The sequence below is a fragment of the Daejeonella sp. H1SJ63 genome (assembly GCF_029360775.1).
GTDB lineage: Bacteria > Bacteroidota > Bacteroidia > Sphingobacteriales > Sphingobacteriaceae > Daejeonella.
Window position 1 is genome coordinate 72,135 of sequence record NZ_JARKMZ010000005.1, and the last position, 57,671, is coordinate 129,805.

General features: G+C 40.4%; 46 protein-coding genes (1 of these 46 only partly in view). 13 read left to right on the forward strand and 33 right to left on the reverse strand.

Going from position 1 to position 57,671, the window contains the following annotated elements; translation table 11 throughout:
* The 3 genes in view from P2W72_RS02240 to P2W72_RS02250 are tightly spaced (at most 51 nt apart) and all read left to right on the forward strand, a layout consistent with a single transcriptional unit that may run on beyond the window.
* Positions 1-1,540, forward strand: the 3' portion of a protein-coding gene (locus P2W72_RS02240) for an ABC transporter ATP-binding protein (protein ID WP_276359249.1). Its footprint begins 209 nt before the window's first position; the window shows 1,540 of its 1,749 coding nt (coding positions 210-1,749); its start codon lies beyond the left edge, outside the window; its stop codon occupies positions 1,538-1,540.
* Between the two features lie 51 nt (positions 1,541-1,591).
* Positions 1,592-1,816, forward strand: a complete 225-nt coding sequence (locus P2W72_RS02245) for a PLDc N-terminal domain-containing protein (protein ID WP_276359250.1) — start codon at positions 1,592-1,594, stop codon at positions 1,814-1,816.
* Positions 1,813-2,025, forward strand: coding sequence for a PLDc N-terminal domain-containing protein (locus P2W72_RS02250; RefSeq protein ID WP_276359251.1), 213 nt, complete (start codon positions 1,813-1,815; stop codon positions 2,023-2,025). The genes P2W72_RS02245 and P2W72_RS02250 overlap by 4 nt, the downstream gene beginning before the upstream one ends.
* On the opposite strand, the gene P2W72_RS02255 is transcribed toward P2W72_RS02250, so the two are convergent.
* The 7 genes from P2W72_RS02255 to P2W72_RS02280 form a co-directional block, all read right to left on the reverse strand.
* Entirely contained in the window at positions 2,022-3,296 is a 1,275-nt protein-coding gene (locus tag P2W72_RS02255) for an MFS transporter (RefSeq protein ID WP_276359252.1), read from the reverse strand. The two genes, P2W72_RS02250 and P2W72_RS02255, sit on opposite strands and share 4 nt — an antisense overlap.
* Positions 3,297-3,323: 27 nt before the next feature.
* The gene (locus P2W72_RS02260) at positions 3,324-4,700 is read right to left on the reverse strand and encodes a M20/M25/M40 family metallo-hydrolase (RefSeq protein WP_276359253.1); all 1,377 of its coding nucleotides are present in this window, start codon (positions 4,698-4,700) and stop codon (positions 3,324-3,326) included.
* Between the two features lie 20 nt (positions 4,701-4,720).
* Entirely contained in the window at positions 4,721-6,826 is a 2,106-nt protein-coding gene (recG, locus tag P2W72_RS02265) for an ATP-dependent DNA helicase RecG (RefSeq protein WP_276359254.1), read from the reverse strand.
* Positions 6,823-7,761 (reverse strand): EamA family transporter, encoded by a 939-nt coding sequence (locus P2W72_RS02270; RefSeq protein WP_276359255.1) that lies wholly within the window; start codon positions 7,759-7,761, stop codon positions 6,823-6,825. Before P2W72_RS02270 ends, recG begins: the two co-directional genes overlap by 4 nt.
* Positions 7,762-7,763: 2 nt before the next feature.
* Positions 7,764-8,144: a RidA family protein gene (locus P2W72_RS02275; RefSeq protein ID WP_276359256.1), complete on the reverse strand. Its 381-nt coding sequence runs from the start codon at positions 8,142-8,144 to the stop codon at positions 7,764-7,766.
* A 31-nt stretch (positions 8,145-8,175) separates the two neighbouring features.
* Positions 8,176-8,313 carry a DUF6728 family protein gene (locus P2W72_RS15710; RefSeq protein ID WP_346429763.1) on the reverse strand — a complete coding sequence of 46 codons (138 nt, stop codon included), beginning with the start codon at positions 8,311-8,313 and terminating at the stop codon, positions 8,176-8,178.
* Positions 8,314-8,397: 84 nt separating this feature from the next.
* Positions 8,398-9,768 (reverse strand): OmpA family protein, encoded by a 1,371-nt coding sequence (locus P2W72_RS02280; protein ID WP_276359257.1) that lies wholly within the window; start codon positions 9,766-9,768, stop codon positions 8,398-8,400.
* A gap of 161 nt (positions 9,769-9,929) precedes the next feature.
* On the opposite strand from P2W72_RS02280, the gene P2W72_RS02285 reads away from it, so the two are divergent.
* Complete coding sequence (locus P2W72_RS02285) at positions 9,930-11,219, forward strand: aminopeptidase P family protein (RefSeq protein ID WP_276359258.1); 1,290 nt, start codon at positions 9,930-9,932, stop codon at positions 11,217-11,219.
* Here P2W72_RS02285 and meaB read toward each other — a convergent pair.
* Positions 11,206-12,114 carry a methylmalonyl Co-A mutase-associated GTPase MeaB gene (meaB, locus tag P2W72_RS02290; protein WP_276359259.1) on the reverse strand — a complete coding sequence of 303 codons (909 nt, stop codon included), beginning with the start codon at positions 12,112-12,114 and terminating at the stop codon, positions 11,206-11,208. The two genes, P2W72_RS02285 and meaB, sit on opposite strands and share 14 nt — an antisense overlap.
* 132 nt (positions 12,115-12,246) lie before the next feature.
* On the opposite strand from meaB, the gene P2W72_RS02295 reads away from it, so the two are divergent.
* From P2W72_RS02295 to P2W72_RS02305, 3 genes are all read left to right on the forward strand, one after another.
* Complete coding sequence (locus P2W72_RS02295; protein WP_276359260.1) at positions 12,247-13,242, forward strand: glycosyltransferase family 2 protein; 996 nt, start codon at positions 12,247-12,249, stop codon at positions 13,240-13,242.
* A gap of 69 nt (positions 13,243-13,311) precedes the next feature.
* Entirely contained in the window at positions 13,312-15,147 is a 1,836-nt protein-coding gene (locus P2W72_RS02300) for an ABC transporter ATP-binding protein (protein ID WP_276359261.1), read from the forward strand.
* On the forward strand, positions 15,147-16,088 hold the full coding sequence (locus P2W72_RS02305) for a glycosyltransferase family 2 protein (RefSeq protein WP_276359262.1): 942 nt from the start codon (positions 15,147-15,149) through the stop codon (positions 16,086-16,088). Before P2W72_RS02300 ends, P2W72_RS02305 begins: the two co-directional genes overlap by 1 nt.
* A 1-nt stretch (position 16,089) precedes the next feature.
* On the opposite strand, the gene P2W72_RS02310 is transcribed toward P2W72_RS02305, so the two are convergent.
* From P2W72_RS02310 to P2W72_RS02330, 5 genes are all read right to left on the reverse strand, one after another.
* Positions 16,090-16,851 (reverse strand): FkbM family methyltransferase, encoded by a 762-nt coding sequence (locus P2W72_RS02310; RefSeq protein ID WP_276359263.1) that lies wholly within the window; start codon positions 16,849-16,851, stop codon positions 16,090-16,092.
* Positions 16,852-16,969: 118 nt separating this feature from the next.
* On the reverse strand, positions 16,970-19,942 hold the full coding sequence (gene infB, locus P2W72_RS02315) for a translation initiation factor IF-2 (protein ID WP_276359264.1): 2,973 nt from the start codon (positions 19,940-19,942) through the stop codon (positions 16,970-16,972).
* A gap of 105 nt (positions 19,943-20,047) precedes the next feature.
* Complete coding sequence (gene nusA, locus P2W72_RS02320; RefSeq protein ID WP_276359265.1) at positions 20,048-21,283, reverse strand: transcription termination factor NusA; 1,236 nt, start codon at positions 21,281-21,283, stop codon at positions 20,048-20,050.
* A gap of 30 nt (positions 21,284-21,313) precedes the next feature.
* On the reverse strand, positions 21,314-21,778 hold the full coding sequence (gene rimP / locus P2W72_RS02325) for a ribosome assembly cofactor RimP (RefSeq protein WP_276359266.1): 465 nt from the start codon (positions 21,776-21,778) through the stop codon (positions 21,314-21,316).
* Between the two features lie 138 nt (positions 21,779-21,916).
* The gene (locus P2W72_RS02330) at positions 21,917-22,375 is read right to left on the reverse strand and encodes a hypothetical protein (RefSeq protein ID WP_276359267.1); all 459 of its coding nucleotides are present in this window, start codon (positions 22,373-22,375) and stop codon (positions 21,917-21,919) included.
* An 18-nt stretch (positions 22,376-22,393) separates the two neighbouring features.
* Between P2W72_RS02330 and P2W72_RS02335 the strand changes: the two genes are divergently transcribed.
* Positions 22,394-22,741, forward strand: a complete 348-nt coding sequence (locus P2W72_RS02335; RefSeq protein WP_276359268.1) for a phage holin family protein — start codon at positions 22,394-22,396, stop codon at positions 22,739-22,741.
* Positions 22,742-22,745: 4 nt separating this feature from the next.
* Here the strand turns inward: P2W72_RS02335 and P2W72_RS02340 are convergent, their stop codons facing one another.
* The 6 genes from P2W72_RS02340 to panC all read right to left on the reverse strand — a co-directional run bounded on the left by P2W72_RS02340 (position 22,746) and on the right by panC (position 29,744).
* On the reverse strand, positions 22,746-24,863 hold the full coding sequence (locus P2W72_RS02340; RefSeq protein ID WP_276359269.1) for a M1 family aminopeptidase: 2,118 nt from the start codon (positions 24,861-24,863) through the stop codon (positions 22,746-22,748).
* A 2-nt stretch (positions 24,864-24,865) separates the two neighbouring features.
* Positions 24,866-26,116: a TlpA disulfide reductase family protein gene (locus tag P2W72_RS02345; protein ID WP_276359270.1), complete on the reverse strand. Its 1,251-nt coding sequence runs from the start codon at positions 26,114-26,116 to the stop codon at positions 24,866-24,868.
* A gap of 11 nt (positions 26,117-26,127) precedes the next feature.
* On the reverse strand, positions 26,128-27,267 hold the full coding sequence (locus P2W72_RS02350; protein WP_276359271.1) for an acyl-CoA dehydrogenase: 1,140 nt from the start codon (positions 27,265-27,267) through the stop codon (positions 26,128-26,130).
* A gap of 150 nt (positions 27,268-27,417) precedes the next feature.
* A complete protein-coding gene (gene rfaE2 / locus P2W72_RS02355; protein WP_276359272.1) occupies positions 27,418-27,906 on the reverse strand; it encodes a D-glycero-beta-D-manno-heptose 1-phosphate adenylyltransferase in 489 nt (162 codons plus the stop codon).
* Positions 27,899-28,897 carry a lysylphosphatidylglycerol synthase transmembrane domain-containing protein gene (locus P2W72_RS02360; protein WP_276359273.1) on the reverse strand — a complete coding sequence of 333 codons (999 nt, stop codon included), beginning with the start codon at positions 28,895-28,897 and terminating at the stop codon, positions 27,899-27,901. Before P2W72_RS02360 ends, rfaE2 begins: the two co-directional genes overlap by 8 nt.
* 1 nt (position 28,898) lies before the next feature.
* The gene (gene panC, locus P2W72_RS02365) at positions 28,899-29,744 is read right to left on the reverse strand and encodes a pantoate--beta-alanine ligase (RefSeq protein WP_276359274.1); all 846 of its coding nucleotides are present in this window, start codon (positions 29,742-29,744) and stop codon (positions 28,899-28,901) included.
* A gap of 147 nt (positions 29,745-29,891) precedes the next feature.
* On the opposite strand from panC, the gene P2W72_RS02370 reads away from it, so the two are divergent.
* The 3 genes from P2W72_RS02370 (at position 29,892) to glmS (ending at position 34,064) form a co-directional block, all read left to right on the forward strand.
* Entirely contained in the window at positions 29,892-30,716 is an 825-nt protein-coding gene (locus P2W72_RS02370) for a glycogen/starch synthase (protein ID WP_276359275.1), read from the forward strand.
* Between the two features lie 69 nt (positions 30,717-30,785).
* A complete protein-coding gene (locus P2W72_RS02375) occupies positions 30,786-32,168 on the forward strand; it encodes a DUF4270 domain-containing protein (protein ID WP_276359276.1) in 1,383 nt (460 codons plus the stop codon).
* 60 nt (positions 32,169-32,228) lie between these two features.
* Positions 32,229-34,064, forward strand: a complete 1,836-nt coding sequence (glmS, locus tag P2W72_RS02380) for a glutamine--fructose-6-phosphate transaminase (isomerizing) (protein ID WP_276359277.1) — start codon at positions 32,229-32,231, stop codon at positions 34,062-34,064.
* Positions 34,065-34,196: 132 nt separating this feature from the next.
* On the opposite strand, the gene P2W72_RS02385 is transcribed toward glmS, so the two are convergent.
* The 3 genes from P2W72_RS02385 to P2W72_RS02395 all read right to left on the reverse strand — a co-directional run bounded on the left by P2W72_RS02385 (position 34,197) and on the right by P2W72_RS02395 (position 38,984).
* On the reverse strand, positions 34,197-35,492 hold the full coding sequence (locus P2W72_RS02385; RefSeq protein ID WP_276359278.1) for an MFS transporter: 1,296 nt from the start codon (positions 35,490-35,492) through the stop codon (positions 34,197-34,199).
* Positions 35,493-35,820: 328 nt separating this feature from the next.
* Positions 35,821-37,473: an altronate dehydratase family protein gene (locus P2W72_RS02390; RefSeq protein WP_276359279.1), complete on the reverse strand. Its 1,653-nt coding sequence runs from the start codon at positions 37,471-37,473 to the stop codon at positions 35,821-35,823.
* A 14-nt stretch (positions 37,474-37,487) separates the two neighbouring features.
* Positions 37,488-38,984 carry a tagaturonate reductase gene (locus P2W72_RS02395; protein WP_276359280.1) on the reverse strand — a complete coding sequence of 499 codons (1,497 nt, stop codon included), beginning with the start codon at positions 38,982-38,984 and terminating at the stop codon, positions 37,488-37,490.
* 460 nt (positions 38,985-39,444) lie between these two features.
* Here P2W72_RS02395 and P2W72_RS02400 point away from each other — a divergent pair, with 460 nt between their 5' ends.
* Positions 39,445-40,458, forward strand: a complete 1,014-nt coding sequence (locus P2W72_RS02400; protein ID WP_276359281.1) for a LacI family DNA-binding transcriptional regulator — start codon at positions 39,445-39,447, stop codon at positions 40,456-40,458.
* A gap of 65 nt (positions 40,459-40,523) precedes the next feature.
* On the opposite strand, the gene nagA is transcribed toward P2W72_RS02400, so the two are convergent.
* The 5 genes from nagA to P2W72_RS02425 all read right to left on the reverse strand — a co-directional run bounded on the left by nagA (position 40,524) and on the right by P2W72_RS02425 (position 47,907).
* On the reverse strand, positions 40,524-41,717 hold the full coding sequence (nagA, locus tag P2W72_RS02405; protein WP_276359282.1) for an N-acetylglucosamine-6-phosphate deacetylase: 1,194 nt from the start codon (positions 41,715-41,717) through the stop codon (positions 40,524-40,526).
* Positions 41,718-41,737: 20 nt separating this feature from the next.
* Entirely contained in the window at positions 41,738-43,333 is a 1,596-nt protein-coding gene (locus tag P2W72_RS02410) for a VCBS repeat-containing protein (RefSeq protein ID WP_276359283.1), read from the reverse strand.
* A gap of 110 nt (positions 43,334-43,443) precedes the next feature.
* Positions 43,444-44,202, reverse strand: a complete 759-nt coding sequence (locus tag P2W72_RS02415) for a glucosamine-6-phosphate deaminase (RefSeq protein WP_276359284.1) — start codon at positions 44,200-44,202, stop codon at positions 43,444-43,446.
* A gap of 179 nt (positions 44,203-44,381) precedes the next feature.
* Positions 44,382-45,809, reverse strand: coding sequence for a Gfo/Idh/MocA family oxidoreductase (locus P2W72_RS02420; RefSeq protein WP_276359285.1), 1,428 nt, complete (start codon positions 45,807-45,809; stop codon positions 44,382-44,384).
* A 19-nt stretch (positions 45,810-45,828) separates the two neighbouring features.
* Positions 45,829-47,907, reverse strand: coding sequence for an acetylxylan esterase (locus P2W72_RS02425; RefSeq protein ID WP_276359286.1), 2,079 nt, complete (start codon positions 47,905-47,907; stop codon positions 45,829-45,831).
* A 465-nt stretch (positions 47,908-48,372) separates the two neighbouring features.
* Between P2W72_RS02425 and P2W72_RS02430 the strand changes: the two genes are divergently transcribed.
* The gene (locus tag P2W72_RS02430; protein WP_276359287.1) at positions 48,373-49,146 is read left to right on the forward strand and encodes an NIPSNAP family protein; all 774 of its coding nucleotides are present in this window, start codon (positions 48,373-48,375) and stop codon (positions 49,144-49,146) included.
* Positions 49,147-49,325: 179 nt separating this feature from the next.
* Here P2W72_RS02430 and P2W72_RS02435 read toward each other — a convergent pair whose 3' ends face one another.
* The 6 genes from P2W72_RS02435 to P2W72_RS02460 form a co-directional block, all read right to left on the reverse strand.
* Positions 49,326-50,648, reverse strand: a complete 1,323-nt coding sequence (locus P2W72_RS02435) for an MFS transporter (RefSeq protein WP_276359288.1) — start codon at positions 50,646-50,648, stop codon at positions 49,326-49,328.
* Positions 50,649-50,694: 46 nt separating this feature from the next.
* Positions 50,695-51,846: an amidohydrolase family protein gene (locus P2W72_RS02440; RefSeq protein WP_276359289.1), complete on the reverse strand. Its 1,152-nt coding sequence runs from the start codon at positions 51,844-51,846 to the stop codon at positions 50,695-50,697.
* 60 nt (positions 51,847-51,906) lie between these two features.
* Positions 51,907-53,103 (reverse strand): acetylxylan esterase, encoded by a 1,197-nt coding sequence (locus tag P2W72_RS02445; RefSeq protein ID WP_276359290.1) that lies wholly within the window; start codon positions 53,101-53,103, stop codon positions 51,907-51,909.
* A gap of 66 nt (positions 53,104-53,169) precedes the next feature.
* Positions 53,170-54,462: a hypothetical protein gene (locus tag P2W72_RS02450; protein ID WP_276359291.1), complete on the reverse strand. Its 1,293-nt coding sequence runs from the start codon at positions 54,460-54,462 to the stop codon at positions 53,170-53,172.
* A gap of 870 nt (positions 54,463-55,332) precedes the next feature.
* Positions 55,333-55,779 carry an IS200/IS605 family transposase gene (gene tnpA / locus P2W72_RS02455; RefSeq protein WP_276359292.1) on the reverse strand — a complete coding sequence of 149 codons (447 nt, stop codon included), beginning with the start codon at positions 55,777-55,779 and terminating at the stop codon, positions 55,333-55,335.
* Positions 55,780-56,298: 519 nt separating this feature from the next.
* Positions 56,299-57,342, reverse strand: a complete 1,044-nt coding sequence (locus P2W72_RS02460; RefSeq protein ID WP_276359293.1) for a Gfo/Idh/MocA family oxidoreductase — start codon at positions 57,340-57,342, stop codon at positions 56,299-56,301.
* Between the last annotated feature and the right edge of the window lie 329 nt (positions 57,343-57,671).

Sequence of the window (57,671 nt, forward strand, 5' to 3'; positions counted from 1 at the left end):
AATGGTTTCGCGAATCGCGAAAAATTTCCAGGATTATTATGTAAATGTGATTACTCAACGTTTAGGAGCTAAAATTTACTCCGACGGATTGGCACATTCACTTGAATTACCCTATTCAGTATTCGAAGATCAGCGTAGTGGTGAAACTCTGGGTATTCTTCAAAAAGTTAGAACTGATACCGAGAAACTTATTACTGCACTAATAAATATTGTATTTACCTCTCTGGTAGGTGTCACTTTTGTATTTGTTTATGCCATCAATATTCATTGGTCGATTGCCGTGGTTTACATCTCGGTTATTCCGATTCTTGGAACTATCAGTTCGGTACTCAGCAAGAAGATTAAAGTGGTTCAGAAAACAATTGTCAGCGAAACTACCGCCCTGGCCGGGTCGACAACGGAATCGCTGAGGAATATCGAACTGGTAAAAAGTCTCGGACTTTCAAGTCAGGAAATCAAACGGCTGAATAATACTACCGATAAAATATTAAAACTCGAGCTTAAAAAAGTTAAATATGTGAGAAGCCTTAGTTTTATTCAGGGAACTTTGGTTAACCTTCTTCGTAACCTGATACTATTATTGATGCTCTATCTGATATTTGCAGGCAGAATCAGTGTCGGAGAATTTTTCTCATTATTTATCTATTCCTTCTTCATTTTCGGACCTTTGCAGGAACTGGGAAATATCATCAATATCTACAGAGAGACAGAAGTATCACTGGAAAATTTCAAAGCGATATTAAACACCCCCAAAGAACAAAAACCGGCCAAACCGGCCAAATTAAATCATATTAACAGTCTGAAATTTGACACAGTAAGCTTTAAGCATCAGTCGGCCAGACGTAATGCTCTTGAAAATATTTCTTTCGAAACGCATAAGGGGCAAACTATTGCCTTTGTTGGTCCATCAGGGTCAGGCAAAACAACACTGGTAAAACTATTAGTGGGGCTATACCAGCCTATCAGTGGTAAAGTACTTTACAACGATGTCTCAGCAACAGATATTGATCTAGATGAACTCCGCGAAAAGATTGGTTTCGTAACTCAGGACACTCAGTTGTTTTCGGGTACTATCCGCGAGAATCTTTTGTTCGTACGCCCTGATGCCAGTGATGAGGAATGCATGAAAGTACTCCACAGGGCAGCATGTCAAAACTTATTGGCCAGAGCAGATAAAGGTCTGGACACAGTTATCGGTGAAGGGGGCGTAAAAGTATCGGGAGGGGAAAAGCAGCGTCTTTCCATTGCAAGGGCATTACTGCGTCATCCAAACATTCTGGTATTTGATGAAGCCACTTCAGCTCTTGATTCGATAACAGAGGAGGAAATTACCGAAACAATACGTGATGTGTCGGTGATCAGTGATCATATTACCATTCTGATTGCACACCGCCTTTCAACTATTATGCACGCCGACAAAATTTTCGTACTGGAAAAAGGGCATATTATTGAATCAGGAAGGCATGAAGAATTGCTGGCAGAAAAAGGTCTCTACTATGCTATGTGGCGACAACAGATCGGTGAAAAATTCAATACATAAATCTGCGGATTTATGTATATTTAATATAATTCTGATTTAAAAATCTCCGGTATGATGACAGATTACACTTCAGGTTTTGGTTTCTGGGAATGGCTAATGCTCAGTTTTGCAGTAATCGTACTATTTCTCATCATTCCATTTGCAATCTTAGATACTCTAAAATCAAAATATCTCAGCAGCGGACAAAAATTTCTCTGGATCCTGTTTATTCTGATTGCACCTTATCTGGGAGCTGTGATTTATCTGTTCTGGGGACGTAAACAAAAAGCACTATGATTGCATTGGCCACACTTCTTTTTATCGGTGGAATATTCCGTTTATTTTTTGGGATTTTATGGGTTGTACTTATTGTTTACACCTTAATGGATTTACTGAAAAGTAATAAACCAGGCAATACAAAATTGCTCTGGCTAATAGTGATACTGATTGCTCCGATACTGGGATCAGTTCTTTACTTTGCGTTAGGTAAAACAGACAGGATCTAATCCCTGTTAATCTGTTTGAGGCCCAGCGGCACCAGCTTTTTAGTTTTCAAATAGGTAAAGAATACAATAAGTAAAGTCATAGTACCTCCAAAAAGAACCGATGGTATTGTTCCCATCAGCTTTGCTGTAGCACCTGATTCAAATGCTCCGATCTCATTGGATGAATTTATAAACATTCCGTTTACAGCTGATACTCTGCCACGCATTTCTTCAGGAGTAAGAATCTGCAAAATAGTGGATCTTATTACTACGCTGACACTGTCAAATGCGCCTTCAAAAAACAGACATAAAAGAGAAAGATAAAAATTTCTGGAAAGGCCAAAGCAAATGATAGATAATCCGAACCCTGCCACCGCAAACAACAGGTTCCTCCATGGTTTATTCATTGGCGGATATTTTGCCATAATAAACATGGTAATTACCGCCCCAACAGCCGGTGCTGCCCGCATAAATCCCAGACCCTCAGAACCAACCATCAGTATATCGTGAGCAAAGACTGGCATTAAGGCAACTGCACCTCCAAAAAATACAGAGAACATATCAAGGCTCAGTGCACCCAGGATCATTCTGTTATGAAATACAAATTTGATCCCTTCAGCAAGGCTTTTAAATATATTCTCCCTCGGAACAAAGTGCGGGGGATAATTTTTAACAAAAAACACGATACACACTAAAGCAAGAGCCATAAAACTTACAATAACTGTGAAGCAAGCCGTAATTCCGCTGAAAGCATACAGCAAGCCGCCAACTGCCGGTCCCAAAATAGATGCCACCTGCCATATTCCGCTGTTCCAGGTCGATGAATTTGCATAATGCTCTTTAGGGATAATCTGAGCCATTAATGTAAATGCCGTTGGTGAGTAAAAACCCCGCGCTAATCCGACAAAGAAAATCATCAGATACATAATCAGAATCACTGTAGTTTGCCCTAAAAGTTCCAGCCCCTCAGGTGTGGTAACCATCAATAGTACAAATGAAGAAAACAGCATCGCGAGGATGATCCAAACCATGAGCTTCTTTTTATCCGACTTATCAGCAATATAGCCACCGTATAATGTCACTGTAATTGAGGGAATAGCCTCTGCAAGACCAATTAGACCCAAAGACAATGGATCTTTCGTCAGCTGATAAATATGCCAGCCAACTACAACTGCCTGAACCTGATAGGCAAAAGTAAAAAGGAAGCGCATCGCCAGATAGGAACGAAACTCCGGAAAACGCATCGCAACGTAAGGGTCCATGACAGCCTCTGCCGGCCTGTTATCACTCATTTATTCAAAATTAACATTTTACTCAGACTATCGGGCACCGTACTGATCAATCAGATAAACCATTGAAGTCATTGCTGCCGCACCCAACTCCAGCTCCCGTTTATTTACATTCTCAAATACATCGTTACTTGAATGATGAATATCAAAGTAACGCTGGGAATCGGGATTAAATGCCATGAGAACAGTATTGGGAAAAATACGCAGCGGGCCAATATCAGCCCCGCTACCCCCGCCCTCAATATCTGCTGCTTTATATGGTTTGAATAGCGGTATCCATTTTGAAATATGAGCAAGTCCGGCAACATTTTCAATAGTAAAGCCTCTCGGAGTAAAACCACCCTCATCAGACTCAAGGGCAGCAATATGCTTCTCATTATTTTGCTTTGCTATCTCAGCATATTTCAATCCCCCACGCAAACCATTCTCTTCATTCATGAACATTACCGCTCTGATGGTATGCTTGGGCCGAATATTCAGCGACCTGAAAATCCGGAGTACTTCAACCGATTGCATCACTCCGGCTCCATCATCATGTGCACCTTCAGCCAAATCCCATGAATCGAGATGCCCACCTACAGTGATGATCGCCTCAGGATCTTCGCTTCCACGAATCTCACCAATCACATTGTAGGAAACAGCATCAGGAAGGGTTCGGCAATTCTGCTTAAAATAAAATTGTATTGCAGGTAGTTTACGAAGTTTTAACTCCCGGCTTAACAATTCAGCGGCTTTGGTACTGATTGCAGCGGCAGGAATCTTGGTAACCCCATCCTGATAACGCATACCCCCGGTATGAGGAAAGTCATCGATAACAGTCGACATGGAACGAACAATTACGCCAACAGCACCCAGTTTTGCAGCCTCGACAGCTCCATTACTTCGCTGATCAACAGCAGCTCCATACGCTTTAAAAGTGTCAAAATGCCTGGGATCGAAAGGACGGTTAAAAAACACAATCTTTCCTTTTACAAGCTGCTCCCCCAATGCTTTCAGTTGATCAAAATTTTGAACTTCAATGATTTGAGCAGTGATACCCGATACCGGACTGGCAATTGATCCGCCCAAAGCTGCAATTGGAACCGGAATCTTTGTCCTGCCTTCAATTATCCAGGCCGTTTCCTTTACACCACGCTCCCATACAGGCACCATCAGCTCCTGCAGATAAACCCTGTCAAAGCCATATTCTTCCATTAACTTCTTTGTCCATTCCACAGATTTTTGGGCATTAACAGAACCACTAAGCCTCGGTCCAATCTTTTTGCATAAATATTCCAGATTCTTATAGGTATGACCAGAGGCTAAGGCCTCATCATAGATCCTGCGAACCATAATTGAATCCTTGTTTTGAGCTTGTAACGAACTCACCAGAAATAATGCAGAAAACAGAGTCTTTAAAAATTTCATTCGTATAATTTATTGTTGTTTCAGGATATTTTATCCCAGCTTATTCCGGGAGTTTTTTTATTAAAATATTGTCTGAGCAGCAAGTTAGACCCGCTTTTAAGTTCAGGATCTTCATCAAGCAACTGAATAACAGTTTGCCTGGCTTCAATAAGGATATTCTGATCAAGAGCAAGATCGGCTAGTTTCAGATCCAGCACTCCGCTCTGCTGTGTACCTTCAATATTCCCCGGTCCGCGAAGCTGCAGATCGATCTCGGCAATCTCAAAACCATCATTTGTTCTGACCATGGTATCGAGCCTCTTTCTGGCATCAGTGCTGAGTTTGTTCCCCGACATCAGTATACAAAAAGATTGTTCTGCCCCCCTTCCAACACGCCCCCTCAGCTGATGAAGCTGAGAAAGACCAAAACGCTCAGCATTCTCAATGATCATTACACTTGCATTGGGGACATTCACGCCAACCTCAATTACTGTAGTAGCTACCATGATCTGAGTTTCACCTCTCACAAAGCGCTGCATCTCAGAAGCTTTATCTTTCGAATTAAGCTTGCCGTGTACAATACTGATCTGATACTGAGGCATTGGAAATACATCAGAAATAGCTTCAATACCTGCTTCGAGATAGAGCAAATCAAGTTTTTCACTCTCCTTAATTAATGGGTAAACTATATAAATCTGCCTGCCTTTGGATATCTCATCACGCATAAAGCTGAACATCTGCTGACGCTGGCTGTGATACATGTGAACAGTCCGGATAGGCTTTCTGCCTGCAGGAAGTTCATTAATTGCAGAGATATCCAGATCACCGTAAAGGGTCATAGCCAAAGTTCGCGGAATCGGAGTTGCTGTCATCACCAGAACATGAGGAGGAATAATATTCTTACGCCAGAGTTTGGCACGCTGCTCAACACCAAAGCGGTGCTGCTCATCAATTACCACAAGGCCCAGATTTTTAAACTGCACCACATCTTCGATCAATGCATGTGTGCCAACAAGAATCTGCAGCTCACCATTCTCCAGACGTTCATGCAATGTCCTCCTTGCCTTTTTTTTAGTTGAGCCTGTCAATACCTCTATATTAACAAAATCGTCTCCCAGAAGGCTTTTAATTGACAAATAATGCTGTTGTGCAAGAATCTCAGTAGGAGCCATTAAACAGGCCTGAAATCCATTATCAATCGCAAGAAGCATGATCATCAAAGCTACAACGGTTTTTCCGCTTCCAACATCTCCCTGAACAAGTCTGTTCATTTGAATACCCCTTTGGGTATCCTGCCTGATCTCCTTAATTACCCTCTTTTGAGCATTGGTGAGTTCAAAAGGTAGTCTTTCATTATAAAAAGTATTGAAATAATGACCTACATTACCAAAAACAGATCCTTTGAACTTCTGTGTACGATACATTTTGCTCCTCAGAAGTTTCAGCTGTATAAAAAACAGTTCTTCAAACTTCAGGCGCTGCCTGGCTGCTTTCAGAGCTTCATTATTATCCGGGAAGTGAATATTATACAAGGCTCTTGCCCTTCCAATCAGCTTATTCTTCTCCAAAATATATTGAGGAATAGTCTCCTCCACCTCCCTGATTACCTGATCGATCAATGTTGCCTGTATACGCTGAATGCCCTTGGTATCAAGACTAAATTGCTTTAATTTCTCGGTTGAGCTGTAAACCGGTTGCAAACTGATATTACCTTTATTAGTGTTCCCCGGTTTATAAAGTTCAATTTCAGGATGTGAAATAGAGAAATGCCCGTTAAACAGTACCGGCTTCCCAAAAACTATATATGCCGACCCTGCTTCCACCATCCTTTCCATCCATCTGATACTTTGAAACCAGACCAGTTCCATAATGCCTGTATCATCCTTAAAACGGGCTACAAGCCTTTTTGTATGTTTTTCGCCAATAATTTCTTTGGAAATTACGCGGCCGATGATTTGAATAGCAGGAAGTTCAGGATCAAGTTCATTGATTTTATAGAAACGGGTCCTGTCGATATAGCGGAAAGGATAGTAACACAGCAGATCAGCGTAAGTGAATATTCCAAGATCCTTCCTAAGTATCTCAGCCCGCTGAGAACCTACACCTTTTAAATATTCAACAGGGGTTTTTAAGATCTGATCTGTCAATCGGGTTCAGGGCTAATTCCGGAACTATTGTTAGCCGGCATTTTAAAAAATATCTCCTTGATCGTATCCACATTAAAGACTATAACTGCAGCAAACAGCAATAAATAGGCATATAACTGGTAAAGGCTTATTCCTTCGTGAAAATAGAAAAATGCGACTGCAAAAGCAACAATAGGATTTATGTAAATGATGATCCCAAGTGTTGAGGAAGGCATGCCGCTCAATGCAAAAAGGCTGAGATAAAGTGGAATAATTGTGAAAACTATAGAAATAACAATGATAATAAACCAAAAATATGGGTCGCTGGGAATAGAGGTAAAATCATTGATATAAAAAGGAAGAAGAATTAGTACGGCAATGATCAGTTGAAATCCCAGCATATTAAACTTATCAATACGTACAATAACCTTTTGAACAATGAGGTAAAAACTATAAAAGGAAGCCACAATTACTGACCACATAACGTCTCTTGCTGATCCCTGTGCCAATATTACAATACTTATACTTGCAACACCCAGCGCAATCAGCTTAAACCCTGAAAGCTTCTCTCTAAGAATAAGAAATCCACTAAATGCTGTAATAAGCGGACAAACCATATAGGCAAATGCAGCTGATTTCAGATTCACATTATTCACAGCATATATATAAGTGAACCAATTACCAGTGATCAGAATACCTGCCAGAATACTTAAAAAGATTATTCGGTTCCTGCCTGATTTTTCTTCTGCCTTTAAAAAATCAAGATCGGCCTGAAGCTGTTTTCTTCGGAATAATCCAATATATGCCCAGGTAATCAGCAGTGAGGATAAAATTCTGTAATACAGAATTTGTTCAGAGGGATGATCCTGAATTGCCCTAAGGGGTATGGCAAAAAATCCCCACATTACAACCGAGAATAATGCGGCTAAAAAATATTTTATTCTTCCTGATTTCAAGATCAGGCTTTAACAGCTATTAAAGAGATCTCGACATTGACATGTTTGGGCAATCCCAGAACAGCAACTGTCTCTCTGGCCGGGAAATCTGATGTAAAAAAAGAACCATAAACTTCATTGACTTCAGCAAAATGCTTCATGTCGCTCAGAAATATTGTGGTTTTAACCACATTCTGAAATCCAAGTCCTGCAGTTGAAAGTAAAGCTTTCAGGTTTTTCATTACCTGCATGGCTTCTTCAGAAACAGAACCTGAAACAAGTTCACCGCTTTCAGGATTGATAGGAATCTGCCCTGAAATAAACAACATATTGCCAGTCTGTACAGCCTGACTGTATGGTCCGATCGGTTCAGGAGCTTTGTCGGTATAGATAATTGATTTCATATTGATAATGCTTTAGCCTGTATATCCTGAATCAGAATACATACCATTGGAGCAACTTATAAATTACTCCTGCCAGAAACATAATAATAGCGGTAGTGTTTATAATATGCATAACCTTGAGATTAAAACTCTTCGGCCTGTTGGGATCGTTCTTTCTAAAAAAATACATTGAGATAAAATTATTAAATAAAAAAAAGAGTCCCGAATATTCGGGACTCTTTTTTTACAATATGCTTAAATACAGTATTGTTTATTATTGTTGTTTGATCTCAACACGACGGTTCTGAGAACGTCCGGCTTCAGTAGCATTTGATGCTACTGGACGGCTTTCGCCATAAGCTGTAATTGAAACTCTGTTAGCAGCAACACCAGCGTTAACCAGGTAAGTTTTAACTGAATTAGCTCTGTCTCTTGATAAAGTCATGTTGTACTCTTCAGTACCTTCAGCAGAAGCGTGACCATCTAACTGAACAACCGCATTAGAGTTAGCTTTCAAGTTAGAAGCAACGCCATCAAGGATAGAGTAAGATGAAGTTCTCAATACAGATGAATTGAACTCAAACTGGATTGGAAGAGATGGACCAGCAGCAAACTCAGGGCATCCGTTTAATGCAGCAGTACCTTTAACAGTAGGGCAAGCATCTTTTGAATCCGGCACACCGTCAGCATCAACATCTAATGGACAACCTGAACCGTCAACTTTGATACCGGCTTCAGTGTTAGGGCATTTGTCTAACTTATCAGCAACACCGTCACCGTCTGAATCTTTTAACAGATCAGCAGCTTCTAATGTATTTACACGACCTTTTAATGCCTCAACTTCATTACGTAATGTAGGATCTTTTAATTCATCATACATCATAGCGACTGGATTAACCCAATCTAAATTTGGTTTAGAAGTAGAACCTAAAGAGAATTCTAAACCAGCTGAAGTGTAAGACCACTTATCTTTTGAAGTCGGTTTAGCATAAACACCATCAAAGTTATCATTATCTAAGAAATTCATAGTATATCCAAGATCAAAATTTACGCGCTCAGATACTTTGAATTTAACACCAGCACCAACCGGAACTACAACTTCTTTAACATATTTATTGTCTCTGTTATCACCAGCTTTACCTTTCCAGTCAAATGGAACTCTTGGAGCATATGCTGCAAGACCCCAACCCGCTTTAACGATAAAATTTACTGCATTCTCTCTTTGAAGGAAATCGATTGAACCAACATTCACAACACCACTTAATGTTGCAGTATAGCCTAAATCAGTTTCGAATGAAGAAAAACTTCCCGGGGCAACATATGATTTGGACGGATCATTCTCGCCAGAAACTTTTCCACTTACTAAGCCTAATTCTAAACCGAAAGTGTGATCTAACTGCTTACGTAATGATAGTCCGTAACCAAGATTAAGATTTGGTTTATTGAAATCATTGGTTCCGCCGATTAGAACTCCAGGAGCTAAAATACCGGCATTAACGCCTAAACTCCATGTTCTGTACTGACCTCTGCCACCAAATACCTTGGCAGAAGAGCTAGTAGCGTTCTGAGCATTGGAAACCTCTACGAGTCCCAATACAGCTACTAATGAAAACGCGAGGGCTTTCTTTAATGTAGAATAATTCATAATTGTTTTTTTAAAGGTTAACAAATTTCATTAGTGTAATTTACACAAAAATAGTCATAAGTTTGACTTGTGCAAATAATCAAATACTATTCCAATCATTTTCATCAATAAAAATTAATGCACAATTTCTTTTACTCCTGAAATAAAATAATGTTACAGTCATGAAATATTTTTGCATCGACAAGCAACTTTTCGAGTTAAATCGTCAGAATTTCACAAAAAAGCTTCAAAAGAACTCAATAGCAATATTTCAGTCGAACGATGAATTCCCAAGAAGCGGTGATCAAAGTTTTATTTTCAAACAAAATCCTGATCTTTTTTATCTCAGCGGAATTGATCAGGAACAAAGTATCTTAATCTTATTCCCCGACTGTCCCAATCCACTATACAGGGAAGTCCTGTTTTTAAGACAGACCAATGAACATATTGCAGTTTGGGAAGGTCATAAACTAAGCGTTCAGGAAGCCAGAAAGGTTTCGGGTATTCAAAATATTTACTGGCTCGATGAATTCTGGAATATTCTGCCTGCAGTTATTAATTATGCAGAATACATCTATCTGAATACAAACGAAAACGACCGCTATGCTCATGAGGTTCCATACAGGGATATCAGGTTTATTGAAAAACTGAAAAGTCTTTATCCTTTACATCGCTATGAACGTGCGGCACCTATTTTAAGAGACCTGCGTCCGGTTAAATCCGACATTGAAATTGAGCTGACCAAAAAAGCTTGCGGCATAACCCGGGATGCATTTATCCGTGTTCTGAAATATGTAAAACCGGGAGTTGCCGAATACGAAATTGAAGCAGAGATTATTCATGAGTTTATCCGTCAGCGGGCAACCGGTCATGCTTATGCACCAATCATCGCCTCCGGAAAAAATGCCAATATCCTTCACTACAATGATAATAATCAGATTTGTTTGGATGGCGATGTGATATTATTTGATTTCGGCGCCGAATATGCCAATTATAATGCCGATCTGAGTCGTTCTGTACCTGTTAACGGACGTTTCAGCAAAAGACAAAAAGATGTCTATAATGCCGTACTCCGGATCATGAAAGAGGCTAAAAAAATGCTGTTGCCGGGAACTGTCTGGAATGAATATCATGAAGAAGTTGGCAAAGTAGTTGAATCTGAACTTATTGGATTAGGCCTGCTTGATAAACACGATGTAGCCAGACAGGATCCTAAAATGCCCCTTTATAAAAAATATTTTATGCATGGCACTTCACATCATCTGGGAGTTGATGTACATGATTTTGCGAGCAGATACAAAGCCTTTGAAGCAGGCAACATCCTTACCTGTGAGCCCGGAATTTATATTCAGAAAGAAGGACTGGGGATCAGGCTTGAGAATGATATCCTCCTGACTAAAAACGGCAACATCGACCTGATGGCAGATATTCCTCTGGAAGCAGAGGAAATTGAAGGGATTATGAATTCTTAACCGAATCCAGAAAACTATCTACAAAATTATACAGATTAAAATCAGGCTTTGAGGAAGCATTAAGCAATGCTTCCTGAAGCTTTAACCTGTTGATATCACGCATTTTATGATGCCTGATTAGTTTCCAGGCCTTTTCAGAAAGTAAAAACTGACGCCGTTGGTTTTGACTGAAAGAATGTTCTTTAATGGCAGTCATAAGCTCATCTATACCCCTGGCCTGATCAGCCACAGTATTAATAACCGGAATATTCTCTTCCTTTTGATGGACCAGCTTTTTCAGATTATTAGCGAATGCCTCTGCACCCTCACGATCAGATTTATTGACTACAAAAATATCTGCAATCTCCATCAGCCCCGACTTCATTCCCTGAATCTCATCACCCGATTCAGGAACAAGCACTACAATACTGATATCTGCAAGTCCGGCTATCTCAACTTCCGACTGACCAACACCAACCGTCTCAACAAGAATATAGTCAAACCCCACTGATTTCAGAAGATCTGTCATCTCAATAGTTTTAGCCGACAAGCCTCCCAGTGAGCCACGGGTAGCAAGAGAACGAATAAAAACACCCGGCTTATTAAACTGTTCTGACATCCTGATCCGATCGCCAAGCAAAGAGCCAAGGTTGAAAGGAGAGCTGGGATCTATCGCTAAAACAGCAACCGATTTCCCTTCAGCACTCAGTTTATTAATTATGGTATTTACCAGGGTACTTTTACCGGCTCCCGGAGGACCGGTAATTCCAATTACCGGTGTGTTTTGTGGTTTTAACTCTCTGAGAAGTTCCTCTGATCCGGGCAGATCATTCTCAAGCAGGGTCAATGCTCTGGCAAGACTCAGAAAATTACCGGCTTTTACCTGACTCTGTATATGAGAAACTGTTAGTACCATTAATTTACTTCATTAAGCTTAAGCCAATATGCAACAACAAACTGAATTCAGATTATATAATTTTCTAAATCTGCTTATCATCCAAATTATCTAAGTTTGTACAAATAAAAGCAATTTATCATACCATAAGCTTTGAAAGATTTGAACATTTCAGTTGTTATTCCAAACTATAATGGTGTGCATCTTTTCCCCGAGACTCTTCCTGCACTTTATCAATCACTGGAATATACCGGAAAGAAGTATGAAATCATAATTGCAGATGATTGCTCAACCGATAGTTCATTAGAGTTTATCAAACGCAATTTTCCGGAAATCATCCTGCTCAGGAATGAAAAAAATTCCGGATTCTCTGCAACTATAAACAAAGGGATATTTGCTGCCAAAAACGAACTTGTTTTATTGCTGAACAGTGATGTGAAACTAACCGAATCTTATTTCACTGAACAGTTCAGGTATTTTGAACTGCCCGACACTTTTGGGGTAATGGGCAAAATCATTGGATGGAATGATGAATTGATACAGGACGGCGCCAAATATCCTGAAATGCAGGGGTTCAAATTGAAAACTTCCCTGAACTGCCTTGTTGAAGACCCAAAAGAAAACGAGTTTATTCCAAGTCTTTACCTTTCAGGAGCTAATGCATTGGTCAGAAGGGAAACTCTTCATTTGCTTGGTGGTTTTAATGAATTGTACAGTCCATTCTATATTGAAGATGTTGATCTTTCAGTAAGAGCATGGCGTTGTGGTTTCAGATGCTATTTTGAACCTCTTGCCGTTTGCAGGCATAAAACCTCCGAAAGCATCCGCACCAAAGAAAAGAAACTTTATATCCGCACCATATACAACAGGAATAAATTCTACTTTCATGCAATTCACCTCAGTGGCTTAAGTTTTGCGGGGTGGCTCATACAAACCTTGCCGGAACTGTTATTTCGTTTGCTAAGTTTCAGAACTGATTACCTTAAATCATTTTCTGAACTGATCAGAAACCGTGCTCAGATAAAACAATCAGTAACAGATTTTGATCAAATATGTCAGAAGACCGGCATAAAATTAAGCCTGAAAGAAGTCAGAAAAATAATAGTTAAGTCGCTAAAAAACAGGAAAATATCATTTTTCAGAAACTAAAGCCCCAAAATACCCTCATTCAGGGAAGCTAATCTTCAAAATGATTAACTTTACAGCTTAATTCAACCAATGAAGACATTTTTCCGACTGTTCAGATTTGCCACACCTCTTCAGAATTTTGCTGTTCCCTTTTTTTTTACATCGATTTTAGGTGTCGTCTTCGGTCTGCTTAATTTCACACTGCTGATTCCTGTTTTTGAACTGCTTTTTAATCAAACTGCTGATAGCGGAACGAGTGTGCTCAAAGCTACCCCTGCATTTGAACTAAGCATCAGCTATTTTAAAGAGATGTTTTATCATTACTTCAGGTCAGTGATTCAGGAATCAGGAAAAGTTGGCGCTTTAAAAATGGTAAGTATAGCCATTGTCGTTTCTGTCATTCTTAGTAATCTGTTTAAATATCTTTCTGCACGTGTGATTGAAAACTTCAGACTAATGATTGTTACCCGGATCCGCAGCAGCATATTTAAAAAGCTTACCGATATCGATATACAATATTTCAGTTCACAGCGCAAAGGCGACCTGATTTCAAGATTTATGACTGATGTGGTAACGATTCAGGACTCTATCATTCGCTCTCTGCAAGTAATTTTGCGTGAGCCAATAGCCATCATATTGAATTTTGCCGTACTATTCAGTATTTCGGCTAAGCTGACCTTCTTTGCACTGATCCTCATCCCTGTTTCGGGATTACTGATTACCACAATTGTAAAACGTTTAAAGAAACATGCCAGAGCTGCTCAGGAATCACTGGGTGTACTCGTTTCAAGTATTGATGAAGGGTTGAACGGAGTAAAGATCATCAAATCTTTCAATGCAGAACATTATATCCAGGAAAAATTCAATGCGGTGAATATGTGGACGAGCAAGATTCACAGGCGACTGGCAAGAAGAGTATTGCTGGCGGCACCGGTTTCTGAGATGATGGGGGTAATAACTGTAGCTGCTCTTTTATTTTATGGCGGTACATTAATTCTGGAGGAAGGGTCTGATCTTCAGGGAGCAGAGTTTATTGGCTATATTATCATTTTCTCACAGATCATTAATCCGGCAAAAGCAATCTCGGAAGCATTTGGAAATATATCACAGGGTGTTTCTGCTGGTGAACGTGTATTCCAGCTACTTGATGCTCCGGAAAGCATCACTGATATAGTCAATCCGGTTTCAAAAACATCGTTTGAAAAAGAAATTGAAGTGAAAGATGTTTCATTTGCCTATGGCGAAAAACAGGTACTTAATTCTATCAGTTTTACAATTTCAAAAGGAAGTACTATTGCCCTTGTTGGCCCTTCAGGAGGCGGAAAAACAACTATGATGGATCTTCTGCCAAGATTTATGGATCCTGCCAACGGTAAAATCAGCATTGACGGCATCGATATTAAAGACATCCGGATGAAAGAAGTAAGAGCCCTGATGGGAATTGTAAATCAGGAATCCATACTTTTCAACGATACTATATTCAACAATATCGCATTTGGCAGAGAGGCAAGTGAGGAGCAGGTTATTGAAGCAGCCAGAATCGCCAATGCTCACGAATTTATTAAACAAACCTCAGAGGGTTATCAAACCAATATCGGCGACCGCGGAATGAAGCTTTCAGGTGGACAAAAACAACGTATTTGCATAGCCAGAGCCGTACTTGCAAATCCTCCGATCCTGTTGCTTGATGAGGCTACATCTGCTCTTGATACAGAATCAGAAAAGATTGTTCAAAATGCACTGAAAAATCTGATGAAGAACCGTACATCGGTTGTAATTGCACACCGTTTGAGTACAATTCAGGAAGCCGATCAGATACTTGTTCTGGAGAACGGAAGAATTGCTGAGCAGGGTACACATAATGAATTAATAAATGCCGGGGGATTGTATAAAAAGCTCATTGAAATGCAAACATTCAATGCATAATGAATCCAAAACCGCTTGTTTCCATTGCCTTATGCACCTATAATGGTGAACGTTTTCTGAGGGAGCAGCTCAACTCCATCATCAATCAGACTTATCCTGCAATAGAACTCATTGCCGTTGATGACTGCTCAACTGACAGTACAGTAGCTATCCTGGAAGAATATGCTGAAAAACATCCTTTCATTCATGTGTTTAAAAACGAAGCAAATCTGGGTTATATCAGAAACTTCGAAAAAGCAATGCGACTCTGCAATGGAAATCTGATTGCGCTTTCAGATCAGGATGATATCTGGGACCTATGTAAAATCGAAAAGTTAACGAACGCAATCGGGAACAATTTGATGATCTACCATGATTCTGAATTTGTTGACCAAAACGGACATACACTGAACAAAAGAATGTCGGATATCATGAATCTCTATCGTGGGGATGAACCTGAAGCATTTATATTTTTCAACTGCATTTCAGGCCATTCTGTACTTATGAAAAAGGAATTGAGAGATGAAATACTTCCTTTTCCAAATGCCTATTTTCATGACTGGTGGATAGCTTATGTGGCAACCAACCTGGGAAGTATCGACTACCTTGATGAGGTTCTTGTAAAATACAGGCAACATGAAAAAGCAGACACTAATATTTTAAAAAGAGAACGCAAAACAGCCTCTCCCGCAAAACTTAGCTCTGATCAGAAACAAAATAAAAAGATTCAATGGCTAAAATCCTGTGCTGAATACCCAAAAAATAAAAATCCCGAATTAATTAAATCTATATATCATGAGGTGCTGAAAAGCAATAATGGCTATATTTCTGTGAGGCTTGCCAGGCTAATCTATAAAAATCGGGGAAAACTGTTCAGAATTAATAAAAAGAATAGATTCAGCAAGCTGAATTTTCTTTTAAAGGAGATCTGGGGAGGAGAAATACGCCAGCTATTCTCCTGAATTATTTTTTATAGCAGAAAACATTAATTGCCATATCAAAATTTTCACAAATCAGTTTATCATCAACGAAGGGGCGCCTTCTGGTAGCCGACTCTTTGATATAATAGTGAAAACCAAGGCTTTCAACCAGGGCAAGTAACTCATGAAGAGTTTGTTTTGATTTCACATCATTATGGTACTCAAAGAATATGTGCTGAGCTTTTTTCAGATTTTCACCGCAGTATTTAAGCACCTTATCTTCAGCACCTTCAATATCAATTTTCAGGAAATCAACATCATTGGTAAGATAATCCAGCAGGGGCACTGCTTCAATCAGTTTAGGTTCCTGATTTGCATATTCAGCATTTACTCTGCCACCCATTCCGCCGTCAGTAAAAAACTTTAAAGTTTCTTTCTTTGTCCATACCGCTTTCTGATGAAGCGTCACATTCTTCAATCCGAAGGTCTTTACATTCTCTTCCAGAATTGCAAATATCTCTGCATCGGGCTCAAAAGCAATGATATGATGATCAGGATAGTTTAGTGAAAAATACAAAACACTAAGGCCCATATTTGCTCCGCAGTCAAGAATAGTTTTTGATCCGGGGCTAGGCTGAAAACGATAAATATCTGTCTCGAAAAGTTCGTGATATGATTCTGCAAAACTAGGCCCGTGATGAAATTTAAAAGGCTTATCAAATACATGAGCATATCCCACAGTGAAGTGTTTGAAGTCGGCAATACGACCCAATTCAAGCTTAATGTCACCTGCATTAAGTTTCATTGCAATACTTCTTTTAAGTCTTCTGAATTCTTTTCTGAAACCCAAAACCGATAGAATTTAAATTCTGAAAAATAAAAAAAGCGATCACAGAGATCGCTTTCAATTATATCTGTTGAAACTATAGTTTTCTTTTCACCTCAACCTGTTCGTACGATTCAACGATATCTCCAACCTCAATATTATTGAAATTCTGGATATTCAAACCACACTCATAACCGGTTGCAACTTCTTTCACATCATCTTTGAAACGTTTCAGTGAAGCAAGCTCACCTGTATAGATAACAACTCCGTCGCGAATAATCCGCACTTTACTGTTTCTGGTGATTTTACCGTCAAGAACCATACATCCTGCAATGGTACCAACCTTGCTGATCTTGAATACCTCACGGATCTCAACGTTTGAAGTGATTTTCTCTTCAAATTCAGGATCAAGCATTCCTTCCATCGCTGCTTTAACCTCATTGATGGCATCATAAATGATTGAGTACAGGCGAATATCGATCTGTTCTGCTTCAGCCAGTTTACGCGCACTTGCTGAAGGACGTACCTGGAAACCAATGATAATTGCATCTGACGCTGATGCAAGCAATACATCAGATTCTGAAATCTGACCTACTGATTTATGAATGATATTAACCTGAATCTGCTCTGTAGAAAGTTTCAGCAATGAGTCAGAAAGTGCTTCAATTGAACCATCCACGTCACCTTTTACGATCACATTTAATTCCTTGAAGTTTCCGATCGCCAAACGACGTCCGATTTCATCCAGTGTAATATGTTTCTGGGTACGTAATCCCTGCTCACGCTGTAACTGTAATCTCTTGTTTGCAATCTGACGTGCTTCAACTTCACTTTCCATCACGTTAAACTTATCACCTGATGTTGGCGCACCCTGCATACCAAGTACCTGTACCGGAGTTGCAGGTCCGGCCTTGTCAACCTTAATTCCGCGTTCATTATGTAAAGCTTTCACTTTACCGCTGTATCCGCCTGCAAGGATCGCATCGCCCACTTTAAGGGTACCGGCCTGAATAAGTACTGTAGTTACAATACCACGTCCTTTATCAAGTGCGGCTTCAATAACGGTACCAACTGCACGTTTATTCGGATTAGCTTTCAGTTCAAGTAAATCAGCTTCAAGCAATACTTTTTCAAGTAAAAGCTCAACACCCATACCGGTTTTACCCGATATTTCCTGACACTGATATTTACCACCCCAATCTTCAACCAGAATATTCATTGTTGCCAGCTGCTCGCGGATCTTATCAGCATTTGCACCCGGCTTATCCACCTTACTGAAGGCAAATACAATCGGAACTCCGGCAGCCTGAGCATGATTAATTGCTTCACGTGTCTGAGGCATCACGCTGTCGTCTGCTGCAATTACAATAATTGCAATATCTGTAACCTGGGCACCCCTTGCACGCATTGCGGTAAAGGCTTCGTGTCCGGGAGTATCAAGGAATGTTATTTTTCTTTCGTTTTCAAGGGTAACCTCATAGGCACCAATGTGCTGGGTTATACCTCCCGCCTCGCCGGCGATAACGTTAGTTTTACGTACAAAGTCAAGAAGTGAGGTCTTACCATGATCTACGTGACCCATTACGGTTACGATCGGAGCTCTTGGTAATAAATCTTCCGGCTTATCTTCTTCCTCAAACAAGCCTGATTCCTCGTCTTCAGGTTTAACGAATTCAACTTCATAGCCAAACTCATCAGCAACAATGGTCAGGGTTTCAGCATCCAGTCTTTGATTGATAGACACAAACATTCCCAAACTCATACATGTTGAAATGATCTGAGTTACAGGAACATCAAGCATTAGCGCAAGCTCATTTGCAGTAACAAACTCAGTTACCTTAATGGTCTTTGACTGCATTTCTGCTTCCAATGCCGCATCTTCAGCATTTTGGGCAACATCATCACGCTTTTGACGGCGTAATTTGGCACGCTGGGCAAATTTACCCGACTTACCTGCGCCACTTAAACGGGCAAGAGTAGCCTTAATCTGATCCTGAATTTCTTTATCTGTAGGTTCAGCTTTAGGAACATCGGTACGCGGTTTGTTTCTGAAATCAGGACGTGCATTTCCCTGTCCGCCCTGAGCAGGTCTGCCTGCTCTGAAATCTGGACGATTACCCTGATATCCACCACCTGCAGGTGCCGGGCGATTACCCTGCTGCTGCTGTCCCTGAGGAGCTTGTCCGGGCTGGCCCGGCACATTATCTTTACGCTTGCGCTTACGCTTATGATCAGCACCTGCAGCACTTGACGATGAAGCTACCGGTTGTCCCCGACGTGCCGGGGAGACTGGTAATTCAATCTTTCCAATTACATTCGGTCCGCTTAAACGTTCAGCTTTAGCGCGAATTACCGTAGCATCAGGATTACTTTCCTGAGTGTTTGGCACATTTTCTTTCTTTTCTTTTTCAACAGCTTTTACTTCCGGCTTAGAAACAGGTTCAACCTTTTCAGGGGCTTTTGGAGTTTCAACTACTATTTCAGCAACAGGAGCCGGTTCAGCCTTAACCTCTTTTATTATTTCAGGTTCAGGCTCTTTAACTGGAGCAGGAGGTGCCGGAACCGGTTCAGGTTCAACAACTACAGGCTTTTCAGGTTCAGGAGCTTTCTTTTCAGGGCGGGTTTTGGAATTAAGATTATCTAAATCTATCTTTCCAACTATCTTAACACCTGGTAAAGCTCCTTCCTCAGCTTTAGGTTCAATAACTGCAGGCTCCTGAGGAGCAGCCTTTGGCTTCTCTACCACCGGAGGGGTAAAAGGATTTACATTCTTGATCAGAATTTCTTCCGGCTCAAAATCTTTTGAACGCTGTGGCTCTGTTTTTTCTACAGGTGCAGGGATATCCTCGCGTCGGATCTTGCCAATAACAATCTGTTTGGCTTCCTCTTTAACGATCTTATCGCCCTGAAACTCCTTAAGAAGAACATCATACATCTCATCGGTGAGTTTAGTATTTGGTCTGGCCTCAACAGGGAAACCTTTTTTTCCTAAGAACTCAACCGCAGTGTTTAAGCCGATATTCAGCTCCTTCGCAGCTTTAAGTAAATTTGTGCTTTTACCTTCTGACATTTATTAATTAACCTCGCTATTTTTGTACAAAAGTACGTTTTTTATATGTTAAATGTTTTGAGGATCAGCCCTAATATTTTTCAGGGCTGAACCAGGTCAAATAACTTATTCAAATTCAGACCTCAGGATCTCGATCACTTCTTTAACTGTGGTATCCTCAAGGTCTGTTCGTTTAACCAGCTCATCAACTGAAAGAGCCAGAATAGATTTCGCTGTATCAAGACCAACACGCTTGAATTCATCAATAATCCAGCCTTCGATCTCATCAGAGAATTCCTCAATATCCACATCCTCATCATCTTCCTGAGCCTCACGGTAAACATCTATCTCATAACCCGTCAGCTTGCCGGCAAGTTTGATATTATGCCCGCCACGACCGATAGCCAGAGAAACCTGATCCGGTTTCAAATATACAGCCGCTCTCTTTTCCTCATCATCAAGCTTGATGCTGGTGATCTTAGCCGGACTTAGCGCTCTTTGAATATACAATGAAATATTGTTTGTAAAGTTAATAACATCAATATTTTCATTTTTCAACTCGCGAACGATACCATGAATACGTGATCCTTTCATACCCACACAAGCACCCACAGGATCAATTCTGTCATCATAAGACTCAACAGCAACCTTTGCTCTTTCTCCTGGTTCGCGAACAATCTTTTTAATAGTAATCAGACCGTCAAAAATTTCAGGAACTTCAAGTTCAAACAAACGCTGAAGGAACTCCGGAGCCGTGCGTGAGATAATGATCTTCGGGTTACCATTGATCATTTCTACTTTCTCGATAATAGCACGAACAGAATCACCCTTTTTAAAGTAATCAGCCGGAATCTGCTCAGTTTTCGGCAATAAAAGTTCATTCCCTTCATCATCAAGTACCAGGGTTTCTTTTTTCCATACCTGATAAACCTCACCTGTAACAATCTCGCCCACACGATCTTTGTACTTTTTGAAGATTTCATCTTTCTCAAGCTCAAGAATTTTTGAAACCAGAGTCTGACGTGCAGCAAGAATTGCCCTGCGGCCAAAGCTCTCCAAAGTGATCTGCTCAATAAAGTCGTCACCAACCTCCAGATCAGGATCAATAGTCTTAGCTTCTGCCAGTTCTATTTCCAGATCATCGTCTTCCGAAAATCCATCTTCCATTACGGTTCTTGTACGCCAGATCTCGAGATCCCCGTTATCAGGGTTAACAATTACGTCACAATTCTCGTCAGTGCCATACCTTTTACGCAACATACTGCGGAAAACTTCTTCCAACACACTGATAACCGTAGGACGGTCAATATTCTTGAAGTCTTTGAACTCCTGAAATGAATCGATTAAATTAATATTGCTCATTTTTTATTGAATTTGTCAGCTAAACCGACGTTATTTAAAACTCACTAAAACTATCGTATCTGTTATATCATCGAAAGAAATAAAGCTCTCTACCAATACTGCTTTCTTTCCTTTTTCTTTCACACTTTCCTGAAGACTTATACCCGACCCGTCTGCACTGATCAGCTTACCTTCAATTTTATTCCCATCCTTCAATTTTACTTTTACTGAACGGTTAATATTTTTCAGGTACTGACGCAATAACTTTAGAGGGGTATCTAATCCCGGAGAAGAAACTTCGAGTCTGTATGCCTGTTCAATCGCATTTTCCTCTTCAAGATGGAATCCTACATGACGGCTTATGGCCACACAGTCGCTGATTGCCACACCATTATCGCCATCTACTAAAATAGATAAAATTCCGCTCCCATGCATCTGAACATCAACCAGAAACAAGTCAGGCCGGTCAGCAATCTTCTCTTCAACTAATTCAGTAACTCTTTTCTCTATATTCATAATTGATCATTTTTTAGCCCGTTTAAAAAACAAAAAGGTAAAAAAAGAGCCCCGACACTATCGGGGCTCTTCTCAGATCGATGCAAATATAAATAAAACTATCCGGCTATGCAAATAGCTGGTTTCAATACATTTATATTATTTATCAGGCACACTGAACCTCAATTCGATATAGCTGTTATTGACTGATAATTTGCCTGCACCAAGGATATCCGCGGGTTCGCGAAGCAGAAGTTTAGTATAACAACGTGAAAAATAGGATCGGCCTTTTCGGAATGCCGAATCCGGCTGGAAACGGACCATCCCCTCATCAATGATATAGGTGCCGGATAATGCAGGTTGAAAATCACGCATCTCAGGATCCCTGCTTTCCTCGTAAACTGCGAAAAAACCCGACCATTGCGAATAATCAAGCGAGTCTGCAAGGAACTCTTCAATGATATGAGCAGGCACATCTCTGAGTTCAATAGCTGAACTATCAGAATTTAGTCTTATTTTCATGGTTTCTGCAAGTCTTTCATTCTGCCTTTTCTCAGTGCAGGAGCTAAGGAATAAAAAAAATAGTGCAGCGATTTGAATCAGATTGGTAAATTTCATCGTTCTTAAACTAAAAATATGAAACTAATCATCGAAATACTACTAATGGGTGCCGCAGTAGCTATTGCTGCACACCTTTTGCCGGGAGTAGATGTAACAAATTTCTGGAGTGCCATCATTGCCGGAGTTTTGATTGCGCTGGCCAATGCCACTATTGGAACAATACTTCGAATTCTGACTTTCCCGATCAATTTTCTGACCCTTGGCCTGGTTTCTTTCATTATAACCGTGCTTATGGTTCTATTGGTTGACAGCCTGATGGACACATTCAATACCGAAGGTTTCTTCTCAGCCATGCTGTTTGCCATTGTACTCGCTCTGATTAATATGATATTTTCGGTTTTCAGTTCAGACAAATCAAACTAAGTTATTATTTCAGTGCGCTGTTGCTCGCTCTGATTACTGCAGGAGATTTATCTTTCACAGTCTGAATAAAAACATCCCTGTTATCAGCCGCTCTGTAGTATTTTGCGAGATTTGCTACCGCAGCGGCTCTGACCTGTGAAACTTTGTCGTGAAGTGTCATATCCTTGATCTGTTTTAATACTGCCAGGCGTTCATCTTCTGTGAGATGTTCAAGCACAGCCATGGCAGAGTAGCGTATAAACCAGCTTTGGTCTTTAAGGGCCATAATTACAATTGATTTGGCCAGACTTTCATCCTTCATATCCAGGAGTTTCATTACCGCTTCCAGTCTGTCCATAAAAAGTGGTGCATTCTGATACTGAAAGGCATATTCCTTTAGCGTCTTATTCTCCTGTTTCTCGGCAAGGATATATTTTTCGGCATCAACATTTACCAGGTCGGGTGATACCGCAAGCGGAAATGTAAAGGTCTGATCTTTCTTCTCAAGCACAATTTCCTTGCGCTCAGCCTTAGTCCCCTGATAAATATCCACAGAAAGGGGGATTTTGTAAAGCGGATTAACTGACAGATCCTGACTCTGTTTAATATTTATCTTAACCTCTTTATTATCAGTATCATAAGCTGTACTAATATTCAGAACCGGATGACCGGATGAGAGGAACCACTGATTAAAAAACCAGTTCAGATCCATGCCGCTGACTTCCTCAAACACCAGACGCAGATCATGAATTTCAGCATTTTTATAGGCATGTCTGGTTAAATACAGATTGAGTGCTTTAAAAAACGCATCATCGCCCACAGTCTTTCTGAGCATATGAAGAATTCTTCCGCCTTTCTGATAGCTGATCTCATCGAACATATGATCTCTGTCGGCATAGTCAAATCGAATTACATCAACCTTGCGTTTATCCTTATTTGACAGATAGGCAGACAAGTCTTCCAGACCTTTTAAATCAGCCGCATCCCGTCCATATTTATATTCATCCCAAAGATATTCTCCATAAGTTGCAAAAGACTCATTCAGAGGCAGATTAGACCAGGATTCGGCAGTTACCAGATCGCCAAACCAATGATGGAAAAGTTCATGGGAAATGATATCCTCATAATTCTCGTCAAGGTATTGCCCCTCAGTCATATTTAAGCCTTCGAAAAAAACAGTTGCGGTGGTATTCTCCATGGCTCCGCTGACAAAATCGCGAACAACAATCTGTGAATATTTCTCCCAGGGATAATCAACTCCAAGTTTTCCGGAAAAGAACTCCATCATTTCAGGAGTATTTCCAAAAACCAGTTTCGCGGTAGAGGCATATGCAGGTTCAGTATAATAACTTACTTCCTTATCCCTCCATTTGTCTTTGGTAATGGTAAAATCGCCTACGGCGAGCATCGTCAGATAGGTAGAATGAGGTTGTTCCTGCCGCCAGCTGTCTGTACGGGTACCATCTCCATTCAAGCTCGAAAATTCAAGAGTGCCATTAGACAGGGTCACGAATTCATTGGCAACGGTAATGTTAAGTTCCTGAGTCATCTTTTCCTGCGGGTCATTGATCGTAGGAAACCAGTTAGAGTTACACTCTGTTTCACCCTGTGTCCATATCTGCCGGGGCTTTGACCTTTCCCTGCCTTCACGATTAATAAAATAGATCCCGCGGTCGCCATCTGTAGTAATATCTTCGCCAACCCTCAATTTGTAAGGCATAGCTATATAGTCAATAAAAACAGTATAGTTTTCGTTTCGGCTATACTGTTTATCGAGTTTTATAGAAAGTATTTTCCCGTTATAAGTATACTCCAGCGGCTTTTTATCATCATTGTGTACCAGCGAAACATTATTGATTCTGAAGCCGTTTGCGTTTAAGTTCAGTCTGTCTGTTGAGTAGAAATACGGTTTTGCCAAAATGCTTGCCCTCCCTTTTACATAAGCACTGTCCCAGTCAAAGCTGAGATCGAGCCTGGTATTTATAATATCCGAGGTTCTGGTATATGCATTGCGATAGATTGGAACATCTGCTACATTTTCAGTAACCGTAACCGTATCCAGGTTCACCATTTTAGGTGTAGAACAGGCAGTAAGAAAAAATGCTGCCAGAATCTGACAGCATAGGGTCATTTTAATCTTCATAATTATTTTTCGGCAAGCAGATTATCAATTGTTTTCTCAAACTCTCCTACAAAATCTGTATAATGACTTCCGGTACCCGGCCCGCTGAACCCGGTATGTATTTTCCGCACTTTCCCCTGCCTGTCAATGATCATCAATGTTGGGAAAGCAACAAAATTTTTAAGCATCGGCAGGCTTTTGGCAACTTCTGCTTTATCATTTGAATAGCCGGTCACTAACATATCGTACGGAACATTAAATCTGTCGCGCAGTCGGGTCACATTTTTCACAGCCCGTACAGGATCTGTTGACCGCTCATATGCCAATGCGATTATCTCCACACCCTTTGCATTATATTTCTTGTAGAATGAAGTCAGAAATACAGTTTCATCCATACAATTGGGGCACCAGGAACCGAATAACTGGACTAAAACAACCTTATTTTTGAATTTCTCATCTGAAAGTGAAACCTTTTTGCCATCGAGTGCGGGGAATGAAAAGTCAATTTTATCATAAGCACTCTTCAGAGCTGTCATTGAATAAGCATCGGGCAGCATCGCATTTTCATCTTTTTTCGCTGTCCATGTTTCAAAAGCATTAAGGCCCGAATAAAATTTTCCATCACTTATGGCACCACCGTTCAACAGTTTGCCGGTAAACAAATAGGCATGACTTCCGTCAAAACAAGAGAGGTATAAATTATTGCCGGATACTGTTCCTTCAAGATAACGATAATCGCCGGTACTCGTCAGGAAAGTGCCCAGAACACGCCCATCCTGCTGTCTGAACTCTCCGATTGCAGGGTAAGACTTAGTTCCATCGGCACTTTGAAAGTTTACCGACCATCTTCCTGAGACTTCTGATTTTGGTTCTTTTCCGGCTTTGAAAAATCTCCGCTTATCGTTAAAAGATGCATTAAACTGCATAGTTTGAATACTGTCACCAAAATACTTTACCCATTGCCCCCTGATTGAACCATTCTTCAGAATCGTTTTAATTTCTGATTCAAATAATGGCATCCGAATCAATATCGAATCGCCTTTAAGGGATATTTCATTTACCCTGAACCTTTCTTCCCCATTAATGATCTCCAGAAATTTCTGATCTGCAGAGTCTTTAACCTCAAAATTGAAAGGAATCTCTGCGCCTGACTGCGTTTTCAGGGTGGCACGCCATAAACCTTGTTTTAAACCCTGATTATCAGAACTCTGGCAGGAATAAAACAAAATGAGTACTACTGCCAGTTTTAAATTATTGATTATGCGATTTATCATTTCGAATCGATTTATTTTAATATCTCTCTGGCAATAATCATTCTTTGTATCTCAGAAGTTCCCTCATAAATCTGGGTAATTTTGGCATCACGCATCAGGCGTTCAACATGAAACTCTTTTACAAATCCGTATCCACCATGGATCTGAACTGCCTCGATGCTTGTTTTCATTGCCACCTGAGAAGCAAAGAGTTTTGCCATGGAGCTGGCCTGTGCATAGGGAAGGCCCTGATCTTTTAACCAGGCGGCTTTCAGGCACAACATTCTGGCAGCTTCAATTTCTGTAGCCATATCAGCCAGTTTAAACTGGATTGCCTGATGCCCTGAAATGGGCTTTCCAAATGCTTTACGTTCCTTTGAATACTGCAGCGCAAGCTCGTAGGCTCCTGAAGCTATTCCAAGAGCCTGGGACGCAATACCAATACGACCTCCGTCGAGGGTCTTCATAGCAAACGTAAACCCAAAGCCTTCTTCGCCAATTCGGTTCTCTTTAGGAATTTTCACATCCGTAAACATCAATGAATGTGTATCTGAACCACGTATTCCAAGTTTATTTTCTTTTGGGCCAACCGTAAATCCCTCCATTCCCTTTTCAACAATCAGCGCATTGATACCTTTATGGCGCAAAGCAGGGTTGGTCTGAGCAATGACCAGATAAGTTGAAGCGTTTCCACCATTCGTGATCCAGTTCTTAGTTCCGTTCAACAGATAATGATCTCCCATATCTACCGCAGTTGAATGCTGGGAAGTTGCATCAGATCCGGCTTCCGGCTCTGAAAGGCAAAATGCTCCAATTTTTTCACCTGCAGCCAGTGGTTTCAGATATTTTTCCTTCTGAAATTCTGTGCCATATTTCTCGAGTCCGTAGCAAACAAGTGAGTTATTGACAGAAACTACAACAGAAGCAGAAGCGTCAATTTTAGAAAGCTCCTCCATGGCCAGCACATAGGATATAGTATCCATTCCTGCACCATTGTATTTGGGATCAACCATCATTCCAAGAAAGCCAAGCTCCCCAAGTTTCTTAATCTGCTCGTGCGGAAATTTTTGATGCTCATCCCTCTCAATTACTCCCGGCTTTAACTCAGTATTTGCAAAATCTCGGGCAGCTTGCTGTATCATCAGCTGCTCTTCGGATAAATCAAAATGCATAAAAATTGGTTTAGTTGCTCAAAAATAATGTTTCAAGCGGGATATAGCTCTGACTTATACAAATATTACGAAATATTTTATATGTATAAGAATTCAGGAAACGGAGAGGAACAGCTAAGGATTATTGCCTGTCAAAACTATGGAATCAGCTTATGAGCGAATCTTTTTCTCAATTAATGAGGTTGAATAACCCGGAAGAAATTCAATTGTTTTTACCTCTCCGCCACTTTTCAGTACCAGATCTGCTCCAATAACCTGATCTATAGTATAATCAGCACCTTTAACAAGCACATCCGGCCTGACCCATCTGATAAGTTCTATAGGTGTAGATTCGTCAAATAAAATGACTGCATCAACAAATGAAAGGGCAGCCAGCAATATTGAACGTGATTTCTCATCAGTAATTGGCCTTCCGGAACCCTTTAAAGCAGCTGTTGAAGCATCAGAATTCAGTCCGATAACCAGTTTATCTCCCAGATCTGCAGCTTTGGAAAGATAATCAACATGCCCAAGATGCAGCAAATCAAAACATCCATTGGTAAAAACGATCTTTTTATCAAGTAATCTCCATACATTCAGGGCATTACGTAACTGATCTGCATTATACACTTTCCCTTTAATGATTTCCAGTTTATCCATTTTCTTTTGTTTTTGACGACCTAATAAACAGCAGAATCAAACTGATTGAACCTGCAATGAGTATAATCAGGGTTTGTGCAGAATGAGTTAATAATGCATAAGCCAAACCATCACTCTTACTGATACCATATATAGTTAACCCCTCAGAAACCATCCAGTGATAAGCTCCGATTCCACCCTGAACAGGTGCTATCATTGCAAAACTACTGAAAATCAATGTAGAAATTGCCCCGGCAAATCCAAGATTTGCTGTGGCTGTAAGCGCAGGAAAACACAGGTAAGCCGAAATTCCATAAAGTCCCCAGATCATTGCAGAATACAGTGCGAACAATAATTTATGATCCATTGCCCTGACAGAAAGTATACCGGTCTGAATGTCGGAAATCAGATTAGATACCCTTAAAAAAATACCCGGCTTCTTCTTTTTGATGATCATTATCACACCAATTACAACAAATAAAATCAGACAAATAACAAAGATCAGAATACCGGATCCTGACGATCTTTCACTGAACTTTATCAGGATATGTTTGTAAATGAAGTCGGATAAGAGCTCAAACTGAATCAGAATTCCGGCGGCAGTGATGAGCAGCAACATCAAAAAGTCTATGATACGCTCTGCGACCACTGTACCAATCAGCTTAACCACAGGAATACCATCTGTTTTATGGAGTACTCCGCACCTGGAAACTTCACCCATCCTCGGAAATGCGAGATTGGCAAGATAGCCTGTAAATACTGCAAAAAGTGTGTTCATCATTGCCGGTTTACCATAGCCAAGTGCTGCAATCATCATCCTCCATCTGTATGCTCTCAGAACATGCGCGAGGGCAGCAAAAAAAATCGAAGCTAAAACCCATTTGTAATTTGCTTTCTGCAGATCCAGAACCAATTTATTAAAGTCTTGTCCCCTGAATGCAAGTATCAGCAAGCCTATCCCTAAAATGAGAAGTATTATATACTTTAATCCTGAAGAAAAAAGTTTTTTCAAATTATCCCTGTTTGAGTATCATATTATCAATGATTCTGATCTTTCCAACTCTTGCAGCAACCAATGCAATAATGCTTCCGGCACTTTTATCAGTTATGGGTTTAAAGTTTCCGGCATCATATATTTCAAAATATTCAGGTTCAATTCCCGGAGCGGAATCAAGAAAAGCATTCACTTCATTCTTTATCTGATCGATACTTTTTGTTTTAAAGAGCTCAGCTGCCTTAGTCAACCCCCTGTATAAAGCCAATGCATTTTCCCTTTCTTCGGATGAAAGACGAACATTCCGTGAACTCATTGCCAGTCCGTCATTTTCTCTGATTATCGGACATACAATAAGCTGAACAGGAATATGAAGCATTCTAACCATTTGTGAAATAATCATAAATTGCTGATAATCTTTCTGGCCAAAGAAGGCATAGTCAGGCTGAACGATATCAAACAGCTTTTTAACAATCTGGGTTACTCCCTGGTAATGTCCGGGTCTGATCTTTCCCTCAAGAATATTATCCCAATCGCCAAGCTCAATATGCCATGATTCGGATTTACCGTACATCTCTTCAACTTCGGGCATAAAAATGATATCGCAATGAGCATCTTTCAGCTTTTTAATATCTTCTTCTACAGGCCGGGGATAATTCTCAAGATCACTTTTATCGTTAAACTGTGTGGGATTAACAAAAATACTGCAGACAACGATATCGGCCTGTCTGCGGGCTGTTTCGATGAGGGATAAATGGCCGGCATGCAGCGCACCCATAGTAGGTACAAATCCTATAGTTTTACCGGCCGCCCTTAACTCAAGAAGGTATTTATGAACTGCATCTCTGCTGCTGAATATTTCCAAAATATATGATGATTTAACAGGGCTCAAAAATGGGTAAATACTTAAAGAGAACCAAAACAACTTGCGTAAATCGTTGATAATTCATAAGATAATGCTTACCTTTGTGGTTCGAAAATTTTTTAAAACATTAAAAAAATCAAAACGGAGATGGCAAAAACGAAGATTCTTTTTATTACGCATGAGATGTCGCCTTTCCTCGAACTTACCAAAATTTCTGAGATTACCCGTCACCTACCCCAGGCAATGCAGGATAAAGGATTTGAAATTCGCATCCTTATGCCGCGTTTCGGGAATATAAACGAACGACGCAACAGGCTTCATGAAGTAATCAGATTATCAGGAATGAACATTATTATTAACGATAATGACAACCCTCTGATTATTAAAGTTGCTTCGATTCCTTCGGCACGCATGCAGGTATATTTCCTTGATAATGAAGAATATTTCCAGAGAAAACATGTTTTTGCAGACAATAACAATAAGTTCTATGAAGATAATGATGAACGTACAATATTCTTCTGTAAAGGTGCACTGGAAACGGTAAAAAAGCTGGGATGGTCTCCTGACGTAGTACATTGCCATGGATGGATGAGTTCACTCGTTCCTGCTTACTTAAAAACTATTTACAAAGACGATCCAACTTTTAAGAACTCAAAGGTAGTTTACTCTATCTATGATGATAATTTCAGTACAGCCCTGCATCCGGAATTTGCTTCAAAAGCAGTGATGAACGGCATGAGCTCTGAACATACCGAAATCTATTCACAGGCTACTAATACTGCCCTGAACATTGGTGCTATTTCTTATTCAGACGCGGTTGTATGTGCCTGCGAAAATATCAATGAAGAAGTGTTAAAGTTTGTTAAAAAAGCTAATAAACCAGTTTTGGAATTCAATTCCACTTCAGATTTCGAAAATTATTACAACCTTTACGAAGAAATTGCTAACGAAGAACTTGTATCAATAGCATAAAGATAAAGGCAATTAAGCAAAGAGTCAGGTTTTCGGATTTCGATGCTTCTAAAAACAAATTTATTGCAGATGAGATTATACAAACTGGACTTATTAACGCTGTTGATAAGTCTTTTTATTTTAAGTGGCTGTCAGACTACAGATTCAATCGGGCTTGAGGTTGACCCGGCAACAGATTTAAATGGAAATTTTGTTGACACAATAACTGTAACTGCAAATACTGTAGCAGAAGATTCAATCATTACCAATACCCTGACACAATACCCACTGGGATATATTAATGATCCTGTTTTAGGTAAAACTACTGCAAATATTGCCATGTCGCTCACTCTGGATCCTCCGGGATTAAATTTCGGCACAAGTCCGATTCTTGATTCGGCAGTACTGGTACTTCATTATGGTAAGGAGTTTCACGGCGACAGTACATCACAGTTTCAGGTTGAAGTACATCAGCTGAACAGCAGTCTTAGCCAGTCTGTCGGATATTATAATACACAGAAACAAAGTTATAACAGCACTGTGATTGGCAGTAAATCAGCAAGATTTAATATCAAAGACAGTGTTAAAGTAACAGAAATTGTTACCGGCAAACCGGATGTTAAGAAATCAAAAGCTCCGCAGTTAAGAATAACACTTGATCCGAATTTTGTAAGGAACAATATTGTTAATGCCACTACAACTACTTTGAGCAGTAATGAAGAGCTGAATAAGGCTATCAAAGGTTTATACCTTACTGTAAATAAGGCTCAGAGTAGTGGTCCGGGAGGAATTGTATTTTTTAATCTGAGCGATTCGAGCAGACTGGAAGTATACTACAAAAGCCAGAGCGGAACGGCGATTGATACTACGATGCACAAATTCCCGGTACAGAATACCGCAATGCCTGTTGTTGCTGATTTTAAACACGATTATACCGGAACTGAGATTCAGACCCAACTGAACAACCCTTCAACACAGTATAATTCAGTTTATGTACAGGGCCTTGCCGGACTTCGCACGAAAATCCGCTTCCCTCATCTGGAAAAGCTGAAGAACCTGGGTAATATTACAATCAATAAAGCTGAACTCGTAGTATATGTTATTGGAGGAACTGATACCTTTAAACCGGCTCAGCGCCTGTTTATGTACCGTACAGATATTGCTGATCAAAGGCAGTTCATTCCAGATTTCAGTACTGATCAATTATTTTCAATGACCGATGTAAACTTCGGCGGATATTATGACTCAGCAAAGAAGCGATATAAGTTTAATATCACTACCTATGTTCAGGATATCGTAAAAGGTAAACTGAGGCAATATGACAGCTTTATCGCACCAATAAGTCTGGATTACAACCGCCAGTCGGGCCCGGTTGTTTCAGGTACTACAGCCGGTGGTGCTGCAATTGGCAGTGGTAAGGATGGAATAAGCTATAAAATGAAGCTGAACATCATTTACAGCAAAATAAATTAAGCCTGTAATCCTTTAATTTACGTCTTCAAATTAGTAGTTTAGGCACATAAAATTCTATTTATGTGTGGAATAGTAGGTTACATCGGCTTCCGTGATGCATGGCCGATTGTTATTAAAGGTTTACATAGACTCGAATACCGGGGATATGACAGTGCCGGAGTTGCCCTGATAGACAGGGAGCTCAGATTTTTTAAAAAAGCAGGAAAAGTCAGTGATCTTGAAAAATCAGTTGAGGCTGAAAATCTCAACGGAAAAATTGGGATGGGTCACACACGCTGGGCAACACACGGTGAGCCATCCGACCGAAATTCACACCCCCATACTTCAGGAAATGGCAAGCTGGCCATCATTCATAACGGGATTATAGAAAACTACTCATCATTGAAGGAAACCCTTATTTCCAGAGGACATGTTTTCAAAAGCGATACCGATACTGAAGTCCTTATCCATCTTATTGAAGATATTCAGCAGGAAACTGGTCTCGACCTGAGGGAGGCTGTCAGGGTAGCACTTACACGTGTAATAGGCGCCTATGCAATTGTGATCATGGACAATAGTGATCCCGATGAACTGATCGCCGCCAGAAAAGGAAGTCCGATGGTACTTGGAGTCGGTGAAGGTGAATATTTCATCGCCTCTGATGCTTCACCGATTATAGAATATACCAAGAATGTAATTTACCTGAATGATAACGAGATCGCTTATATAAGAAGGGACGAATTGCTCATCAAAAGTATAGACAATGTTATCCAGATACCTTATATTCAGGAGCTTGAGCTGAAGCTTGAAATGCTTGAAAAAGGTGGATTCGATCATTTCATGCTTAAAGAAATCTATGAGCAGCCCCGTTCTATCAAAGATTGTATGCGCGGCCGTATCTATCCGGAAAACGGCCTGGTACAGCTGGGTGGTATTAAGGAATATGCAGAGAAACTAAAAAATGTTGACCGAATAATCATCGTGGCATGCGGAACTTCGTGGCATGCCGGACTTGTAGGCGAATATCTCATTGAAGAATGTGCACGTATTCCGGTAGAAGTTGAATATGCCTCCGAATTCAGATACAGAAATCCAATTATCTCTGAAAAAGATATCGTCATTGCAATTTCACAATCTGGCGAAACAGCTGATACCATGGCAGCTATTGAACTTGCTAAAGAAAAAGGTGCAACTATTTTCGGGATATGCAATGTGGTTGGTGCATCAATACCAAGATTAACACATGCCGGTGTGTATACACATGCCGGTCCCGAAATCGGGGTTGCATCAACCAAAGCCTTTACAGCCCAGGTAACAGTGCTTACATTGATGGCACTTTACATGGCTCAGCAGAGAGGAACCATTACCCAAAGCAGATTAATTGACCTACTTACCGAGCTCGATAATATCCCGCAGCTGATTGAAAAATGTCTTCAAACAAACGATGAGATCAAATTGATCTCAGAACAATTCAAAGATGCCAGAAACTTTATTTTCCTGGGCAGAGGAAGCGGGTTCCCGGTTGCCCTTGAAGGAGCCCTTAAGCTAAAAGAAATATCTTATATACATGCAGAAGGTTATCCTGCAGCAGAAATGAAACATGGTCCAATTGCACTGATCGATGAAGAAATGCCTGTAGTATTCATAGCTACCAAAAATTCATCATACGAAAAGGTAATCAGCAATATACAGGAAGTTAAAGCAAGAAAAGGGAAAGTGATAGCTATAGTTACCGAAGGTGATATGGTTGTCAGAAGCATGGCTGATTATGTGATCGGGATACCGGAGGCTGATGAAATATTCCTGCCGCTATTAGCTACAATACCCCTTCAGTTACTTTCATATCATATAGCTGTGATGAGAGGGTGTAATGTAGATCAGCCACGAAATCTGGCAAAATCAGTAACGGTAGAGTAGGGCTCCACCGCTACTTAAAAATCAGGCCCTTCTACTATAATTAATAATATCATTCAGGGGTTCTACCCCTTTCCGGACAATTAGTATAGACAAGTCCCCGGGTGAGCCAACATGTTCTGCGCCAAACCTGAATTAGGTTAAGCTCTGAAACTGTACAGGCTTCATTCGCGAAGTGAGGATATGTATAATAAACCAAGCTATTAAATAAGCAAAGCCACAAATGATAAATATGATGTTATAGCCTGCTGTAATATTTCCGGCCAGTTTATAATAATCAAGTATAAAGCCTACCAATAAGGGGAAAAAAGTAGACCCGATGGAACCCGTCATTCCCCCAATTCCTACCACTGAACTTACTGCCTTTTTGGGAACCATGTCTGAAACAATGGTAAAAATGTTGGAGCTCCATGCCTGATGGGCAGCAGCAGCAATGCTTATAATTCCTACCGCAACCCAGATATCCGTTGCATACCTGGCAAGAATGATCGGTAATACACTGATTGCAGCCACAAGTAATGCTGTTTTTCTGGCTTTTAATATTGGCCAGCCCTTCCTGATGAGATAAGATGATAAATATCCTCCGGCAATACTGCCAACTGTGGTTGCTGAATATACTATAACCAGATGCAGACTTGGCTTTTTCAGATCGAGATTAAAAGTGCTTGAGAAATAAGACGGCAGCCAGAACAGGAAAAACCACCACACGGGATCCGTTAAGAGTTTTCCGATAATAAAGACCCATGTTTGTTTTATGGAAAGCAGACGACGCCATTTGATGGAACCTGTATGATCGGAATCGGGCTCAGTGTCGCTATGAATAAAGTTAAACTCCTCTTCACTCAATTTCTTATGCCGGGACGGAATCTCATAAAATAACCACCATAATATTAACCAAACGAAGCCGAGGACACCGGTAATAATAAATGCTTCCTGCCAGCCATAAAATCCCAATAACCATGGTACCATGATCGGGGCTACAACGGCTCCGATACTGGTACCCGAATTAAAAATACCGGTTGCCAGGGCACGTTCCTTTTTAGGAAACCACTCTGCCACTGCTTTAACAGCAGCCGGGAAATTTCCAGACTCACCCAGACCCAGTAAGCCCCTCACTATTCCAAAGCCCAGAGTACTTTTTACAAATGCATGCAGAATAGCTGCTACACTCCAAACTATAATTGATATTGAGTAACCTATCTTGCTGCCTATCTTATCGATAATATTGCCGAAAATTATGAAGCCGAGGGCATAACAGGCAGCGAAAGCCATGACAATATTTGCATAATCAGATTCAGTCCAGCTAAATTCCATCTCTAAAGTTGGTTTAAGAAGACCAATAACCTGTCTGTCAATATAGTTTATAGTGGTAGCGAGAAAAAGTAAACCGCAAACTACCCACCGATGATTGCCAAATGAAGTCTTGTTCATATTAAAAGATTAGGCTGTTTATAAAGCTATATTTTGTTAGAATTTGAGTTTCCTGCATTATGATAACAAATATCCTGAATGATCTCCATTCAGTCGGGCCTTCGTAAGATTCCCAAAATTTAGATTTACAGCTATCTGATCAGGAGGGAGACAATTATGATATTGAATAATCGACACTATTTCCACAAAATCATGGTAAAGTGCATGCTCTGCTTCGGACTTCAACAGGAGGTTTTGGTCTAAGAATGATTTCATTTCCATATTCAATTATACAATAAGATTCATAGAATTGGTGATTTCGCAAAATTAATTTTCAGCTTTTACCAGATCAAAGCGAAATCCCCCTCTTCCATGGAATAAAGTCATCCTGTCTGTGACGCACAGCAGCTACCTCAGTCTCACCGCTGGCCACACTAATCACGTATTCCAGTATACGTTCTCCGGCTTCGGCTATTGTTTCCTCCCCCTCAATGATAGAGCCTGTATTAATATCGATAATGTCCCTCATACGATTAAATAAAGTTGTATTGGTTGCTATTTTTACAACAGGCACAATAGGGTTACCGGTAGGAGTACCCAGTCCAGTAGTAAACAATACAATATTTGCTCCCGAAGCTACTTCCGCAGTAGTAGATTCTACGTCATTACCCGGTGTACATAAAAGATTCAGTCCGGGTTTAATTACTTTTTCCGGATAATCAAGTACGGCGACTATCGGAGATGTACCTCCTTTTTTTGCTGCACCTGCCGATTTGATCGCATCAGTGATCAGGCCATCCTTGATATTCCCCGGAGAAGGATTCATATCAAAACCGGATCCTGCTGCAATGGCCTGGCTGTTATAATTTTTCATCAGGTTAGAAAATCGTTCTGCCTGATCGATACTTACACAACGGTCACTGAGATCCTGTTCGACTCCACAAAGCTCGGGGAATTCAGAAAGTATGACTGATCCGCCCAGAGCAACAATCATATCCGATGTATAGCCTATTGCAGGATTTGCTGAAATTCCTGAAAATCCATCAGAACCACCGCATTCCAGACCAATACAAAGCTTACTCAATGGTGCTGGTCGGCGCACAGACCTGTTCGCCTGAATCAACCCTGCAAGGGTTTGCCTGATAGATAAAGAAAATAAATCTGCTTCAGTACCAATATCCTGTTGTTCAAGAATATAAAGTGGTTTATCAAATTGCGGGCTTCGCTTCTCAATTTCGGCCTGCAGCATCGAAACCTGTGCATTTTGACAGCCCAGGCTGAGAATAGTGGCTCCTGCCACGTTTGAATGTGTAATATAACCGGCAAGAAGACCGCAAAGTGTTATCGCATCCTCTCTGGTACCGCCACATCCCCCATTGTGTACCAGAAACTTGATTCCATCAACATTTGGAAATACGCGTTCCTGACTTTCCTCTGAAGTTTCAAAATATGAGGAAGCATTCAGAAGCGCATCTTCATTCTTTCCATCCCTGATCATACCAATCAGCTTCAAAACATCCTCCTGATATTTTTTCTTTCGGCCATATCCCAGGGGTGTTATAAGTGCTTCCTGCAAAACCTCAATATTCCTGTTCTCACAAAAAACCATGGGTATAACAAGCCAGTAATTTGCGGTACCAACGCTGCCATCAGACCGGTGAAACCCATTAAATACCGATTTTTGAAATTTAGAAACATCAGGAGACTGCCAGGAAGTTTTACGCGAGCGTGTTTCAAATTGATTTGCTGCATGTTTAATATTCGCAGTAGTAATTAAGCTCCCTTTATCAAGATCTGTTTGCGTAATGCCCACAAGTACCCCGTACATAATGATTTTACTTCCCTCAGGCAGCATTGCTACCGTAAACTTATGCTTCGCCTGAATATCATCCTGAAGTACTATTTCTTCACCCGCGTAAGTAATAATTTCGCCCTTGCGTAAATCTTTTAAAGCCACGATTACATTGTCATCGGGATGAACTTTTAGAATATTCTGTTTCATTCTTATAATAGTCCTTAATTTATTTTTTCAACTGCATTTTTTACACCGTCTTTTTCAATATTCCGGAGATAGCCTCTTACCGCTTCTACAAAACCGGGGAGTAGAGACAGGTCTGTGCCCCATATATCGTAATTTGCGAGAACATTGGACACTACTTCATCCGAATTGTGATTAGTCCACTGATCTGAATAATAAAGTGCCCAATCATCCTCTATTTTGTAGCTTCTATTATTGCATTGACCAAAAAATGTTCCGTCTGTTCCATCTGAACGCATGAACCGCAGATATGCTGCAAAGCCAAATGCAATATTCTCCGGAACCCTGTTAAAATTTTTATAATAGCAAAGAAGCACAGGTACTACCCGCATATTAAGCTTCATTGTATAATTTACGCTGATACTAAGCCACTGATGCCTGATCTGCGGGTTTCGGAACCTGTCGAGGACCTTATCCGAAAACTGCAATGCAATTCCGGGATCGACAGGGTATGGAATAGCAGGAGCAAGATTATCCCGCATGAGAGATGAAATGAATTCCTGCGTCAATGGATCCTCCATTGCGTCACATACGGTTTCCATTCCGGAAAGGAATGCCACAGCACAGCTTAAGGTATGCGTTCCGTTGAGCAGTCGTAATTTCAGCTCCTTATAAAGAGTTATATCTTCGGCAATAACAACTCCAGAATCTACCTGTTCAAATGAAAGGATTTTCTTTAACTCTTCATTACCCTCGATGGCCCAGAGCCGGTAAACTTCAGCAAAAACAAGCAGCTCATCACGATACCCCAGCTCATCTTCCATTTTCTGCATTGTAATTTCATCTGGTTTTCCCGGAACAATACGATCTACAAGAGTATTGCAGAACGTATTGCTCTCAAGCCATTTCATAAACTCCTTTTCCAGGTTGTTTTGTTCTGCCAGTTTAAAAACAATGTCTTTCAGCTTAGTTCCGTTATCTGAGATCAATTCAGTTGGGAGAATTACTAAGCCCTTACTTTCATCCCCATTAAATACTTTATACCGGTGATATAATACAGCAAGCAGTTTACCGGGAAAGGATACGGGAGGTACCGTACTGATATCATCCTGTATAAGCACGATGCCCGTTTCAGTTGTATTGGAGATAACAATCTCCAATTCCTTTGATGCTGCCACATCAAGAATAGCCATCCATTCAGTTTGTGCGGTAAGCACTCTGCTCACTGCAGAACAAATCAGGTTCTCTTCTATTTTCCTCCCATCTTCAATACCCCGTATTCCAATAGTGTAAAGCGAATCCTGGTTTTTAAAATCATCAGTACCCCCTTTCTGTGTTGATTTCACAATCACAACACGGCCGTTAAAGATCCCCTGCCTGTTTGCTTTATCAATAAAATAATCAGGCAATCCGCGCAAAAGTACGCCGGTGCCAAATTGAAGAACTTTTTCAGGCAGATCAAAGGCACCGGCCAGAGGCACGATGAGTTTATCAGAAGGTTTAATATTATCTAAATTCTGTTTTCTCAAAATCATATCATCCTGTATTTCTGGTCCGGAACCGGGCATTCAATTCCGGGTTCATCATATACATTTAATCTATAAACCGGATTAGTATTTGGCAATTGACCGGTTTGGGATAAATTTTATTCTGCTTATAATCACTGGCATTTCAGTACGAAAACAATTGTACATATTTTTAAACAAGCATTAAATAAAACAAGAAGATATATCTATGCAATCGTTGCCGAAACTGTAAAAAACAAGAAAAATAAATCCCGGGGTGAACATTAAGCTTTACCCGCAATATTGTTATTCAGATACCTTGAATTACATTCGGTTATGGAGGTTTTCGGTATAAACCAGAGCTACTTCAGTTAAAAGATCAGGAAGCAAAATCCGGAATTATCAGGTGATAAGTACCCAAACCTTCATGTCTTCTGCAGCGTAAAATTATTATATTAGGAAATAATTAAAATAACATTAAATATACTTTATGGGGCATGCCGTTACGATAAAAGACATTGCAAAAATTTTAAATGTTTCAGTATCAACTGTATCAAGAGCACTTAGGGATACTTACGATGTTAACCAGGAAACTAAAAAAAGAATACTTTCCCTTGCTGCAGAGTTAAATTATAAACCCAATTTCAATGCTACCGGTCTGGCGCAGGGAAGCACTCATAACATTGGGGTAGTACTCCCTTTCATTACAAACTATTATTTTTCAACAGTCATAACCGGAATTCAGGAAGTGGCATATGACAACAACTACAATATCATTTTATTTATCACAAATGATTCTTCTGAAAGGGAGTTGTCAATTATCCAAAACCTATCCCTTTCCCGTTTAGATGGATTATTGGTATCAGTTTCTTCCAATTCAGATTCCTGTAATCATTTCCAGGAAATAATTGATGAAGGTACTCCAATAGTATTTTTTGACCGTATAGCCAGCAATATTGACACATCGAAAGTGATGCAGGGTGATTATAAGGGTGCATTCGAAGCTGTAGAACATCTGATTGAAAGTGGCTATACTAAAATTGCCCATATCGCAGGTCCAAAGGGATTAGACTTTACTGAAAAAAGATTAAACGGATACCTTGATGCATTAAAAAAACATGGATTGGCAGCCAGAGAGGAATGGATTATCTTCTCCGGATTTTCCCAGGAATACGGCGAGACTGATACCTATCAGCTTTTACAATGTGAACAAAGACCTGATGCGATTTTTGCGGTAAATGACAGGAAGGCAATAGGGGCTATTGTAGCACTGAAAAATAATGGAGTAATTATTGGTAAAGAGATTGGTGTGATAGGTTTTACTGATGATCCGATATGCACTATAATTTCTCCTTCAATAACTACGATTGCCGAACCGGCCTTTGAGATTGGAACAACAAGCTGCGATCTGCTTTTAAAACACATCAATAAGAAAAATTTCAATCCTCAGGAGATCATATTACCCGGCAAACTAATGGTCAGGGATTCAACCAGAAGAAATTAACAGGAGTGCCTGCGTAGGAGATCAAACCGAACTTCTCAATCTTATCAGCTAACGCAGGCACCCTGCTATAGAGATCTGTTATAAACCACCTTTCCATTAATAATGGTAGTCTGAATATTAATATTCCCGTCAAAGAGAACGATGTCTGCTTCCTTTCCTTCAATCAGAGACCCCTTCCTGTCGGCTACATTCATAATACGGGCAGGGGTGCTGGTCATCATCCTGACAGCCTCCAAAAGAGGAACATCAGCCATATTAACCATATTTCTCACAAGCCGGTCTGCCGTGGCAACGCTTCCTGCAAAGGAAGTACGATCGGGCAGTTTAGCTACTCCGTCCTCTATTATCACCTTCAAACCTGTGTCCTTATTTCCTAAAATACTTTCACCTTCAGGCATACCTGCCCCGCGCATTGCATCAGTTATGAGGGCAATCTTATCCGGACCTTTAATTTTATAGATAAGCTTCAGCAGAGGTGCCGGAAGATGAATTCCATCCGCAATAATTTCCACATCCATTTCATCTATAATATATGCGCTTTCTATTACCCCTGCATACCGGAAAGCATTTCTACGGCTAACTCCTGACATGCCTGAATACAGGTGGGTAGCAAGCGTATAACCATTTTCAAAACCTTCGAGCACTTCCTCGTAAACAGCGTCTGTATGGGCTAATGCCGGCAAAATCCCCTTTGAGAGCAGATATCTGGCAAATGGTATTGCTCCTTTTAATTCCGGCGCCGCACTCCATCGTTTAATAAAATTGGATCTGGCAATAACATCCATGTATTCTTCAGGATCAGGATCGCGGATGTAACGCGGATCCTGTGCTCCGCGCTGATTCATTGCAAAATAGGGCCCTTCCAGGTGCATACCCAGAAATTGTGCACCATTCTTATTGTTTTTATCCGCTCTTTCGTAAAGTTCCAGCGTCTTCAGCAGATCCTCTTTTTCACTGGTCAGGGTTGTTGGCGACATGGAAGTAGTTCCATATTGTGCATGGATTTCTGCTGCTTTCAAAAAAGCTGTTTCACTCCCATCCATGAAATCGTGACCGCCACCGCCATGTACATGGATATCAATAAACCCGGGCGATATATAATTTCCCTTCGCATCAATTTCAATCGCATCGCTGACATCAATATTCCCTTCTTTCACTTCAGTAATTATACCATCGCTTATCAGGACTGTTCCCTGAGGGATCATACGGTAAGGGGTAAGAATTTTACCGTTATATATTTTTAAACGTTGCTGGTTCATATTATTTATTCTCCTATTAACTAAAACCTATTTTTTAACACTATGAAAAGCGGTTTTTTCTCATCCATAGCTTTATTTCCTATAAATCCATGACCAAGGATAATATCCGGCTTCCCATCGGCATCAAGATCGGCTACATCCATTGTTGTTGCCTTATTGAATTTTGTTTCTAAAGGCAAAGAATAAGGCTCAAAGTTTAAATTTCCTTCGTTCTTCAGAAATGTAAAGCCTTCTTCCGGATGCCGGTTATCAGTAAAGAAACCAATGGCTGCTATATCCAGATCTCCGTCTTTATCAAAATCACGGGCCATCGCTTTAATGCACCCGTTAACGGGAAAGAAATATTCTTCTGTAAATTCATTCTTCCCGTTATTTATAAAAACGTATACACCATGATATGGTTTTAATTGATTAATTCCGTCTCCCCGGTCACCGCAGGTATACAGAATATCAGGGAATCCGTCACTATTGAAATCATTTAATTCAAATGAAGAAGAACCATAAGTTGGAGGCAATTGTATGACTTGTTTCCCGGCAAATAATCCATTGCCTTTATTGGTAAATAAGAAAACACCCTCCTCTCCCTGAGCGAACTGTGCCCATATATCAGGCCGTCCGTCATTGTTATAATCCTGCATAAAGGCCTTATTTGCACCAGCCACTGCCCGAATGTTATGACGTAAATATTTCCCCTTACCTTTATTTTCCATCCACAATAAAGCACCACTTACATTTCCGAATTCGCAAATCAGGTAATCCTTCTTACGGTCTCCGTTAATATCAGCAGCAGTAATCTGTACCGGCCTTGCCAGACCTTCAAATAATGGTTCAGGTTGAGTCCTGAAAATTCCCTGATCGCTTAATTTAATCCGTATTAAACTGCCATCCTTTGAATTATTGCCAAAAAGATTATTGCCAATCTTACAAACTACTATTTCATGATCAAGAAAGTTTATATCAACAACCGGACCACCTGTGATTAAGGAATCTGTTACCTGTAACTTATCGTTAAGCAAAAAAAGAGTGTTTGAAGCAGCCCGGCTAACGAATATCCGGTGTGGCTTTACAGATGTATCAATTTTAATAAAAGACGCGGTATTCCCTTTTCTATGCAACAATTCCGGGGCTAATTCTATTGAAAAAAATGGAAGTCGGTTTGTAACCGGCTTTTTATTTGCCGGGGATAAAACTGCAGGTGCTGAAGTGGTGTAATAATCAATAATCTGCTGCCATTCGGAAGAGCTCATCGCAGCCTCTGAAGGATAAAAGCTTTGATCAATATCAGTAAAAATAGGATATGGCTGCCCTTTGTGATCAAATATGCCTAAACGCGGCCCCATCATTACCAGGGCCGCCTGCCAGTTATCTTTATCCAGCAGAGAAGGATCGGGTAACATATGGCATGATTTGCAATGTTTTACCGCCAATGCTTTTCCCTGCCCGATGCCCCCGGTATTATCATATGCGGCCCTGCCAGTGCTGTAATCTGCATTTTTTAAGTCCCTGATACTATGTGCACTGTCCAGCATATAAATACCGGCGCAAAAAATCAATAAAATCATGATAAGAATGATTGATTTTTTACCCTTCAGGTATCGTTTATTTTTTAATGCCATGGCCTATAGTATACAAGTATACACTGATTTTCGGCCTGCTGGTAAAAATTAATTACCCGGCAGGCCAGACCCCTCATTAGATTTCGAATTCCGTTTATCCTGAATCTGATCTAATTACTTTTCTGAGTTAAATCAGCAGAAAGAAATTCAGCAGAATATTTATCAAGGTAATAAGAACAATCCGGGTGAAGCTGAAGTATACTTGCCGGGAACAAGTTACTCACAGGTTGCTCCAGACAATCTTTAACGGCCTGAGCTTTTCTGATATCCGGAACCGAACAGATAATGTGCTTTGACTTGCATATTTGTTTAATAGACATGCTGATTGCCCTTTTTGGCACATCTTCAACAGATTTAAACCAGCCCTCATTAAACTGCTGCTTACGACAGGCTTCATCAAGATCAACAATGATATAAGGCTCTGTTGTATCAAAATCAGCTGGCGGATCATTAAAGGCCAGGTGACCATTTTCGCCAATACCAACGAGGGCGACATCTATTGGATTTGCTTCAATGATCATGCCCAGGCGATTACATTCCTTAACCGGATCAGTTTCGCCATCTACCAGATAGACTGCTTTTAAAGGAGAAACCTTACTTAAGAACCTTTCTTTCAGGTATTTCCTGAAGCTCGCTCCGGATGATTCAGGAAGTCCGATATACTCATCCAGATGAAACATAACTACTTTGCTCCAATCTATATCTTTTTCTGTGATCAGTTGCTTTAAAGTTTCAAACTGGCTTGATCCGGTAGCCAGAATAATATTTGCCTGACCCTTATTTGCTATGGTTGTCTTTATTAATTCAGCAGCAGCTTTTCCTGCTGATATTCCTAATTCAATAGGATTGTTTGATATAATAACTTTCATCAGTATATAATTTGTTTTTTAAAGGTGATGAACCTACCGGCAGGTAGGGCAATCATGATTTAATCATTATACCCCTGCGGGCTTTGGTAAAATCATGATGGTTTCATTTAAAATGATTGGTGCTTTAATTAATATTCGGTTTTGGTGTAAAAAGCAGTAAAATAAGAGATTTGAGCCTATTATATTTTAACCTGAGTGTTTCCTCCTTTTGCCATTGAAAGATCTACCGGTTGATTATTTTTCCATGATCCTGCAGTAAAATCAGGCACATCAATTGAATTTGAACGGTTGTTTACAGACCACTCACTTAATGGGAATATTGAACTCCACAGCGCTGCATCATATACATTCTGGTCAAGAGGTAATCCGTTCCGAAGGCAGTCTATGGTACGCCAATCCATTAAGAAGTCCATACCACCATGGCCTCCAACCTGTTTTGCGAGTTCGCCTATTTTTTTAATAATAGGAGGTGTATATTTTTCCTCGAGTACTTTAAATTGCTCTTCTGAAAGCCAGCCTTCATGACTGGTAGAAATACGGGCCGGCAGAGGATATTTTTGGGCCGTACCTTTCGTTCCGCTTACAAGATGAATTCTGGAATACGGGCGGGGAGAGGTTACATCGTGCTGCACCATGATCGTCTTTCCCTTATTTGTCCGGATGGTAGTCGTATTCATGTTACCGTTGAAAGCCTTGTCTGCAAATTGCTTGTAGTGTTCATCTTTGGCGGCAAGCTTTTTAGCATTCTCTCCCATCATGAAATCATTGCTGGAAACAGAAACCAGATAGTCCATCTTATCACCCCGGTTGATATTCATTACCTGACATACAGGTCCCAGACCATGGGTTGGATACAGGTTACCTTTTCTGTTCGCGTCCATTCTAAGACGCCATTGATCATAGTATTTTTCTTTAGAAAAATCGCCTTCAAGAAGATCATGTATATATGCCCCTTCAGCATGAATAATCTCTCCAAAAAACCCCTGACGGGCCATATTCAGAGTAAGCAACTCAAAAAAGTCATAGCAGCAGTTTTCCAGCATCATACAATGCTTACGGGTCCGTTCAGAAGTTTCTACCAGTTGCCAGCATTCTTCAACAGTTGTAGCAGCAGGCACTTCCACACATACATGTTTCCCATGATTCATGGCATAAACAGCCATAGGAGTATGCAGTTCCCATGGAGTAGCAATGTATATCAGGTCAATATCCTGACGCTCACATACTTTTTTCCACTCTTCTTTGTTCCCGCTGTAAATCATGGGGTTCTGCCCGGAAGCTTCTATCTTCTTTTTGGCTGCATTGGCCTTTTCAGGTCGTAAATCAGCTATTGCTTTAATCTCTACGCTGCCTATTTTACTCATCCTGACAACGGCTCCGGTTCCACGGTTTCCAGTTCCGATAAAACCTATGCGCACTGTTTCCAGTTTCGGAGCGGCATAGCCTGACATGTTGAACTTCTGAACGTGGTTTTTTTCCAGATTATAGCCAGGAAAGAACTGGCCTTTATCCTCTGAACCAGCATAAGCTGGAATTATACCAGCTCCTGTCAAACCCAGGCCAGCCATACCGGCAAGTTTTATAAAGTCTCTGCGATTGTTCTTCATATTTTAACGCTTTATTAATTTAATTGAAAATGGTCTCTCCCCGCTGATTGGATATCGTTCGTAGCTTCTTAAACTCCTGCTGGTATGATCTTAACTCCTCTTCACTTATCTTACCGCCCGACATCGTTAACGGATTTATCATCCTGACATTCTTACCGCTCAGCGCAGCTGCCAGCGATACATCTCCCCAGTTAAGAAATCCAGGAAGGTGGATACCCATACTGAAAAAATCTACCGAACCCTGACTATCAAACTGGTAACTCAGTGGAGCATCCCGAAGAATAATTTCATCCACATTCCCTCCCGTAGCTGCTAAAAACAAACCTGCAAGACCTGACTCTTTGCTGCCGTCCATACTCACCTTCTGAGCATGATACTTTGTCCTGAGGAATTCACTAAGCACCCCAAGCTCCTTTACCCATTCTCCTAAAATCGTTTTCCCAAGCCATAACTCAGACCGAGACTGCGTATGCAGCATCATGCTCCTGTTCCCTGTATTTTCTTTTGTGGATGATGCCTCCCCCGTGCCTGATAAATCTGCAATAACAATGCCCTGACCTTTTTTCTTCAATTCAGTAATCAGTTCCGCTGAAATCGCTTTCTTCCCCCCGGGATTGCTGATGATGACATATCCCAAAGATTTGTTAGCCGGAGCCATGTGTAATACCGGAATCAGCTTATCATCAGAGCTTTCCAAAGCCAGGCGGTCCCAGCCTCCATCACTGGTATACTGATGTACTTTCCTCAGTCCTGAACGCTCATTGATCCGTAAGATATTCCGTAATTCCATTTGCTTCTCAGATGCATCAACTGAGCCTGCACTCAAAAAGGCTGATCTTAGTTCTTTTCCTCGCTTTTCACAGTAAGCTGCCGTAGTAATGACGGCAGGATCACGTTTGCCGATCGGGTAAACCATGAGTTGTTGATTTGGCAAAGTTTCAAATGGAATTTCTTTTTTAGGAGCTCCTGTTCCAATACCTTTCAGGTGAAGGTCAAACCATCCAAGCATCGCTTCCCGGTCCTCAGACCAATAACCATGGGTTTTGTCGAATACCTGGGAACTGATATTATTTTCTGCGCCAAGCATTTCAAAGACAGGCCTGGCATTATTAAATGTGCGCTGCATTTCAAAAGGGAAAAAAGAAGGAGCAGCATCCTGTTTATGATTACACATCTTGATTGCCCGCGGAGCAACCAGACCAAGAACGCCTGCTTCCTCAGTAAAGGTCAGTCCATCCGGCAACAGCTCGCAAATGCAATTGGAACGCATCACATACGACTCAAAAGTACCTACACTAACTACCGGCAGAGCAGCTTTAATGCGCTCGTCTATCGCTGCCAGCCACATCGTTTGGTTACCCCCGCCACTGGCTCCGGTTGCGCCTATATTTTTAGGATCAACATAGGGAAGTGAGCTGAGTAAATCCACTCCACGCATATTATCAGAGATCTGAACACCTGTCAGAGACTCGCCGATATTCAGAAGGGAAGCTCCCAGGTTGGCCCCGTGATATTCAAATATACCATGGACTGAAGTTCTTTCCCCGGCTCCCCATGGGTCAATAGTCAGACATACATACCCATTAAGAGCCAAACTATGCCCAACAGGCTGCGGGCCGTCTATATCACTTTTGCCTTTTCTCCAATGGCCAAGCATATTGATTACAGCAGGAAATGGCCCTTTGCCTTCAGGAACATATAAATTTGCAGTGGCATAAACTCCCGGACGTGTTTGAAAGGAAATGTTCTTAATTCTGTACCCTTTCATCTGAACTGAGCCCGTCTCCTTTATATCCAAAGGCAGATCATGGTTTACAATGAGGCCCGTCTTCTGTATAATGTTCTTTCTTAGCCCCGACCGGTATGTTTCCCACTCCTTTGCATTATCAGGCAATTGATGAGTCCCGAATTTCAGAATCGCCTGGCCTCTAAGCCTGCTCTCAAGCAGATCAGCATGATTTCTGGTCAAAACAGATGGAAGGCTGTCTGTAATGAAAGCGGTTCCTTTAATATCAATTTGATTTTTAAATCTGTAAACAGGTGAAGAATAAATATGTATAAGTGAGAACAGAGCACAAAATAATACAACTCGTTTCATAACAAATATTTAGGTGAATTTTGACACATAGAGTTAGATTCTGTAGTATTTATACACAAACGATATTTAAGAAATTTAAACCCTCGTGCTGATATTAGATTCAGACATAGACTTCTGGAGAAATTTACACAGAATTTCACCTGCTTTCCATAAAATCAGATGAATAAAAGAGCGATAACGGTACCGATAACGTTATCGCTCTTTTGTTCGATTTTTAAAAGAAACCTGGTATTATTATTACCTTTAAGTCTTATTTTGAATGATAATTGATTAACAGATGTATGATAATAAATTGAGATTGGATTACCTTGTACAATCAAATTGCCTGATAAAAATGTCCGAGGTTTTATTAAAAAACAGAGACTAATTAAAAGGTATTGGAAACACTATCCCAACCTGTATAATCTTTAGATAAAAACAAACGCCTGAAAAACAGAAGTAGATCATCATAATTATTAAAAAATCATGTCAAAAAAATTATTATTTACAGTAACTCTGCTCTTTTGTATGTTCACATCATGGTCTGCTTTCAGCAAAGATCCTGAAGGATATTACTACCAGATTAAAATTTATCATTTTAAAGGTAAAGCTCAGGAAGAGCGGATCGATAGTTTTTTACAGCACGCTTATTTACCTGCAATGCATCGGGCCGGGATTAAGGAATTGGGTGTGTTCAAACCAATAAATCAGGATATAAACGATCAGTTAATTTATGTTTTTATTCCCTTCAGAAAGCTGCAACACTTTGAGAATACAAGAAAAGTGCTGGAAAATGATAAACAATATCAGCAGGATGGGAAAGATTATTTAAATGCCCAGTATAATGATCCGCCTTATAGCCGTATTGAATCGATGCTGTTAAGTGCTTTTAGCGGCATGCCTAAACCTGCTGTTCCAAATCTGAATGCGCCGAAAAGTGAACGCTTTTATGAGCTTCGCAGTTATGAGAGTGCAACTGAGAATTATTCATTAAACAAAATAAAGATGTTCAATGTAGCTGAGGTAAGCATTTTTCAGAAACTAAATTTCAATGCTGTTTTCTATGGCCAGGTAATTTCAGGCAGTAAGATGCCAAATCTTATGTATATGACTACATTTAATAATAAGGCTGACCGCGATAAGCATTGGGCCGCATTCACACCTGAATACAGTAAAATAAAGTCTTTGCCTGAATATCAGAATAATGTGTCTAAGAACGTACAGGTTTACTTATATCCAACAGACTACTCTGATTATTGATCTTTGTATTTAAGTATAGAGAAAGGCAATCTCAGTATTAAGAAAAGTGTTCGACCTCGTATACATATTTTAAGTGCAGCCGCGTACTTTAGTTATTCATGATCTCTGTTATTATTGGTGTTCATGGTCTCTCCGGTATTCGGCTGCATAGTTTCATGCCACAGGATCTTTATAAGTCATCACAATTTGGCCTTTTCCATCTTAGGCGTTAGAAAATGTATGATAATCCAGGCCAGAAGAAAAGAACTTCCGCAAATCAGAAAAATAATGTTATAGCCCGCTATAATGTTGCCGGAATTTTTATAATGATCAAGAATAAAGCCAATAAACATAGGGAAAAGCACACTGCCTATTGCACCAACCATACCTCCCAATCCAACCACAGAGCTGATTGCTTTCTTCGGGAACATGTCCGGAACTATAGCAAAGATATTAGCACTCCATGCCTGATTAGCTGCCACAGAAAGACTTATTAATGCTACAACAAGCCACATATCGGTAGTGTATCTGGTTGCGACAATAGGAATTACACAAAATGCAGCAACCAGTAATGCTGTTTTTCTGGCTTTATATACCGGCCATCCTTTTTTGATCAACCAGGACGAAAGATAACCTCCGCCAATACTTCCAACCATAGTGCCGGCATAAACAAAAACAAGCGGTAAACTGGGTTCCTTCAAGTTAAGATTAAAATACGTGGTGAAATAAGAAGGGAGCCAGAACAAAAAGAAAAACCATATTGGGTCTGTAAAAAATTTACCGGCAATAAAGGCCCAGGTTTGTTTCAACCTCAGTAACTGAGCCCAGCTTACATTGCCTGTATATTCTTCTGTGGTTTCCTCTGCATCACTATGTATATAGTCAAGCTCACTCTTGCTTAAACGTTTTTGATTTGCCGGGGTAAAATAAAAAATACGCCATGCAATTAACCAGGCGAAACCTAATGAGCCCGTAATCAGAAAAGCAGCCTGCCAGCCATAAACAGCCAGCAACCATGGAACCAGGATAGGACCTACACAAGCCCCTATATTAGAGCCCGAATCTAATATCCCAATTGCCAGAGCCCGTTCTTTTTTAGGAAACCATTCTGCAACAGTTTTCACTCCTGCCGGATAATTTCCAGATTCGCCTAAACCAAGCAAGGCCCTGACTGCTCCAAAACCAAAAGTGCTTCTGACAAAAGCATGAAGCATAGCAGAAATACTCCACACAGTTACTGAAATTGTATATCCAAGTTTTGTTCCTATTCTGTCAATTACTTTTCCGTACAATAATTGTCCCAGGGCATAACAGGCCGTAAATGCCATAACAATCCTGCTATAATCGGTCTCAGTCCAGTTAAAAACTACCTCCAGTTCAGGTTTCAGCAGGCCAAAAATTTGCCGGTCAATATAATTTATTGTGGTGGCAGCAAACAAAAGAAACGCAATGAACCAGCGGTAATTTCCAACTTTCATTCCGGACCTTTCATAGTGAGTCTTTACAGGCATATCCTTATTCATTCCAATATTGTTTAAATATTACTTTCTGTTCTTACAGCAAGTTTTCCTATAATTTCTTAAGTCCGGGAAACCATTTTTCCGCATTCTTACGATATATTTTATCTACTACTTCCCGCGGCAATTTCAGGCCTCTAAACTCTCCCTCGACTTTCGGGACACGCATCTTTTCATCTGTAGTAAAAAACTTCCAGTGACGCATCCAAACTTCATGAGAATGTTTTTTGATCCCTTCCGCATCTGTAATTCCATTATTTACAATGTCCATAGCACCTCTTCTAAGATCAGTTCCATAAATGAGCCTGTCCTGGTATTTTATAAAAAAGTCATGTACTTTTTGCCATTCTGTTAGTGTCTGATATTGAAGATGAGAAATACGTTCTGCCATATCTACTGCCATATTGGGATATTTATCAAGACGTTTTGCCAGTTCATCCACACTCCATTCCAGACTTCCAAGGTGAGCGCCAATAAATTTCAGATCCGGATGTTTAGCAAGCATATGATCCCTGGCATTGATATAATCTTCATATGACGGACGTTCAGGATGTAAGTACATGTGCTCATCAGGATGGGCGCGGGCATAATCCCTGTTTCCATTTACAGTCATTTTTTCTAAAGGCAGCCAGGAATTTCTGTGCTCTCCCAGGTGGCCGATTAAAGGAATATGGTTTTTAGCCATGTAATCGAGTATAGGGTCAAAGCGCGGATTATCAATCATAACCAGTTTGCCGTTTTTATCCTTCAGGAAAAACCCGATATTCTTCCATACCTTAACGGCAATAGCTCCATTGGATACTGAATTTTTTATGTATGAAACAGCCTCTTCCTGCCAATCATCGTTATTGAAGTTTTCAAGGGAAAAGGTGGTGCCCCAGGCAACGCGGTCAGGAAAAGCTTTTATCATCCTGATTGAAAATTCCTGCTGCTCTTCAATTGGTTTACCATTATCCTTATATACATTCAGATTCAGGACACGAAAATTATCCTCTTCTGCCTGCTTTATAAAGATCGTATCCGCATCAGACTGGATATGAAAATGGGCATCGATTTTATCAAGAGATTTAAAATCCTCAAGAGTATAATAAGATGAACCTGACTTTTCATTTCCTGATTTTAAATTACTGACTTGTGTACACTGCTGTAAAAAACCGGCAAGAAGAATCAGGAACAGGAGTTTATATCTTCTAAAACATTTCATTATGTTATATATTAAATTCAGGGTTGGTTTTTATTTTATGATTGAGATTGAATTAACCGCTTATTTCCAAACTACGTCATCATTATTTCTGATGCCATTGACAGGAAAAGGATGCTTGTCATCAAAAGGATAAAGCGCTTTTTGATCCTCAATCACAATCATTTTTTCATTAAGGGTTCCATCCGCGTTCAGGGCTTTACTAAGATCGAGCCCCAGATGTTTAGCAAGGAATGGGTAAGCTGCAATGCGTTTGTTTTCATCATAGCCATGTTTATCATTAGGGAGATGGACATTCTCAACGTTATTGGGTTTACCAAGCAAATTGTAGATGTATTTCTCATGAGGATATTCAACTTCAGGATTGTATTTTGTCCAGTCGTCGCCATCCGAAACCAGCAGCATAGGCCGGGGTGCGGCAAGAGCGGCAATCTCAACATTGTTGGTTTGAAAATTGGGACCTTTATGAATGGGCATACCACTTTCGCAAATACATCCCCCGAAGAAATGAGCTGAGACCATTACTACCGGTACAGAAACCGCAATGCGGTCATCGACAGCAGTAAGCAAAAAAGTCTGAGTTCCTCCGCCTGATGCACCCGTAATTCCAATCCTTTTAGGATCGGCGCCCATCATAAGCAGGAAGTCGACCCCACGTATGCTATTCCAGAGCTGTAATTTTAATGCTTCCGGATGCTTGTGCACCCACCCAAGTTCCTCCATCTGACCATATCCAACCGCATCATAGGCCCAAACCATAGCTCCCATACGTGCCAGCGCTGCAAATCTTTTCTGTGCATCCGGACGGTAACGGCCAACATCCCCAGGTTTTGTCCAATGTCCGTGGGTATTTAATATCCCCGGCAGCATACCCTTTGCATTTGTCGGGGTATATAAACTTCCCGTAACATATACTCCGGGAAGACTTTCAAAGGCTACATTTTGTACCTGGTAACCATCAAAAACACGTTTTTCTCCAAAAATAGGATTAAGTGGCCCTTTTTCAGGATATTTTTCTAAACCAGCGCCTTTCAATATATGTTCCCGAATCTGGTTTGCCCGATTTTTCCATGCTGCGGAAGTAGTGTATGATTGGCGCATCTGGTTTAAAAAAGATTTACCTTCTTCCGGAGTCCAATGGGCCCCTACGCATAACATTGACCCGGAAGTCTTTTGAGACGGTTTTTCCTGCGAAACAGAAGTTTCGAAAGAAAAAAGCAAACCGCATAAAATCAGCAAAGTGTTTGTTGTGATCTTCATAAGTATTTGTGAATTTATAACCGCTTTGGTAAGCCGTTTAATTATTAAATTATTTCCAGATTACAATTACCCTTTTAACCATTGATCAAACCAATCGAAAGCCTCCTTTTGCATATTCTTATCAAACTTATGTGGTCCCGGATAGTATGAGCATTTAAATTTGTTTTCTGCATTTGCCTTTTTGTATACTTCTTTTAGGATCTTATCCGCACTCTGCATTTCAGAAAGCGTATATAGTTCATCCTCTGAATCATTAAGTACCAATGTTGGAAGCGGAACCCTGAGTCCAAGGATTTCAGGAAAGTCCATTTCCTTCGGAAGAACAGGAACATAGGTCATCCAGGTATGAGATACTGAATGATTGAGTATAAAATCCTTCCATGTTGTCATAAAACCTACGCAAACTGCACATTTAATCCTTGGATCCAGGCCTCCCATAAACACTGTACGCATACCACCTCCTGATAAACCACCACAACCTACCCTGTCTGTATCTACATCTTCACGGGCACATAATACATCCAGTGCCTTTTGGTCCTCAGCAAAAAAGACTCCCGGCCAGGTAGTTCCTGCACTAAACAAGGATTTAGCCATTGTATGCTCATGCTGAGCAGCCCAATCATTATAAGTCTTAATGTTCTCAGGACTCTCCGGATTCTGATCATTTAACCCATTGCGAAGCTTAGCCGGAACGTCCTGTAGCATAACCCTGCGGCTTGCAAATGGAAATGCATCTGATACAAGAACCACATACCCGCGTTTAGCAATTTCATTTGCCCAGGCAAAACCACTGTAATACTCTTTCTGATGAGCTTCCATAACCGGATGCTGCTTATCAGATGTCTTTGTAATTTTCCTTGTACCAAAATATTTGTTCGCACCATGATCGTGAAATGCAAGAATAGCAGGCAGCTTCCCTTTAGCATTTGCAGGTTTAAGCAAGATTGCATCAGTTGGACGGCCATAAGGCAATTGCCAGCTAAGTTCTTCAATATGAAGACCATCGTATTCGTATTGCTTCTTTACAGTCACTTTAGGAGTACCTCCAATATCAGGAATACCCAGACGGTCATGAATACGCTCATTTGCTGCTGTTTTCCATTTATCAAGATCATTCCATTTAGTATTCCTGAAAGAATAAGGCGGAACCTTATTTTCAATTAATGAATTTGCCCATGGACCATAAAGCCCTATAACACTTTGACCCTTTAAATCCATTTTTTCATCATCTGCAATCGGGGAGTTTGAACCTTGTTTCGAATCATTACAAGATGCCAAACCGGTCAACATACTACTGCCAACAGCCCCTATTCCTGCCATGCCGGCAACTTTGATAAAATTTCTGCGATCTTTTTTCATTATATACCTAACTAATTATATATCAGATTCCTGTTCCTGTATTTCTCTTTCAGACATCAATGTGCAGGCAACATTGCAGCCTGATCATAAAGCAATATACTTCCATTTCAACCTGATTAACAATGAATTATCCAAATAAAATAGCGAGAACGTTATCGGGGGCAAAGATTAAGAACCAGCCCAATTACGACAGGATAACAATCAGAGATAGATGCTCAGACCTGCCTTCAACAAGCTATATACCAGTCAATTAAAAAAAAGCTTTTTAAGATGCTTAAAACTAGCGTTATATCACTCCTCAATTGACGGATAATTTTCAATAATTTCATCCTCTCATCGGCACAGGTAAACCGCCATTTTATTTAAGCCTCCTTAGTATTCCGATGTGTTCGTCAAAGTATTTATGACATGACACCAGTACGGTCGCTCAATAGGCTCCGGCTTTAGCCGGGGTTAGGGTCAATGGGAGTTATTCGTTTTCGGGCTGAAGCCCATCTGAAAACCGGATTTCCACCCGGAGCTAAAGCTCCGGGCTATTCAGCACTACGGCTATCCCAATAATCAATATTTTTTATTCAATCATTTCAATTAACCGTAATCCGGTGTCATCTCACACATTCATTGACGGATAATTTTCAATAATTTTATCCCGGTATCAGCACAAGTGAAAGCCATTATTTAGCATCCTCAACATTCCGATGTATTCCTCAACGTATGTATGACATGATACCAGGACGGTCGCTCAATAGGCTCCAGCTTTAGCTAGGGTTGGGGTCAACGAGATTATTCGTTTTCGGGCTTCAGCCCAATATTCTACAACATGTGAGGAAAATTACATTGGGCTTTAGCCCGATAGATATGACATGAATCTCATCTAATTTGATTGAACCCAAGTTTTTCAACAAAAGCCCTATATTCTTCTTCAAATGATTTTTTCTGATGATGCCTTTCCTGATTTTTAATGTATTCTCTAACCATTGCTAAATTTGATTCAGAAACAGAAATTGCCAGGTATTCATCCTGCCATTCAAATTTTGAAGCAAACGAATTGGTAAATCCCCCCCTCAGGTTTATCCATCTCGAAGATTCTCCTTTGATTAGTTGTAGAACATCCTTAATACATTGATCGTTTTTTAAAGAAAGGAGACAATGGCAATGTTCATCATATCCGTTTATGGTATCTATATAGATATTCTTCTTTTTCGAATTATGGCGAATGTGATCCCATAGTTCATTCCGGAATTCCGATGATTTTAGAAATGGGATTCGGTTTTTTGTGCTCCAAACACAGTGGACCATTATTTTGATAAATGACATTGCAGGGATTTAGACTACAATATTTGAAAGTTTTAGGATATTAAAAATTCGGGTTAGCGAATGGTAGAAGTGGATTATTTATCGGTATTTCGGCGCTGAAGCACCGGTATTTGTTCCATTCTGGCCGCTTAGGTTTTGGGCTGAAGCCCAATCTGGAAACCGGATCTTAACCCGGAGCTAAAGCACCGGGCTATTCAGCGATACGGCTATCCCAACGATCAGTATTTTTATTTAATCATTACAATTACCCCTAATCCAGTGTCATCTCACGCATTAATTGACGGATAAGTTTCAATAATTTCATCCTCTCATCGGCAAAGGTAAACCGCCATTTTATTTAAACCTCCTTAGTGTTCCGATGTGTTCGTCAAAGTCAACGTATTTATGAAATAACTCCAGTACAGTCGCTCAATAGGCTCCAGCTTTAGCCGGGGGCAACTGGTATCGGCACAGGTAAAAGCCATTATTTTAGCATCCTCAACATTCCGATGTGTTCGTCAACGTATTTATGACATGACACTAGTCGTGTTTAAAATGAACTTGCTTTCCTTCTTTGGCAGATGTATAAATTGCTAAAACAACCTCAACGGCTTTCCGGGCTTCATTTCCGTCGATCTCAAAAGGGGTTCCCGAATCAATAGATTCTATAAATGCTGAAATATTTTTTTGATGCGGTAAATACGAGATTGCTGAAGGATCAGAGACTCCGCCTCCTCCGCTTATTTCTTTAAACCTGCTCAAAATTTTCGAATCAGCTTCAGTCTGATCTGCAAACTGCCAAACAGTAAAAGTATTTTCAACCATGATTACAGTTCCATGAGTCCCTGTAATTTCAATACGGCGAAACTGTCCCGGAAAAGATGCTGTGGAACCATAAATTCCGCCTAAAGCCTCGTTTCTGAATTTTACAATTGCTGTTGCAGTGTCCTCAACCTCTATATTGTGCCCTCTTGTTGCTATAAAGCCACTTAAAGAATCTATGGGACCCATCAGGTGTTGAAGGAGATCTATCATATGAACAGACTGGTTCATTAAAGCCCCTCCACCATCAAGTTTCCAGGTTCCACGCCAGTTATTACGGTAATATTCATCACTTCTCCACCAGGGTACATGTACAGATGCGTAACTGAGATCCCCAAAACGACCCTGATCAATCGCATTCTTTAGAATTGCAACAGAATCATTAAAACGATAATTGAATATTCCTCCTAAAGAGGTCCCGGCTTTTTCATGGGCCTCAATCATTTTCTCAATACGTTCAAGGGAAATCTCAAGAGGCTTCTCACATAGCACATGTTTACCACAACGTGCAGCCTCTATTGCAGGCTCCATATGATTCCCGCTGGGGGTTGCAATTGTTACAATATCAATATCTCCTGAACGGAGCATTTCCTGATAATTAATAAATGCTTTTGTTTTATATTTCTCTGCAAATTTACCCGCCTTAATCGGATCAGAGCCACAAACACCTGCCAGTGTAGCATTCTCTATACCTTGAATTGCTTTTGCATGAAAATCAGCAATCATTCCGGTTCCAATTATTCCAAAATTCCAGTTTTTCATCAGAATATAATTTGTTTTTTAATCCCGCAGATACGGGGGATGAAGCCTGTCTACCGCAGCTACCCTGTATACACATTTTTTTAATATGAAGGTTCCGGCCTCCGCCGGAATGACAACGTTTTATTGTTAATGGGGAGATCTCGGCCTTCGCCGGGATCTGAGTGGAAACTACCGTACATTTAGATTCCGGCGAAGGCCGGAATCTCCTATAATATATCGCATCGCCTTGTCATTCCCGCGAAAGCGGGAACCTTCTATACATATCTTTTGCAATTCTTTAAATCCTCTATGATGTTATAGAACTCGATTTTAATCCATCTTTTGCTCGT

Excerpts from the sequence above, each read along its gene's own strand:
- P2W72_RS02245 (WP_276359250.1), top strand. The coding sequence starts at position 1,592 with ATGATGACAGATTACACTTCAGGTTTTGGTTTCTGGGAATGGCTAATG.
- P2W72_RS02250 (WP_276359251.1), top strand. The coding sequence starts at position 1,813 with ATGATTGCATTGGCCACACTTCTTTTTATCGGTGGAATATTCCGTTTA.
- P2W72_RS02255 (WP_276359252.1), bottom strand. The coding sequence starts at position 3,296 with ATGAGTGATAACAGGCCGGCAGAGGCTGTCATGGACCCTTACGTTGCG.
- P2W72_RS02260 (WP_276359253.1), bottom strand. The coding sequence starts at position 4,700 with ATGAAATTTTTAAAGACTCTGTTTTCTGCATTATTTCTGGTGAGTTCG.
- P2W72_RS02275 (WP_276359256.1), bottom strand. The coding sequence starts at position 8,144 with ATGAAATCAATTATCTATACCGACAAAGCTCCTGAACCGATCGGACCA.
- P2W72_RS15710 (WP_346429763.1), bottom strand. The coding sequence starts at position 8,313 with ATGTATTTTTTTAGAAAGAACGATCCCAACAGGCCGAAGAGTTTTAAT.
- P2W72_RS02280 (WP_276359257.1), bottom strand. The coding sequence starts at position 9,768 with ATGAATTATTCTACATTAAAGAAAGCCCTCGCGTTTTCATTAGTAGCT.
- P2W72_RS02285 (WP_276359258.1), top strand. The coding sequence starts at position 9,930 with ATGAAATATTTTTGCATCGACAAGCAACTTTTCGAGTTAAATCGTCAG.
- meaB (WP_276359259.1), bottom strand. The coding sequence starts at position 12,114 with ATGGTACTAACAGTTTCTCATATACAGAGTCAGGTAAAAGCCGGTAAT.
- P2W72_RS02300 (WP_276359261.1), top strand. The coding sequence starts at position 13,312 with ATGAAGACATTTTTCCGACTGTTCAGATTTGCCACACCTCTTCAGAAT.
- P2W72_RS02305 (WP_276359262.1), top strand. The coding sequence starts at position 15,147 with ATGAATCCAAAACCGCTTGTTTCCATTGCCTTATGCACCTATAATGGT.
- P2W72_RS02310 (WP_276359263.1), bottom strand. The coding sequence starts at position 16,851 with ATGAAACTTAATGCAGGTGACATTAAGCTTGAATTGGGTCGTATTGCC.
- infB (WP_276359264.1), bottom strand. The coding sequence starts at position 19,942 with ATGTCAGAAGGTAAAAGCACAAATTTACTTAAAGCTGCGAAGGAGCTG.
- nusA (WP_276359265.1), bottom strand. The coding sequence starts at position 21,283 with ATGAGCAATATTAATTTAATCGATTCATTTCAGGAGTTCAAAGACTTC.
- rimP (WP_276359266.1), bottom strand. The coding sequence starts at position 21,778 with ATGAATATAGAGAAAAGAGTTACTGAATTAGTTGAAGAGAAGATTGCT.
- P2W72_RS02330 (WP_276359267.1), bottom strand. The coding sequence starts at position 22,375 with ATGAAATTTACCAATCTGATTCAAATCGCTGCACTATTTTTTTTATTC.
- P2W72_RS02335 (WP_276359268.1), top strand. The coding sequence starts at position 22,394 with ATGAAACTAATCATCGAAATACTACTAATGGGTGCCGCAGTAGCTATT.
- P2W72_RS02340 (WP_276359269.1), bottom strand. The coding sequence starts at position 24,863 with ATGAAGATTAAAATGACCCTATGCTGTCAGATTCTGGCAGCATTTTTT.
- P2W72_RS02345 (WP_276359270.1), bottom strand. The coding sequence starts at position 26,116 with ATGATAAATCGCATAATCAATAATTTAAAACTGGCAGTAGTACTCATT.
- P2W72_RS02350 (WP_276359271.1), bottom strand. The coding sequence starts at position 27,267 with ATGCATTTTGATTTATCCGAAGAGCAGCTGATGATACAGCAAGCTGCC.
- rfaE2 (WP_276359272.1), bottom strand. The coding sequence starts at position 27,906 with ATGGATAAACTGGAAATCATTAAAGGGAAAGTGTATAATGCAGATCAG.
- P2W72_RS02370 (WP_276359275.1), top strand. The coding sequence starts at position 29,892 with ATGGCAAAAACGAAGATTCTTTTTATTACGCATGAGATGTCGCCTTTC.
- P2W72_RS02375 (WP_276359276.1), top strand. The coding sequence starts at position 30,786 with ATGAGATTATACAAACTGGACTTATTAACGCTGTTGATAAGTCTTTTT.
- glmS (WP_276359277.1), top strand. The coding sequence starts at position 32,229 with ATGTGTGGAATAGTAGGTTACATCGGCTTCCGTGATGCATGGCCGATT.
- P2W72_RS02385 (WP_276359278.1), bottom strand. The coding sequence starts at position 35,492 with ATGAACAAGACTTCATTTGGCAATCATCGGTGGGTAGTTTGCGGTTTA.
- P2W72_RS02390 (WP_276359279.1), bottom strand. The coding sequence starts at position 37,473 with ATGAAACAGAATATTCTAAAAGTTCATCCCGATGACAATGTAATCGTG.
- P2W72_RS02395 (WP_276359280.1), bottom strand. The coding sequence starts at position 38,984 with ATGATTTTGAGAAAACAGAATTTAGATAATATTAAACCTTCTGATAAA.
- P2W72_RS02400 (WP_276359281.1), top strand. The coding sequence starts at position 39,445 with ATGGGGCATGCCGTTACGATAAAAGACATTGCAAAAATTTTAAATGTT.
- nagA (WP_276359282.1), bottom strand. The coding sequence starts at position 41,717 with ATGAACCAGCAACGTTTAAAAATATATAACGGTAAAATTCTTACCCCT.
- P2W72_RS02410 (WP_276359283.1), bottom strand. The coding sequence starts at position 43,333 with ATGGCATTAAAAAATAAACGATACCTGAAGGGTAAAAAATCAATCATT.
- P2W72_RS02415 (WP_276359284.1), bottom strand. The coding sequence starts at position 44,202 with ATGAAAGTTATTATATCAAACAATCCTATTGAATTAGGAATATCAGCA.
- P2W72_RS02420 (WP_276359285.1), bottom strand. The coding sequence starts at position 45,809 with ATGAAGAACAATCGCAGAGACTTTATAAAACTTGCCGGTATGGCTGGC.
- P2W72_RS02425 (WP_276359286.1), bottom strand. The coding sequence starts at position 47,907 with ATGAAACGAGTTGTATTATTTTGTGCTCTGTTCTCACTTATACATATT.
- P2W72_RS02430 (WP_276359287.1), top strand. The coding sequence starts at position 48,373 with ATGTCAAAAAAATTATTATTTACAGTAACTCTGCTCTTTTGTATGTTC.
- P2W72_RS02435 (WP_276359288.1), bottom strand. The coding sequence starts at position 50,648 with ATGAATAAGGATATGCCTGTAAAGACTCACTATGAAAGGTCCGGAATG.
- P2W72_RS02440 (WP_276359289.1), bottom strand. The coding sequence starts at position 51,846 with ATGAAATGTTTTAGAAGATATAAACTCCTGTTCCTGATTCTTCTTGCC.
- P2W72_RS02445 (WP_276359290.1), bottom strand. The coding sequence starts at position 53,103 with ATGAAGATCACAACAAACACTTTGCTGATTTTATGCGGTTTGCTTTTT.
- P2W72_RS02450 (WP_276359291.1), bottom strand. The coding sequence starts at position 54,462 with ATGAAAAAAGATCGCAGAAATTTTATCAAAGTTGCCGGCATGGCAGGA.
- tnpA (WP_276359292.1), bottom strand. The coding sequence starts at position 55,779 with ATGTCATTTATCAAAATAATGGTCCACTGTGTTTGGAGCACAAAAAAC.
- P2W72_RS02460 (WP_276359293.1), bottom strand. The coding sequence starts at position 57,342 with ATGAAAAACTGGAATTTTGGAATAATTGGAACCGGAATGATTGCTGAT.